The organism is Cytobacillus gottheilii, from assembly GCF_900166665.1.
In the GTDB taxonomy this organism is placed as follows: domain Bacteria; phylum Bacillota; class Bacilli; order Bacillales; family Cytobacillaceae; genus Cytobacillus; species Cytobacillus gottheilii_A.
The window spans coordinates 3,798,216-3,855,886 of sequence record NZ_LT800494.1; the positions used below are offsets into that span (position 1 = coordinate 3,798,216).

At 38.2% G+C, this 57,671-nt stretch carries 59 protein-coding genes and 1 pseudogene (1 of these 60 only partly in view); 8 read left to right on the forward strand and 52 right to left on the reverse strand.

Going from position 1 to position 57,671, the window contains the following annotated elements; genetic code table 11:
• Window positions 1-495: 495 nt before the first annotated feature.
• Window positions 496-789 carry a DUF3219 family protein gene (locus tag B7E07_RS18740; protein WP_080848345.1) on the forward strand — a complete coding sequence of 98 codons (294 nt, stop codon included), beginning with the start codon at window positions 496-498 and terminating at the stop codon, window positions 787-789.
• Window positions 786-1,787 carry an LLM class flavin-dependent oxidoreductase gene (locus tag B7E07_RS18745; RefSeq protein WP_080848346.1) on the forward strand — a complete coding sequence of 334 codons (1,002 nt, stop codon included), beginning with the start codon at window positions 786-788 and terminating at the stop codon, window positions 1,785-1,787. The genes B7E07_RS18740 and B7E07_RS18745 overlap by 4 nt, the downstream gene beginning before the upstream one ends.
• 68 nt (window positions 1,788-1,855) lie before the next feature.
• Here B7E07_RS18745 and B7E07_RS18750 read toward each other — a convergent pair whose 3' ends face one another.
• From B7E07_RS18750 to B7E07_RS18825, 16 genes are all read right to left on the reverse strand, one after another.
• Complete coding sequence (locus B7E07_RS18750) at window positions 1,856-2,809, reverse strand: formylglycine-generating enzyme family protein (protein WP_080848347.1); 954 nt, start codon at window positions 2,807-2,809, stop codon at window positions 1,856-1,858.
• A 73-nt stretch (window positions 2,810-2,882) separates the two neighbouring features.
• Window positions 2,883-3,620, reverse strand: coding sequence for an N-acetylmannosamine-6-phosphate 2-epimerase (locus B7E07_RS18755; protein WP_080848348.1), 738 nt, complete (start codon window positions 3,618-3,620; stop codon window positions 2,883-2,885).
• An 82-nt stretch (window positions 3,621-3,702) separates the two neighbouring features.
• The gene (locus tag B7E07_RS18760; RefSeq protein WP_080848349.1) at window positions 3,703-4,179 is read right to left on the reverse strand and encodes a PTS sugar transporter subunit IIA; all 477 of its coding nucleotides are present in this window, start codon (window positions 4,177-4,179) and stop codon (window positions 3,703-3,705) included.
• Window position 4,180: 1 nt separating this feature from the next.
• Entirely contained in the window at window positions 4,181-5,560 is a 1,380-nt protein-coding gene (locus tag B7E07_RS18765) for a sulfatase family protein (protein ID WP_080848350.1), read from the reverse strand.
• Between the two features lie 63 nt (window positions 5,561-5,623).
• The gene (locus tag B7E07_RS18770; RefSeq protein ID WP_080848351.1) at window positions 5,624-7,201 is read right to left on the reverse strand and encodes a PTS transporter subunit EIIC; all 1,578 of its coding nucleotides are present in this window, start codon (window positions 7,199-7,201) and stop codon (window positions 5,624-5,626) included.
• Window positions 7,202-7,616: 415 nt separating this feature from the next.
• Window positions 7,617-8,339 (reverse strand): GntR family transcriptional regulator, encoded by a 723-nt coding sequence (locus B7E07_RS18775; RefSeq protein WP_176215246.1) that lies wholly within the window; start codon window positions 8,337-8,339, stop codon window positions 7,617-7,619.
• A gap of 444 nt (window positions 8,340-8,783) precedes the next feature.
• Complete coding sequence (locus B7E07_RS18780; protein WP_080848353.1) at window positions 8,784-9,104, reverse strand: IDEAL domain-containing protein; 321 nt, start codon at window positions 9,102-9,104, stop codon at window positions 8,784-8,786.
• An 80-nt stretch (window positions 9,105-9,184) separates the two neighbouring features.
• On the reverse strand, window positions 9,185-9,607 hold the full coding sequence (locus B7E07_RS18785) for an RrF2 family transcriptional regulator (RefSeq protein ID WP_080848354.1): 423 nt from the start codon (window positions 9,605-9,607) through the stop codon (window positions 9,185-9,187).
• A gap of 90 nt (window positions 9,608-9,697) precedes the next feature.
• The gene (gene spxA, locus B7E07_RS18790; RefSeq protein WP_080848355.1) at window positions 9,698-10,093 is read right to left on the reverse strand and encodes a transcriptional regulator SpxA; all 396 of its coding nucleotides are present in this window, start codon (window positions 10,091-10,093) and stop codon (window positions 9,698-9,700) included.
• A gap of 171 nt (window positions 10,094-10,264) precedes the next feature.
• Window positions 10,265-10,774: a hypothetical protein gene (locus B7E07_RS18795; RefSeq protein ID WP_218970437.1), complete on the reverse strand. Its 510-nt coding sequence runs from the start codon at window positions 10,772-10,774 to the stop codon at window positions 10,265-10,267.
• A 105-nt stretch (window positions 10,775-10,879) separates the two neighbouring features.
• On the reverse strand, window positions 10,880-11,449 hold the full coding sequence (locus tag B7E07_RS18800) for a hypothetical protein (RefSeq protein ID WP_080848357.1): 570 nt from the start codon (window positions 11,447-11,449) through the stop codon (window positions 10,880-10,882).
• Between the two features lie 97 nt (window positions 11,450-11,546).
• Entirely contained in the window at window positions 11,547-12,407 is an 861-nt protein-coding gene (locus B7E07_RS18805; protein WP_080848358.1) for an alpha/beta fold hydrolase, read from the reverse strand.
• A 46-nt stretch (window positions 12,408-12,453) separates the two neighbouring features.
• Window positions 12,454-12,900, reverse strand: a complete 447-nt coding sequence (locus tag B7E07_RS18810; protein ID WP_080848359.1) for a hypothetical protein — start codon at window positions 12,898-12,900, stop codon at window positions 12,454-12,456.
• A gap of 18 nt (window positions 12,901-12,918) precedes the next feature.
• Window positions 12,919-13,359: a LytTR family DNA-binding domain-containing protein gene (locus tag B7E07_RS18815; protein ID WP_080848360.1), complete on the reverse strand. Its 441-nt coding sequence runs from the start codon at window positions 13,357-13,359 to the stop codon at window positions 12,919-12,921.
• Between the two features lie 186 nt (window positions 13,360-13,545).
• Window positions 13,546-15,585: a DUF4179 domain-containing protein gene (locus B7E07_RS18820; RefSeq protein WP_080848361.1), complete on the reverse strand. Its 2,040-nt coding sequence runs from the start codon at window positions 15,583-15,585 to the stop codon at window positions 13,546-13,548.
• Between the two features lie 32 nt (window positions 15,586-15,617).
• Window positions 15,618-15,911 (reverse strand): nucleotide pyrophosphohydrolase, encoded by a 294-nt coding sequence (locus tag B7E07_RS18825; protein ID WP_080848362.1) that lies wholly within the window; start codon window positions 15,909-15,911, stop codon window positions 15,618-15,620.
• Window positions 15,912-16,368: 457 nt separating this feature from the next.
• On the opposite strand from B7E07_RS18825, the gene B7E07_RS18835 reads away from it, so the two are divergent.
• A complete protein-coding gene (locus tag B7E07_RS18835) occupies window positions 16,369-17,565 on the forward strand; it encodes a DUF4085 family protein (RefSeq protein ID WP_080848364.1) in 1,197 nt (398 codons plus the stop codon).
• Between the two features lie 333 nt (window positions 17,566-17,898).
• Here the strand turns inward: B7E07_RS18835 and B7E07_RS18840 are convergent, their stop codons facing one another.
• The 12 genes from B7E07_RS18840 to B7E07_RS18885 form a co-directional block, all read right to left on the reverse strand.
• A complete protein-coding gene (locus B7E07_RS18840; protein WP_080848365.1) occupies window positions 17,899-18,369 on the reverse strand; it encodes a DMP19 family protein in 471 nt (156 codons plus the stop codon).
• Window positions 18,370-18,401: 32 nt separating this feature from the next.
• On the reverse strand, window positions 18,402-18,854 hold the full coding sequence (locus B7E07_RS18845; RefSeq protein ID WP_080848366.1) for a hypothetical protein: 453 nt from the start codon (window positions 18,852-18,854) through the stop codon (window positions 18,402-18,404).
• A gap of 102 nt (window positions 18,855-18,956) precedes the next feature.
• Entirely contained in the window at window positions 18,957-19,586 is a 630-nt protein-coding gene (locus B7E07_RS18850; protein WP_080848367.1) for an NAD(P)/FAD-dependent oxidoreductase, read from the reverse strand.
• Window positions 19,587-19,651: 65 nt separating this feature from the next.
• Window positions 19,652-22,075: a heavy metal translocating P-type ATPase gene (locus B7E07_RS18855; RefSeq protein ID WP_080848368.1), complete on the reverse strand. Its 2,424-nt coding sequence runs from the start codon at window positions 22,073-22,075 to the stop codon at window positions 19,652-19,654.
• Window positions 22,076-22,146: 71 nt separating this feature from the next.
• Window positions 22,147-22,353: a copper chaperone CopZ gene (copZ, locus tag B7E07_RS18860; RefSeq protein WP_080848369.1), complete on the reverse strand. Its 207-nt coding sequence runs from the start codon at window positions 22,351-22,353 to the stop codon at window positions 22,147-22,149.
• A 76-nt stretch (window positions 22,354-22,429) separates the two neighbouring features.
• On the reverse strand, window positions 22,430-22,750 hold the full coding sequence (locus B7E07_RS18865) for a metal-sensitive transcriptional regulator (RefSeq protein ID WP_080848370.1): 321 nt from the start codon (window positions 22,748-22,750) through the stop codon (window positions 22,430-22,432).
• Between the two features lie 82 nt (window positions 22,751-22,832).
• A complete protein-coding gene (locus B7E07_RS24530; RefSeq protein WP_257391498.1) occupies window positions 22,833-22,964 on the reverse strand; it encodes a hypothetical protein in 132 nt (43 codons plus the stop codon).
• Window positions 22,965-23,019: 55 nt separating this feature from the next.
• Complete coding sequence (locus tag B7E07_RS18870; RefSeq protein ID WP_080848371.1) at window positions 23,020-24,486, reverse strand: DASS family sodium-coupled anion symporter; 1,467 nt, start codon at window positions 24,484-24,486, stop codon at window positions 23,020-23,022.
• Between the two features lie 40 nt (window positions 24,487-24,526).
• On the reverse strand, window positions 24,527-25,486 hold the full coding sequence (locus B7E07_RS18875; protein WP_080848372.1) for a hydroxyacid dehydrogenase: 960 nt from the start codon (window positions 25,484-25,486) through the stop codon (window positions 24,527-24,529).
• A gap of 33 nt (window positions 25,487-25,519) precedes the next feature.
• Complete coding sequence (locus B7E07_RS18880) at window positions 25,520-26,299, reverse strand: sugar phosphate isomerase/epimerase family protein (RefSeq protein ID WP_080848373.1); 780 nt, start codon at window positions 26,297-26,299, stop codon at window positions 25,520-25,522.
• Window positions 26,300-26,452: 153 nt separating this feature from the next.
• Window positions 26,453-26,650, reverse strand: a complete 198-nt coding sequence (locus B7E07_RS23975; RefSeq protein WP_218970438.1) for a hypothetical protein — start codon at window positions 26,648-26,650, stop codon at window positions 26,453-26,455.
• Between the two features lie 181 nt (window positions 26,651-26,831).
• Window positions 26,832-28,334: an anion permease gene (locus tag B7E07_RS18885; protein WP_080848374.1), complete on the reverse strand. Its 1,503-nt coding sequence runs from the start codon at window positions 28,332-28,334 to the stop codon at window positions 26,832-26,834.
• A 511-nt stretch (window positions 28,335-28,845) separates the two neighbouring features.
• Between B7E07_RS18885 and B7E07_RS24535 the strand changes: the two are divergent.
• A pseudogene (locus B7E07_RS24535) lies at window positions 28,846-29,019 on the forward strand (manganese catalase family protein); the annotation flags it as partial.
• Window positions 29,020-29,098: 79 nt separating this feature from the next.
• Here the strand turns inward: B7E07_RS24535 and B7E07_RS18895 are convergent.
• Together B7E07_RS18895 and B7E07_RS18900 are read right to left on the reverse strand one after the other, a co-directional pair.
• Window positions 29,099-30,064: an alpha/beta fold hydrolase gene (locus B7E07_RS18895; protein ID WP_080848375.1), complete on the reverse strand. Its 966-nt coding sequence runs from the start codon at window positions 30,062-30,064 to the stop codon at window positions 29,099-29,101.
• Between the two features lie 24 nt (window positions 30,065-30,088).
• Window positions 30,089-30,466, reverse strand: coding sequence for a hypothetical protein (locus B7E07_RS18900; protein WP_080848376.1), 378 nt, complete (start codon window positions 30,464-30,466; stop codon window positions 30,089-30,091).
• A gap of 153 nt (window positions 30,467-30,619) precedes the next feature.
• On the opposite strand from B7E07_RS18900, the gene B7E07_RS18905 reads away from it, so the two are divergent.
• The gene (locus B7E07_RS18905) at window positions 30,620-31,702 is read left to right on the forward strand and encodes a GIY-YIG nuclease family protein (RefSeq protein ID WP_080848377.1); all 1,083 of its coding nucleotides are present in this window, start codon (window positions 30,620-30,622) and stop codon (window positions 31,700-31,702) included.
• 317 nt (window positions 31,703-32,019) lie between these two features.
• On the opposite strand, the gene B7E07_RS18910 is transcribed toward B7E07_RS18905, so the two are convergent.
• The 12 genes from B7E07_RS18910 to nirB all read right to left on the reverse strand — a co-directional run bounded on the left by B7E07_RS18910 (window position 32,020) and on the right by nirB (window position 42,691).
• Entirely contained in the window at window positions 32,020-32,898 is an 879-nt protein-coding gene (locus tag B7E07_RS18910) for a YitT family protein (RefSeq protein ID WP_080848378.1), read from the reverse strand.
• A gap of 189 nt (window positions 32,899-33,087) precedes the next feature.
• Window positions 33,088-33,855: a VanZ family protein gene (locus tag B7E07_RS18915; RefSeq protein WP_080848379.1), complete on the reverse strand. Its 768-nt coding sequence runs from the start codon at window positions 33,853-33,855 to the stop codon at window positions 33,088-33,090.
• A complete protein-coding gene (locus B7E07_RS18920; RefSeq protein WP_080848380.1) occupies window positions 33,816-34,178 on the reverse strand; it encodes a PadR family transcriptional regulator in 363 nt (120 codons plus the stop codon). The genes B7E07_RS18915 and B7E07_RS18920 overlap by 40 nt, the downstream gene beginning before the upstream one ends.
• Window positions 34,179-34,372: 194 nt before the next feature.
• The gene (locus B7E07_RS18925; RefSeq protein ID WP_080848381.1) at window positions 34,373-34,849 is read right to left on the reverse strand and encodes a DUF2975 domain-containing protein; all 477 of its coding nucleotides are present in this window, start codon (window positions 34,847-34,849) and stop codon (window positions 34,373-34,375) included.
• 287 nt (window positions 34,850-35,136) lie between these two features.
• Window positions 35,137-36,009, reverse strand: a complete 873-nt coding sequence (locus B7E07_RS18935; protein ID WP_080848383.1) for an AraC family transcriptional regulator — start codon at window positions 36,007-36,009, stop codon at window positions 35,137-35,139.
• 80 nt (window positions 36,010-36,089) lie between these two features.
• Window positions 36,090-36,584, reverse strand: coding sequence for a DUF6985 domain-containing protein (locus tag B7E07_RS18940; protein ID WP_080848384.1), 495 nt, complete (start codon window positions 36,582-36,584; stop codon window positions 36,090-36,092).
• Between the two features lie 20 nt (window positions 36,585-36,604).
• Window positions 36,605-37,054 (reverse strand): DUF2262 domain-containing protein, encoded by a 450-nt coding sequence (locus B7E07_RS18945; RefSeq protein WP_080848385.1) that lies wholly within the window; start codon window positions 37,052-37,054, stop codon window positions 36,605-36,607.
• Window positions 37,055-37,126: 72 nt separating this feature from the next.
• Window positions 37,127-37,759 carry an NAD(P)-binding protein gene (locus B7E07_RS18950; RefSeq protein WP_080848386.1) on the reverse strand — a complete coding sequence of 211 codons (633 nt, stop codon included), beginning with the start codon at window positions 37,757-37,759 and terminating at the stop codon, window positions 37,127-37,129.
• On the reverse strand, window positions 37,759-38,487 hold the full coding sequence (locus tag B7E07_RS18955) for a sirohydrochlorin chelatase (protein ID WP_080848387.1): 729 nt from the start codon (window positions 38,485-38,487) through the stop codon (window positions 37,759-37,761). The genes B7E07_RS18950 and B7E07_RS18955 overlap by 1 nt, the downstream gene beginning before the upstream one ends.
• Window positions 38,484-39,935, reverse strand: coding sequence for a uroporphyrinogen-III C-methyltransferase (gene cobA / locus B7E07_RS18960; RefSeq protein ID WP_080848388.1), 1,452 nt, complete (start codon window positions 39,933-39,935; stop codon window positions 38,484-38,486). The genes B7E07_RS18955 and cobA overlap by 4 nt, the downstream gene beginning before the upstream one ends.
• A gap of 15 nt (window positions 39,936-39,950) precedes the next feature.
• Window positions 39,951-40,262, reverse strand: coding sequence for a nitrite reductase small subunit NirD (nirD, locus tag B7E07_RS18965; RefSeq protein WP_080848389.1), 312 nt, complete (start codon window positions 40,260-40,262; stop codon window positions 39,951-39,953).
• A 14-nt stretch (window positions 40,263-40,276) separates the two neighbouring features.
• A complete protein-coding gene (gene nirB, locus B7E07_RS18970; protein ID WP_080848390.1) occupies window positions 40,277-42,691 on the reverse strand; it encodes a nitrite reductase large subunit NirB in 2,415 nt (804 codons plus the stop codon).
• A 243-nt stretch (window positions 42,692-42,934) separates the two neighbouring features.
• On the opposite strand from nirB, the gene B7E07_RS18975 reads away from it, so the two are divergent.
• A complete protein-coding gene (locus B7E07_RS18975; RefSeq protein WP_257391499.1) occupies window positions 42,935-43,954 on the forward strand; it encodes an exonuclease domain-containing protein in 1,020 nt (339 codons plus the stop codon).
• Between the two features lie 232 nt (window positions 43,955-44,186).
• Window positions 44,187-45,203, forward strand: a complete 1,017-nt coding sequence (locus tag B7E07_RS18980; RefSeq protein ID WP_080848392.1) for a DUF3231 family protein — start codon at window positions 44,187-44,189, stop codon at window positions 45,201-45,203.
• A 59-nt stretch (window positions 45,204-45,262) separates the two neighbouring features.
• Here the strand turns inward: B7E07_RS18980 and B7E07_RS18985 are convergent, their stop codons facing one another.
• From B7E07_RS18985 to B7E07_RS19005, 5 genes are all read right to left on the reverse strand, one after another.
• Window positions 45,263-45,460: a hypothetical protein gene (locus tag B7E07_RS18985; protein ID WP_080848393.1), complete on the reverse strand. Its 198-nt coding sequence runs from the start codon at window positions 45,458-45,460 to the stop codon at window positions 45,263-45,265.
• A 390-nt stretch (window positions 45,461-45,850) separates the two neighbouring features.
• Window positions 45,851-46,246 carry an immunity 22 family protein gene (locus B7E07_RS18990; protein WP_080848394.1) on the reverse strand — a complete coding sequence of 132 codons (396 nt, stop codon included), beginning with the start codon at window positions 46,244-46,246 and terminating at the stop codon, window positions 45,851-45,853.
• A gap of 51 nt (window positions 46,247-46,297) precedes the next feature.
• Window positions 46,298-46,849, reverse strand: a complete 552-nt coding sequence (locus B7E07_RS18995; RefSeq protein WP_139785665.1) for a hypothetical protein — start codon at window positions 46,847-46,849, stop codon at window positions 46,298-46,300.
• 134 nt (window positions 46,850-46,983) lie between these two features.
• Window positions 46,984-49,041 carry a catalase gene (locus B7E07_RS19000; protein ID WP_080848395.1) on the reverse strand — a complete coding sequence of 686 codons (2,058 nt, stop codon included), beginning with the start codon at window positions 49,039-49,041 and terminating at the stop codon, window positions 46,984-46,986.
• A 144-nt stretch (window positions 49,042-49,185) separates the two neighbouring features.
• Window positions 49,186-49,845: a hypothetical protein gene (locus tag B7E07_RS19005; protein WP_080849273.1), complete on the reverse strand. Its 660-nt coding sequence runs from the start codon at window positions 49,843-49,845 to the stop codon at window positions 49,186-49,188.
• 217 nt (window positions 49,846-50,062) lie between these two features.
• Between B7E07_RS19005 and B7E07_RS19010 the strand changes: the two genes are divergently transcribed.
• A complete protein-coding gene (locus B7E07_RS19010; RefSeq protein WP_080848396.1) occupies window positions 50,063-51,346 on the forward strand; it encodes a competence protein CoiA family protein in 1,284 nt (427 codons plus the stop codon).
• A gap of 133 nt (window positions 51,347-51,479) precedes the next feature.
• Here B7E07_RS19010 and B7E07_RS19015 read toward each other — a convergent pair whose 3' ends face one another.
• The 5 genes from B7E07_RS19015 to rlmD all read right to left on the reverse strand — a co-directional run.
• Window positions 51,480-52,463, reverse strand: a complete 984-nt coding sequence (locus B7E07_RS19015; protein WP_080848397.1) for a tRNA dihydrouridine synthase — start codon at window positions 52,461-52,463, stop codon at window positions 51,480-51,482.
• A gap of 247 nt (window positions 52,464-52,710) precedes the next feature.
• Window positions 52,711-53,577: an MBL fold metallo-hydrolase gene (locus B7E07_RS19020; protein ID WP_080848398.1), complete on the reverse strand. Its 867-nt coding sequence runs from the start codon at window positions 53,575-53,577 to the stop codon at window positions 52,711-52,713.
• On the reverse strand, window positions 53,577-54,998 hold the full coding sequence (gene nhaC / locus B7E07_RS19025) for a Na+/H+ antiporter NhaC (RefSeq protein ID WP_080848399.1): 1,422 nt from the start codon (window positions 54,996-54,998) through the stop codon (window positions 53,577-53,579). Before nhaC ends, B7E07_RS19020 begins: the two co-directional genes overlap by 1 nt.
• 253 nt (window positions 54,999-55,251) lie before the next feature.
• The gene (locus tag B7E07_RS19030; RefSeq protein WP_080848400.1) at window positions 55,252-56,781 is read right to left on the reverse strand and encodes a Na+/H+ antiporter NhaC family protein; all 1,530 of its coding nucleotides are present in this window, start codon (window positions 56,779-56,781) and stop codon (window positions 55,252-55,254) included.
• A 497-nt stretch (window positions 56,782-57,278) separates the two neighbouring features.
• Window positions 57,279-57,671: the final stretch of a 23S rRNA (uracil(1939)-C(5))-methyltransferase RlmD gene (rlmD, locus tag B7E07_RS19035; protein WP_080848401.1), read on the reverse strand. 987 nt of this gene lie beyond the right edge of the window; the window shows 393 of its 1,380 coding nt (coding positions 988-1,380); its start codon lies beyond the right edge, outside the window; the stop codon is at window positions 57,279-57,281.

Consider the following 57,671-nt stretch of genomic DNA (forward strand, 5'->3'; position numbering starts at 1 on the left):
CTTTTGTGTCTCCTTTTTTCTGTTTTTACGACTTTTTTCCATTTACTGGACTTTTGTGTCTCGTTTCTTCTGTTTTCACAACATTATTTTCCAGTTATTAGACTTTCATGTCTTGTTTTTTCTGTTTTCACGATACTGTTTTCCAGTTATTGGACTTTTGTGTCTCGTTTCTTCTGTTTTCACGACACTGTTTTCCAGTTATTGGACTTTCGTGTCTCGTTTCTCCTGTTTCCACGACTCTTTTTTCCAGTTACTGGACTTTCGTGTCTCGTTTCTCTCGTTTTCGCGACACTGTTTTCCATTTACTGGACTTTCGTGTCTCGTTTCTCTCTTTTTTACGACTGTATTTTCCATTTATTGAATTACCACATCTTCTTTATCCTTTTTTCACGACACTGTTGTCCAGTTACTATTTAAGCGCATTGTTCGCTAGTTTTATTCTAATTGGATAAAATTAAACTAAGCAGTTTTTCTAAAAGTTAGGAGGCTTTAGTTATGAATAAAGAAATCTTTTTAAACGGCACGTCTATTAATGTTAAAGGCTTGAAGCACGACGTTGCAGGAAGTCTTCATAAAATCACCGTTGTCTTTGATGTGAATAGTGAGGAATATCATGACATCGCTGTATTATTATATGAGAAAAACTTTGAAGTTTCCGTACCTTCCTTACAATTGGCTTTCTCGGGAGAAATCGTACACTACTACACCTCGCTTACAAACCTATATGAAAAAGGAAATGTCGGAGAGTATACGGTAACCTTTCTTGAAAAGGAACGAGAGACACAATGAAGCTAAGCATCTTGGATCAATCGCCTATTTCAGCGGACCAAACGGCAAAAGAGGCACTTGAAGCTTCCTTGAAGCTTGCCCAGCACGGAGAAAAATATGGTTATTCCCGCTACTGGATTGCGGAGCATCATGATTTAAACGGACTAGCCTGCCCCGCACCGGAAATTATGCTGAGTTATATTGGTGCACAAACGAATACCATTCGGATTGGATCCGGTGCCGTGCTTTTACCCTACTATAAACCTTATAAGGTTGCGGAGGTTTTTAATATGCTTGCCACATTGTTTCCAGACCGCATCGATATCGGGCTTGGCCGGGCTCCCGGCGGTTCCGCTGAAGCAAGCCAGGCACTATCTGATCATTTCTTAAAAGGCGTATGGTCCTTTCCTGACTCAATTGATGACCTTTTGCATTTTCTGCAAAATGATTTCCCCGAAGATCATTCCTTTGCCAAAGTAAAAGCAGCACCTATACCTGATCAGACACCACACCCGTGGCTGCTGGGCACAAGCAAAAAAAGCGCTATACTTGCCGGTGAAAAAGGCATATCATATGTATTCGGCCATTTTATGAGTGACAAGAATGGTCCTGCAATTGTGGAGCAGTATCGGGATGTTTACAGCAAAACTCCACACAAAGAAAAACCTTATGTCATTATAGCGGCAACTGTGTTTTGCGCTGAGACAACGGAAAAAGCTGAAGAAATTGCTTTAAGTTCTTTAATCTGGTCGATGCAGAGAGAAAAGAAAGAGGGAAATCAAGGAGTACCAAGCATAGAAAATGCGAAAAATACCCGGCTCTCTTTTGAAGAAAAAACAAAGCTCGAAGCTATGAAGGAGAAGATCATTTTCGGGAATCCTGCTGAAGTTAAGCGGAGGCTTGACCTATTGCAAAAGCAATATCATGCTGATGAGCTTATGATTGTGACGATTACATATGATCCTACTGATAAATACGAGTCTTATCGGTTAATAGCCCAGGAATATGAAAAGTTTTAATTCACTGTTTGCAGGCTGTATATTAAATAGCAGAGGCATCTACGCTTGTAGATGCCTCTTTTATCCTCTTAAACATCAGCTGCACAGCGGAATCCTACATTGCCTGAAGAGCTGTCTTCTGTATTCGAACTCCGGGCTGCCACTCTGTAGCGATTACAGTATGAATCATGACATAAATAGGAACCGCCTCGCATTGTTCTTGGTGATTCTGGCATCTGCATATTGGTGTTAGAATCATCTTTTTTAGAACGATCAAACCAATTTGCACACCATTCCCAGACGTTTCCTGCCATATTGTGCAAACCATATCCATTTGCCGGAAAAGCATGAACAGGTGCTGTTCCTAAATAGCCATCTTCTTCTGTATTTTTCACCGGAAACTGACCTTGCCAAATATTGCAGTAATGCTCACCATTTGGCTGTAAGGTATCTCCCCATGGATACCTCTTCTGAACAAGCCCGCCTCTTGCGGCAAATTCCCACTCTTCTTCTGTCAGCAGTCTTTTTCCAGCCCACTTGCAATAAGCCTGAGCGTCATTCCAGGAAACATGCACAACAGGATGATCCATTCGGTCTTCAATTGAAGAATTAGGACCTTCTGGATGCTGCCAATTGGCTCCATGTACAACACGCCACCATGGGGTTTGTACCGGTGCCTGTGTGACTTTGGCAGCTGTTTCCTCAGATATTAGCAGATGAAAAACAAAAGACCAGCCGAATTTGTCGGCATCTGTCTGATAGTTTGTCGAGTTAATAAATTCTTGAAACTCGCGGTTTGTGACGGTATATGGATCAATATAAAAAGGAGCAACCTTTACTTCCCGGATCGGTCCTTCCTTGTCAAACGGATTGGCGTCATCATCCTCCGTTCCCATTAAAAAGGTGCCGCCTTCAAGGTAAACCATATTCTCTCTATCCTCCGGCTTCAATTGCGTCTCAAAATTTTGTTCATTTTCTAAAACAGTATTATTCACAGAAATAGACGATCTGGATGCTGAACAGCAGCTTTTCTGGTTGTCCATTGGATCACTCCTTTAGTAAATCTCACACTTATCATTTTCCCATTCGGGCAGGAGTTTTACAAAATTTCAGCACTCAATAATAGAGTGGCATTTTATTTTCATACTTATTAATTTTATTAGTAAACCTTAATGTAGTCAGGTGTGGTCGCGTAATGGCACTTCCAACCACGACTGCATAGGCACCCAAATATAAACTTTCGATCGCCTCTTCAGGTGTATTAATTTTCCCTTCCATTAGCACGAGTCCTTTTCCCTCACATGCACGTACAATTTTAGCCAGCATTTCAAAGTCAGGACTATCAATTGACTTCGGGTTATCATTGAATCGATACAGAGTTGGAGCCACCATATGAGCCCCTTGCTCTAGTGCGGTGACAGCTTCTTGTTCATTGCGGATATCAGCTAAAATGATGGTTTCAGGATATTTTTGTTTGATTTTTTCAATTAGGAGATATGCTTTTTCACCATCTGCATTGATTCGGTCTGTTGCATCAATCGCCACAATATCGGCACCTGCGCTTATAACTTCATCAACAGCTTCCATGTTTGGAGTGATAAAAACAGAACTATTCTCTGAATGCTGCTTCCACAGACCAATTATAGGAAGGTCTGTGATTTGACGGACCTCGCTGATTTGTTCCGGAGTATTAAGACGAAGGCCTGCTGCTCCTCCCCATATCGCAGACTTAGCCATCCCGGTAATAATGCCTGGCATATACATTGGGTCGTCCTTTTTTGCCTGACATGAAACAATAAGACCATTTTTTAATTGCTGGATCATTTTCTGCTGTTTCTCATTATAAGATTGCATTAGACCATTACCTCCTCTATTTAGATACATAATGGAAAAATCCCGCTTACTCAGAAGAATAAGCGAGAGTTACCCAGCACTTTTATTTTGTTAGTTCAATAATCTTTTCCTGCTGTGCTTCTACTTTTTCATTTGGATTGTTTACTTTGCAGGCTTCCCCGCTTGTAAAAATCATAATAATATCTGTTGAAGGAACAAGATCTTTAATTGAATCAAAATCGACCGTTAATAATAGGTCACCTTGCTTCACTTTTTGTCCATCTTGGATATGAGAAGTGAATCCTTTTCCCTCTAAATTTACGGTATCCACACCAACATGAATAAGAATCTCTTTTCCATCCTCTGTCTTTAATCCTACCGCATGATTTGTTTTAAAAACAAAATCAACCACAGCATCTACAGGAGAGAATACTTGCGAAGCACTCGGTGCAATAGCAAAGCCATCACCCATGATTTTTTGTGAAAAAGTTTCATCGTTTACTTGTTCAATCGATTTAATCGTCCCTGCAGCAGGGCTAACAAAACCATCTTTTTTCTTTTTATTAAAAAGTCCAAACATGTTACTCACCAGCCTTTAAATAATCATTAGGATCTTTCGAGCTAGGGTTATACGTTTCAGCACGGTTAACCTTCCAGCCTTCTTTTGTTTTAAAATGACCAGATAGAATCGGATCATTTGTTTCAACTTGATGTTCATGCAGTTTCTGGCGCATTTCTTCAAGCGTTGTTGCGTATCGCTCATCACCGGCCAAATTATTTCTTTCGCCTGGATCGTATAATAAATCATATAATCCTTCATGAGGCTTAACAGCTTCTTCTAAACCATTTTCATGAAATAATGTTTTCGTTGGTGAATTGTCAATATTTGTACGGTTAATTTTCAAATAGTTTTCATCATAATATTTAATATACTTATACCTTTTCGTGCGGATGCTTCTCGCAGGCTCATAGGACGTGTGATAGTTGATTTCAGCAAAGATCTCGTCTCTCACCTCATGATCCATCACTTTAAACATCTCTGCAAAAGAAACACCCTGCAGATAAGATGGCTTTTCAATCTCCAGCAATTCACATAATGTAGGGAAGATATCTACCTGCGATACAAGACCTTCTACTTCCTCACCAATCATATTGCTTCCAGGAACACGCATGATCAATGAAACACCAATTCCAGTATCATAAAGCGTACATTTGCCGAATGGGAAAGCTAAACCATGGTCCGTCGTGAAAATAATAATGGAATTGTCATATAACCCTTCTTCTTTTAAGGCATCAATCACGATTTTGAATGATTCGTTTGCCCAAGTAGCAGAGTTAAGGTATCCAGCGTAGTCTTCACGAATTCTCTTATCATCCGACATTGGGTATGGAGGCATTACATACTTTGGATCAAACTCCGGATAATCCTCGTGTGCTTCTTCAGGAAATTTGCGATGTGTCGCAAACATTCCATAAGATAAAAAGAAAGGCTGATCCTTATCTGTCTGCTGCAGCCAGTCACGAACTTGATTTGCGTTTTCATAATCCCACTTCACAAGCTCCTGTTCAGTTAGACCAGAATTATCAGCCGTAATATCCTGGTCATATCCAATCATTTTTGCCCCATTTTTATGATCTGTATAGCTGCCAGCCTCATGCTGAATACCACATAGCACAGTATGATAATCTTGCTTCTTTAAGAAATTTACTAAATGCTGATTATAATCATGAAGCTGGAATCCACGCTGAGACAATCCATACATCCCGTTGCTATGCGGGTACATTCCAGTCAGAAGTCCTGACCGGCTTGGTGAACAAGTTGGCCCTACACAATAGGCCTGTCTAAAAATGGTTGCTTCTTCCGCAAACTGCTGCAGTGCAGGAGTCGGAACATCATAACCATATGGACTAAGAACTTTTCCGCTATCATGAGTGTGTATATAGATTACATTCTTTTTCATCATAAAACTCCTTTTAAGATAATGGCAAAGGCCCTATCAAAAATCGATAGAGCACTTCCCCTATTACAAATGTTTAATATTATTTTGTTCGATATAATCATCTACTTCACCGCGGATAATATTTACCTTTGGTCCATAGATTACTTGGATCGCCTTACCTCTGACAACTGTGTTCATGGCGCCAGTCTGCTTTAATGCCTTTGCATCAATCTTATCTGGCTTCACCACAGTTACTCTTAACCTTGTTGCGCAGTTATCAATTTCAGTAATGTTATCAAAACCGCCAAGCCCTTCAATGATTAATTTGGCTTTGCCGTCTTCAGCTACAACTACATGACCTTGTTCTTCTTCTGTCACCTCGTCATCGTCACGGCCAGGTGTTTTTGCATTTAGCTTAATTATCAAGAACTTAAAGACAAAATAGTAAACCGCTATAACCGGAATGGCTAAAAGAATAACCCAAAGGTAATTCGTTTTATCGTTGCCTTGGAATACTCCGAATAGGAGGAATTCAACTAGTCCTGCTGAGAAAGTTGAACCAATTGTAATATTGGCAATGCTCGCTACGACAAAACTTAGAGCAAACAGAATTGCTTCTGCTGCGAAAAGAAGTGGTGAAGCGAATAATAGAGCGAATGAAATTGGCTCTGTAACACCTGTAACAAATGCTGTTAAACCTACGGATAATAAGAAACCAGCTGTTGCTTTTCTTTTTGGTCCTTTAGGAATTGCATGATACATGGCAAGAACAATACCAATCATTCCGAACATCATGTGCAAGTAACGACCACTATTAAATAGTGCTAAGTTTCCAAAGAATTTAGTTGTTTCAGGATCAGATAATTGCGCTAAGAAAATCGTTTGGAATCCTTCATACATTTGTCCGCCAACTTCTAATGTTCCGCCGGCAGCAGTCGTCCAGAATGGAAGATAGAAAACATGGTGCAGACCAAACAGATAAAGCGTACGAAGCATTAACCCATATAAAAACGCTCCAAATGTACCAAGTCCTGTTGCAAATTCTCCAAATGCTGCAATTCCATTACCAATAAATGGCCAAATGATATACATTAAAGCACCAACAATTAAGAATACGAATGTATTCATAATTGGAACAAATCTTGAGCCACCAAAGAAGGCAAGCATTTCAGGTAATTTTATATTATAAAAACGATTGTGAATTAAACCGGTTACAATACCTGTTAAAATACCTCCAAAAACACCCATTTGAAGTGTAAGAACTCCAAATTGTGCTCCCTGTCCATATGCTCGTGGATCTGCATCTGGTGGAGCTAATTCGCCTGTAATAGTTAAAAGTGCATTGATCGTAATAATTAAGACGAAATAACCAACAACAGCTGCTAAAGCTGCAGGACCCTTTTCCTTTTTAGCTAAACCAATCGCAATCCCTACTGCGAAGATTAATGGGAGTGCATTAAATACCCCTGATCCAGCTGCTTTCATAATCTGTAAAATCGCTTGCAAAATGGTGTTGTCTAAAATTGGATATGTTTCAAGAACTGCTTGTCCAGATAAAGCAGAAGATATCCCCAGCAATAATCCCGCTACTGGAAGGATCGCTACTGGCAGTAAAATCGCTTTTCCAAGTTTTTGACCAAAACCCATCAGTGCGTCTTTCATGTTTATACCCCTTTCTTCTTGTAAAATTAACAGTTAATAGGAACCGCTTTCATCACCCTGAAAATTTTTTCACTCAACTTTGAGTGCTGTAAACGGTTAATTCAATTTCTATAAACATAATATCAAATATATTAAATATGTCAATACATTTAAATAATATGTATTAATAAATAAATAAAAATTAATAGTCTATATATTAAACACAAGTTAGGATAATCTTTTCTTGCTATTTCTAAGATATTTCTAAGATATTTCATGACTATAAGTGTCTGCTTCTTTGCAGAACATTATGTTTAAACTGGAAATATTATTTATATAAAATGAAAAAAGCACTCACCTCATTGATGAATGCCATTATTTTTGCTTATTCAATTGTAAAATTTATATAGATTTCATAAAATTTATTAATACAAATTTACTTTGCTCGTATGGATTGGTACTGATACTTTTCAGAGTTTAAAATAACCTCTGTATAATCCAGAATTTTTCCAGTTGTTAAAAAAGTTGTATTTAATAATTTTATTAGCGGCTGATCAGGGTCATAGTTAAAATAATTTATAATTTCCTCAGTTGGCATGATCGGAACAACCACATGGTGAGAGTGATCAATGGTTTGATTTTTAACTTCCTCAATATATCGGTATTTAGATCCCGAAATATTCTCATAGGACAGGTCAGGATAATCCACTACACTCATATAACTAGTTTCAAGCATCATCGGATCATTATCCGCTTTACGGAGTCTTCTAATAAAATAAATGGGATTGTTTTTTTCAATTTGTAATTTGAGCGCGATTTCAGGACTTGCCGAAATGATTTTAAATTCAAGTACTTCTGTACTAGCCACTTTCCCCATTTCTTTCATTTCCTCTGTAAAACTTTTCACATTGGTTGTTCTACCAACAATTTTTTGACTTGAAACGAAGGTCCCGCTCCCCTGACTTCTGGATAGATATCCTTTTGCGACCAAATTATTGGTAGCCTGCCTAACCGTTACGCGGCTTACACTAAACTTTTCAATTAATTCCTGTTCTGTTTCAATCAATTGCCCTTTTGTATATTCTCCGCTTTTTATTTTTTCAAGTATATATTCTTCAATGATTTTATATTTCGCAATTCGTTTAGGCTTTTGCGCCAACAGACTAACCTCCACATATCACATTGTTATATCTTCAATATACCTTTTTTAGCGTGAGAATTAAAGAGAGTACCGACTAATGTCTATGCAAATAGGGAATGTGGTTTCTGAATGTATGGTAAAGCAATGCTTTATTTTTTATTGAGAAAAATAAGTGGATATGCCAAAATAGCACGTTCCATTGCACTGCAAAAACCTTGTTTTTTCGAGGGATCATAAGCTTGAACCTCCTCGCCGCTGCCGCTCCTGCGTGTTCTTACCCTTTCCTCTTTCCTCCATTACACTCATTTTTATTAAAATTTTTAAAATCCCAAATAAAAAAAGCGAATGATTAGAAAGTTCACTTCCTAACCATTCGCTTCTATGTCCCAGCCTCAATCAAGTGTATTGTCGAATTAAATACATATGTCCGAGGTGTAAAGTATATCTAATTCACTCGACGCTCTATTTCACATCATCCACAAGCTTTTTCATGGAGTTAAGTTTGTTTGATAGTTCGTTGAACCACTCCCGATCTCCGGTTTCAAGGGCCAGGTCAATTAGAAATCGAAGCTGTTCGACATTGGTAACCTTTGCATTTGGGATTTTCTTCAAACGTTTCTGAAGGATTGGAATCTTCTTTCCAACCGCTTCATTGTTATCAGAGGTAACAACGATTACCTTCGCAAATTGTTCTTGTTCATGAACGGAATCAATATATCCTAAGATTAATTCTCCATCTGGTGATTGTGCTTTGATCCAATCGCCTATTTGCAAATTCGTCATTTCAATTCACCTACTTTTTAATTTTAAACTGTAAATAATTTCATTACAGTTAGATTGCAGGAAATAGATACATTTCCCTGTCAGCATATATGATTTTTTTGATTAACCAAGTCTACAATGTCTTTAATCGTATAATTCTTCAAATATTGTCCGAGGTGTTTTTCAGCACCAATAAAAATTGAAAATAATACAGTTTGCATGTTTGCGCCAACTACGCAATCTTCATTTGAACTGGGGCATTTAGGCTGTAAAGCTCCGTCAGAGGTGATTTTATATATATCCCATAAATTGACTTCGCTTGCATCCTTTGAAAAGATAAAGCCGCCGCCGATTCCTTCTTTTGACACAATGAACCCATGTTTTTTTAATAAGCTAAGGACCTTGCGAATTCGAACGGGATGTACACATGCACTTTCCGAAATCGCATCACTCGTTGACATATGATCCAATTGAAGAGCAAGATACGTTAAACTGTGTATGGCAAGAGTAAAGTCACTATTCATTTTTTGCCTCCAAAAAATGCAAAGTTTGTTATCATTACTGTAATACTAATTGTTACAGATAGGGGTTGTCAAGAATCCTGTCCGAGCGTATTAGTTCGCCAATTTCTGTAACTCACTAAAGGAAAATGAGCGAAATTTGCGCGGAAGAAAACTGCGGATTTCTTCTTCGTTAAAGCCAACCTGCAAACGTTTTTCATCTAATAAAATGGGTCTGCGCAGCATTTGCGGATGATCCATAATTAACTGATATAGTTCCTTCAGCGGGAGTGCATCCACATCCACATCTAAAGCTTGAAACGTTTTTGACTTTGTTGAAATAATTTCCTCTGTCCCTGCTTCTGTTAACCTTAAAATTGATTTGATTTCATCCACTGTTAAAGGATTTGTGCCAATGTTTTTTTCTACAAAATCAATTTGATGTTCCTCTAACCATGCTTTTGCTTTTCTGCAAGATGTGCAGCTTGAAGTCGTATATAAATGTACCATGAGTTTCAACACTCCCGACATAATAGTAGTCTAAATGTAATATAAAAAGTTACAGTTTAAATAAAAATATAAGTGATAATCGTTATCAGCTTATACTGTAATATTAATATTTACAGTTAGAGAAGTCAACCGTATTTTTATCTTTAATTAAAAATATTTTATATCGAACATTTATATTGTTTGATTGAGATCTCTTTCTATTTGTGTAATCCTTGCCTCCATAACCTCCGTTAATTTCTCTTTCATCATATCTGACGTCACAATGCAGCTGACTGGAAGGAAGTTTGTTTGAATCTTCAGCTCATATCCGCCATTCACTTCTTTTCCATAACCATAGAATTTGTGATTCTGATTGATTTCAACAAATTGAAATGACTTGATGTTTCTCCAGGGAATAAAACGGGTGCCGCATAATAAGCCATCATTTATAACAGCAAATAAGTTCAGGAGGTTATTTGTATGGATCAGCGGGAGAAATATGCACAAATACATGGCCCATTGAAGCTGCCAATAGAATACACCCATCAAAACCATTGCGCTTAAATAAATAAGCAGCAAAGCATATGTGATTAAGCCTGTTTTATGCTGGGAGAAAGCCGGAAATTTAACAGGTGATTGGGGGTGTTTTCGAATATGCTGAAGATCCTCAGTAGTTAGAGGCACCAGAGGTTTCTTATTCATTTTAAAGAGGAGCTGAATTAATTTAAATGCAGAGAATCCTATTATGAAAAAGAAAAGAACCGTCATAAGAATTTTCATTTTCTACACCCTTTCCAAGTCTTAAAGTCATGATAAAAACAGTGAAACAAAAAAGATAATCAACAGAACCCCAAGTGCTATTCCAATTCCAAAAGCTACAGTATAAGCTTTTCTCGTATAGCCTTGAAACTCAACAGGAGTGCTCGCCTGATCTAATTTTCTAAAATGAATAATCAAACTAATATTAATCATAATAAAAACCGTAAAAGCAATGATTAGCATAAGCACGGTATCTACATGAAAAACACTATCTCCGGTGTCACTGAACAAAACGGATTGCGAAATGAACATGCAGCCCAGCACTAAGCTCCAAATGTGTCCTGCCCTTTTATACTTATACCACTCAATGCCCATTTTATCTTTCTCATATTGTGCAACCTGCTCAAGGATTGGAAATAAAGATCTAGTGGAATCTCTCTTTATGAGACCAAACAGCCCCTGAATCAGCACCAATATCCCGGCAGTTATATAAAATTGAGAGAACGTTAGCGTAAAGACATTGACAATAAGGAAAAAAAGAGCGAGAAGAACAAGAATTAGGATATTTATTGTACCAGCTTGTTTTAACCTCATATTACTTACTTGGCTTGTGTCCATTTTGCTTCCCCCTTTTTGTTTTTCCTAATGATATAACACTTCTATTAACACTGTAACATTGGATTTCAGCAAGTGTTAAATAATTTCCATTTTCAAATTATGAATTTTTATTAAGGAACTTTATTAGAACTTCATTCATATCACTGGCTGCCTTCCCAAGCCAAATCAAATGGCCCCAAGTGTCCAAGACATAAACCTCTGCATCTAAAATTCTTTCAGCTGCATAATAGGCATGCTCCAATGGAACAGAGCCATCAAATGCACTATGCAAAATAAAAGTCGGACAAAGTACTTTTTCAAACACATTATCCGGCAGTTCGTTTACTTGTTTCAAATCAATTAAAAAGCCATGACCGGATCTTTGTCGGTTGTTCATTTTTCTAACTTCTTCAATATCATTTGTAGCAATTTTCTCTTTTGCTTCCCGATAACTTAAGCTGCTAAAGGAAGAAAACATCTGCTTGAAAATAAATAATGGGAAGAGCTGATTCATCCTAGAGAGTAATGCCCAGGTAGCCTTTTCCATTCGTGGATGAAAAATAACACGTGCTAATTTATACGTTAAATCCTGTGATGTGAGCCAGTCTTTTGTGACTGCTGATTGTAAAGTGAGGGTTTTGACGTGTTGAGGGAAATGGGCTGCAAAATATATTGCACTCGGGCCGCCCGCCGATATTCCAATAACATGGACCTTTTCAATTTCTAAATGATTCAGTAATTCCATGTAAAGTTCACAAGCAGACTCAAGACTTTTGCCAATTTCTTTTACGGTTTGACCATACCCTGGCCTTGAGGGAGTAATAATGAAAAACCCATTATTTCTTAAATTTTCATATCCAAATTCTTCATTACAGTTTGAATGCCCCCCATGCATAACCAAGACGGGTTCACCCTCACCCAAAATCGAATATTCCAGCTGACGGCCATTTATTGAGACTGTTTCTACAACTCTTTCCATAAATTGATTCTCCTTAATTTATATACGTTTGAGACATTAAACAGTTTCATACTTTGTCTATATTTTCCTTATAGTGATTTAAAGCAATGTTCAATTTTTTTGTTTCCTGGTTTAATTTCCATTTTAAGGCCAGCCCAAAAATGATAAATGACAGAGTAATAGCGCCGAAAAAGATAAAACGATACCAGTTCGGATACCCCGCAAACCATGAATATACTTCTGTAAAAAAGATGGTTATAAAAAGAGACCAGCCGCTCCATAGGATTAGTCTCCATATCGACAAATCACTTTTAGACAAAATAATTCCCTGACCTAAACCGATGAACAAACAAGCAATAAATATTTGAATACAGGTCCAAAATTGCAGCTTGGTTTGTACACTAGGATCAATACTTCCAAGCACCAGGTAGAAAAATACAAAAGCCATAAAGTACATACCTGCTGTAGCTTTAGATTCATACATAAATAGAAAAATCTCCTGCCATTTCTTCATTTTAGTTCCCTCCTTCGCTTATGGGTTTATACCAAGTCTGTTTTTGAAAGCCTGTGAATAATGACGGGAAACAATTAGTTTATCACCTGATGTAAGCATAATTTCTATTCGGCTGTGCAGGATGCTTTTTAGCTTTTCAATATGCATGAGATTGACCAATTGGGATTTACCGATCCGAACAATCTCACTGTAACGGAAGCTCTTTTCCAAATTGAATAGTGAATCCTGACATTCTAGGACATCGCTTTTGGTATAAAGAAAAACCTTATGATCCACAGCCTCTGCATAATATATATCTACCGGATGCAGTATAAAAGTTTCCCGCTCTTTTACAGCAAATATCTTTTCATCTGCCTGTTTTATGCAAGCTAGGATGCTTTGTATAGTTGGATCCATATGCTTGCATCTGATCAAAACTTCTTGATCTCCTGTTGAAACATATTCGATCGTAACCTTCAAACCAGTTCCTCCATTCCCTTATTTTTCTAAAGTGTAGAACAGCTTATGATTTTCCTCAATAGCATTTCACTTATGTTGCATGTTTCAGATGCTAAGTTGCACATTAACCAAATACATCCTCATTTTTGACCAAGTAAAAAACCCTGATTTCGCAATTCAACATTACGACATCCGGGCTTCAATTTATTATTCAGCAGGATTAATCTTAACCTTCACTATATCATCTAAGTATTTGGTAGAGTCATAGCCATACAGTTCAATTGCTGTAGGCACAATATTTTCGCCGTGATATTTCGTTCTTTCCACAGTATTAATATGGCGAGGTTGATTAAGCTCTTCAAATGGAATCGATAGATCAGAAGGATCATACACTTTTCCATCTTTATCAATAATTACACCCTCGGATTCCATATCCATTGAGGTATAATCAGCATCCGACTCTGTTACAACTTGATAATGTAAATTATCGTAAACTCTGTTTACACTTTCCTGATGACTTATGATAATTTCAGTCGGGTTACCCACTTTAACATCGTCAACTGAGATGGTACTCCCTGCATATTCAAATGTATAAGGATATCCCTCAATGGCATCCAGCGGAATGGTTAATTGGTCAGAAACTGATAAATGTACAGAACCTAATTGAATGTTCATATCTGCTGCTTCCACACCTAAAAGAGGATCAAACAAGCTTTGAAATGTGATTGTTCCATTAACATTATGGGTTGAATTATAGTAAGACCCATATATATCTGGCTTAATAATTGTTTGATCAACTTCTAAGTGATCAATATTATAGGTATAGATATTTTGCATGGACTGAGTATTTACCGTATATTGAAGCACGGTCGAAGTTGGTGCAGCTGTCAATGTATTAAAGCTAACTTCTACTCCGTCAATTTCTGCACTCCCCTCCAAGGCTAATTCAGTGGATGGCAGTTTCGTTAATGGAATTTCAAAATTCCATTCCCCATTTTCAGTGTTTATATGTTCATAGTTGATCATTCCGTCTGCAGTCAGCCTATGAAGTTTTCTCACACTGACATTGAGAGTTGCACTATCTTTGATGAGCGGACGCAAACTGAGCTTCCCATGATATACATTTTTTTCCTGTTTATTTAAATCTGATTCAGCATCTGGAGGATAGTAGCGCGGATAAATACTTCCGCTCAAACTCTGAAATTCGTTTTCTACAAAGACTCCGTCATCATAAAGCAAGGCATACTGATTCTCTTCTTCCAAATCTTCAATCTCATAATAAACAAGTGTTTGAAACTCATCGGCAATGGCGCTTTTGATCGTGATTTTAACACCATTATCTTCTGCTACAAGGTTCAGCCTTTCTCCTAAGTTTTCCTGCAGATAATAGCGCAGCTCAGGATCATCCTCTGCCAGGGCATAATAAGTAGAAGCAAAAATACCTGTAATAAATCCTATTGCAATAATCACTGTAAAAATACTTGCTGTAATAAGGCCTATTTTTTTCCGTTTCTTTCTCTTCTGCTGTCTTTGTTTTTCTGTCTCTTCAATTCTCTCTTCGATCTTTCTCCATATGGCAGCAGGAGGAGGCATGTGTTTTTGGGGCAGGTCAGCAAGCATTATCATAACATCCTGAAAGGTTGCTAAATCCTCTTGGCAGTTTTGACAATGATATAAATGAATCTCAAAATCAACCTTTTCGGATCGCTCCATGTCCCGGTCCAAATAGGTAAGATAGTGCGGAATAAATTCCTGGCAGCCTTGAAATTCTGGTCCCTCACCTATTGTCTCTCTTATGGATTTGATACCTGAAGCCAAAAGGGTTTTTAACCGATCCACGTTCACTTGCAGCAGAACTGCCGTTTCATCGTATGATATTCCCTTTAAATAAGTAAGAAGGATCGCTGCTTTTTCTTGCCTTTTCAAATGATGAATGGCAGTGATGAGCTTTTCTGCTCCCTCTGGTTTCACTGAATTTCCTTCACCAGCTAACTCCTGGCATTTATGTATAAAGTTGAAGGTAACCCAGCCTTCATATGAGGTTTCTCTCTTGAATCGCGATGATTCCTTATCTACTTTTAAAATGGATTGATAAAATACTTCTTCTATTTTCTGATGGTCTGTGAAATAGCATTGGGCAATATTGAATAGCGATTGACTCTGCTTTTCAAACCAGGAGAGTGTTTTAATCAGACTGCTTTCATTCATATTGCTGACCTGCACCTTATCCGTTTTTGCTGGGATCATGAATGTATTTCCCCCTGTATCCTGTCTTTTTCTTATCTAACTGGGTACTTGATTGCATTTTTCTCCATTTTCTTGGATGCTTCTTCTATTAAATCCACTTCCATCTTTTCAGCCAATTGTAAAAGATAAATGAATACATCCGCCATTTCTTCTTTTATATTTTGTTTATTTTCAGCAACAGCTTCCTCACTGCTTCTCCATTGGAAATTCTCTAATAGTTCATTCGCCTCAAGCGCAATGGAAATTGCGAGATCTTTTTCATTATGATAAGGCGACCAGCCGCGTTCATCTCTAAACGCAGTAATCTTCTCTATTAACTCCTTCAAACCTATCCCACCTACTATTATTGTAAATTACTCCTATTTTATCATTTATTGAATTGGAAATTGAAGGTTGGGTTTGAAATTTTTATAAAAGTTTGAAAGATTGCTGGTTTAGGTTAAGAAAATCAAACAGCAGGCCTATGAATGAATGCTGTTCCTGTATACTTGTTTGATTTTCTTTAGAAGTGGGAGGATTTTAACTCGAATGCTGGTAAAGTTGATTGATTTCCCATTGTATAATAGCTTTCCTATCAAAAATTTTGAGTTTCCTATCCAAATCTTTAAGTTTCCTATCAAACTCGATGGCTTTCCTATTAAACTCTTTTGTCTTCCTATCAAATTTCAAAGATTTCCTATTAAGTCTCTTCCTCACCTTTTATATATTGCAAACAGTGCCCGTCCCATTTATCAAAATCTTATAGTATACTAAATTTACCAATACTTTAGAGAGGTGATCCTAATGTGGCATTTAACTAGAGAAGCACAATCAAAGTTTGCTCAGACAAATCTTCTGCCTATTCACGAGAGTGATGAAGACTGGGAGATTTCTATAAGAGAAGCAGAGGAAGAAGGCGAGGATCTTCTCGCCTCGTTAAAAGAAGATCTCGATGAAGTTTGGGAACAGCTTCATCAGGTGCTGCCAAGCCGTTTTATTCCGTATTTAGATAATAATACTTTAAATCATCCTAGCCTTCCGAAAGCTGTTCGAGAAGATTATTTACAGTGGATGCGTGACGGTGATCAGGAATTTGAACAGATATTAGAAGCTGCAGGTGCGAGTACGGAGCATGCGATTCCTTTTTTATCAGCTGCAGCTCAGGAAGTGTTTAATGAGAGCTTTCATGATGGAAGAATCGAACGCATCATAAGAGAAAATGATACTCTCCATATTTATATCAATACAGAAGGCGGCTTTTCTACTAAAGCATATGTTCATTTAATGTTAAAAGGAGTTACGTCAGAAGAAACAGATGTGCCGCTCGAGGCTGGGCAATACTTTATCTATGATGAACTTCAGAAAACTGAGGATGGCTTTGCTTTTCGCGTTTTATTTGATTGTCCAGAATCACAATGGACCATTACGATGAAGGAAGTCGATGCCAGAAGTTTCTATCGCCCAAAGCAATATTCTCTACTATATGATGAAGATCAGTTTGAATCCACATCTCTTGAAGAATACGTTTCAGAGCTGAATCCTGATCACCGCTATTGGCTTTTTACACCTGATGCTGAGATTGAAATAAAAATGAATTCAAATCAACTGCATATTGATAATGGATCATTGGAAATGACCGATGATGAAATTCTTATTACCACTCCGAAAGGACAGTTTACATATGATATCGACCATTACACCCCCCTGCGGTTTATCTACACCGATACATATGAGAATCCATATGAACAGCAAAATGAGCCTGTACCAGAAGACGAATTGGAGGATGCCGCTTTAAGTGATGATTTGGAATTACAAGTGCGTGCATGGAACACGATGTATCGTGGCCCTCAAGAATTTGCAGACATCATTAACACTGTTCTTAGCAAAATTGAAATAGAAGAAGAGAACGAAATGATCCTAACCGTATATGTAAATCATTTTTATCAAGAGGAAATTTTGAAAAGAGATGTTATAGAGAAATTCAAGGAACTAATTGAGTAGTCGGCTTTATTAGGGGAATTTTCACTAACTGAACGAGTCGATTATAAGCATGATCAGTAGACTGATACTTGCATTTTTAATGATTAGATTTAAGTCTTGAATAAAATACGATTTTAAATCTGAGTGAAATGAAGCGGAGGACAATCGATCCTGTGGGAAGTAGAGCAAAGGGTGAGACCTCGCTTGTCGAAGAAGCTCAGCTTCCTCCCCGCGGAAAGCGAGTGTCCGCAGCGCAATGGAAACGGGCTTGTTTTGAAAGCAAATATTTCGTATTTAGGGATGGGCATTTTAGATTGTTCCATCCTATCCTTACTTTCCTTCCTAAAAAAACACTCAATCCTCCACCACATCAATCAATTCTTCATAAATCTCCTCAAAATACGCTTCTAATAATCCAGCTAATTGATCGTCCAAACTGTAATATTCTGCATCAGCTTTTTCAATAACCTCATAGTATACAGTTTCTTCTACTTCACCATTTTCTAAGGAGATATGCAGCTTCCACATTTGCTCCCCGTATTTTTGAATGACCGCAGCATAATCATGGGCATTTATTTTCTCGAGACTCTCTATTAATTCTTGTACATATGCTTGAATTCCTACTTCTTTTATATAATCGGAAGTCCAATTAAATAAAATTTCATGCCCTCCGCTTTCCATTTCGGAGTAGTATTGAAATACCGTAAAAGCTTCTTTTGCTGTTTTGTTGTCTGCAGAATAGTCATATTCAGTTAAAGCAGAGATTACTGCATTCCAAATGTCATCTTTATGGGCAAGTTCCTTTTTACTCATTTTAGGCTTCATTATACTGGCTCCATTTCTTTTATATTGTAAAACTATTCATCCTGCTCAGAAATATCCTTTAAAACCCAAGGCAGCTTCACTTCAAAGCCTATTTGTAATACGGGAGACGAAAGATGATCGGGAATATCTAAAAGATCCATTTCAAATCCAATTGTTGTATCTCCAAGTGTGGCTGTATTTTCAGCATTCCAGGTCGAACTTGTGCAAAAGGGTCCTTTCAAAACTTTACCTGTGAGATGGTAATTCCCTATATATAATCGTTTACCATTCTCCACTGCTTCAAATTCAGATAAATGACTTGGTTTCAATGGATCAATGCCTAATTGTAAAAACAGCTCCATCACAGAACTGTTCAAATATTTACACGCATTTCTAAAATTTTCACAGTCCAAGCATATACAAATCTCTTGTTCTTGCTTATAAAATTCTTTTGTTTTGTCTACATCAATCTCTAAAACCCAGTGCAGGAACTCTATTCTTCTCATACAATCGATCTCATTTCTCTGCGTTTTAAGTTGTTGTTAAAATTGGAAAGCTTTTGGCTTACTCACTTTAAGAATAGCAAAAATTTCATGATTGGTCGATTGTTATAGTGCGACGAGATTTCTTAAATTTTCAAGCCCAAATCGATTCAGAAACTTGAAGAATGGCTCTCTCTTCTTCCCATGTTCAGCATAGATATCGAGTATGTTCTCAACTGCTTTATAAAGAATATCTGGTGTTAAATTCTCCATGAATAAAGTACCCACATGCGCATCTTTTCCTTTTGCTTTTCCACCAAGATATAAATGATACATATCCTTAATTTTCATGACGCCAATATCATTTACAAGCGGTTCTCCGCATCCAACCGGACATCCTGTGTAAGCTGGACGAAGAGTAAACGGAACCGGCTTTCCTGCAATGCGGTTATTTAACTCAATGGCTACAGGCATGCCTTCTTCTTCTGAACCTTTACAAAAGTTGCATGTTCTTAAGCTTTTTACATAGTTTCCAACCGGGTAACAGGACAATCCAACCTCCTGAAGCTTTTCCATAACTTCTTCAACCTTGCTTTCTTGAACCTCTATGTAAAGCTGCTGAAAGGTGGTTAACTCCAGTTCATCTTCATCATTCATGTATTCTGAAATGGCCACAAGCTGTTTAGCATTGAGTTTGGCTCCAAACGTTATTCCTCCGTTTATCGCCAGCTTTACTTTTTTCTGTGTTTCTTGCATTCTCCCTCTCCCCTTTATGAATGAAAGAGTAAACTGCGATTAGGCAGTTTACTCTTCATTTGTTTTTATAGTTTAACTCTCTGTAATCTCAAAGCATTTAACACAACAGATACAGAGCTGAATGCCATAGCTGCTCCTGCCACCCACGGTGCAAGCAAGCCGATTGCGGCAATAGGAATTCCGATTGTGTTGTAGGCAAATGCCCAGAATAGGTTTTGTTTAATATTGCGCATTGTTTTGCGGCTCATGAGAATCGCTTCCGCAATACTATTTAGGTCACCGCGAATAAGTGTGATATCAGCAGCTTCCATCGCTACATCCGTACCGGTGCCAATCGCCATTCCCACATCTGCTGTCGCAAGAGCTGGTGCGTCATTGATTCCATCTCCAACCATCGCTACTTTCTTTCCTTGCTCCTGCAGTTTTTTCACTTCTTCTGCCTTGCCTTCAGGAAGAACTTCAGCGATCACTGAATTGACGCCAACTTCTTTCCCGATCGCATCTGCTGTACGCTGATTATCACCTGTCATCATGATGACATTGATGCCCATTTCCTGTAAGCGGCGAATAGCATTGCGCGAAGTATCTTTGATTGTATCTGCAACAGCTACAATTCCTGCGTACTGGCCATTAATGGCTGCAAGCATCGCTGTTTTACCGTCGCTTTCTAACTGTTCCATTGTTGATAGAACTTCCTGAACATCAACGCCATATTGCTGCATTAGCTTCCGAGTACCAACGATTACAGCTTGACCTGAAATCGTTGCTTGCACACCATAACCAGGAATGGCTTCAAAATACTGAACATCTCCAAGTTCTATGCCCTTTTCCTGAATTCCCTGTACAATCGCTTCTGCTAATGGATGCTCAGATTGTTTTTCAGCTGCACCAATATAAGATAAAAATTGTTCTTCATCCTGGCCTTCCGCTGTTAAAACATCCGTTAAAACGGGTTTTCCGTGTGTAACAGTACCTGTTTTGTCAACCACAACAGTATCAATACCTTGCGTTTGCTCCAGATGTTCTCCACCTTTAAACAGGATCCCGAATTCAGCTGCACGTCCGCTTCCTGCCATAATAGACGTTGGTGTTGCTAAACCGAGTGCACATGGACATGCAATAACGAGCACGGCAATTAATACTTCCAATGCTGGCGTAAACTCTCCAGGCTGGACCCAAATAATCCAAACAAGAAATGTCAAAATGGCAATCCCTACTACGATCGGAACAAATATGCCTGAGATTTGGTCAGCAAGACGCTGAATCGGCGCTTTTGAACCTTGTGCATCTTCGACAACCTTGATAATTTGCGCTAGTGCTGTATCTCGGCCCACTTTTGTTGCTGTCATTTTAATGAAACCATTTTTATTAATAGTAGAGCCATATAAAACATCGCCTGTCTTTTTATCAACTGGCAGGCTTTCACCTGTCAGCATGGATTCATCTACAGCTGTTGTTCCTTCTAAAACTTCACCATCGACCGGGATTTTTTCGCCAGGCTTTACTAAAATGGTATCACCAATCACAACTTCTTCTAAAGGTACTTCTTTTTCTTCTCCATCACGTAAAACGATCGCTGTTTTTGCTTGAAGTCCCATTAGTTTTTTAATCGCTTCAGATGATCGTCCCTTTGCTTTTGCTTCGAATAATTTTCCTAAAAGAATGAGTGTGATTAACACTGCACTTGTTTCAAAATAAAGATGCGGACCATGATGTTCTCCAACCGAAACAATCGCCTGATAGACACTATAGAAGTAAGCGGCTGATGTACCCATTACGACAAGAACATCCATATTGGCGCTACCATTTCGAAGTGCTTTATAAGCACCAACGTAAAATTGCTTACCAATAATAAATTGAACTGGTGTTGCTAATAGCATTTGGAACCATGGGTTCATCAATAGATCAGGTACATACATGAAAGATGTGAATGAAAAATGAGCAAACATCGTCCATAGAAGCGGCAGTGATAGAATGGCAGATATAATGAATTTACTCTGCTGATTCTTAATTGCCTGTTCCCGATGATCCACTTGTTCTTTCCTGTCATCTTTCTTTTGGTGTGCACCGTAACCCAGTTTCTCCACTTTTCCAATAATGTCTCCAATGCTTACCTCAGATGGGTTAAATTCGACCGTAGCTTTTTCAAGTGCTAAATTGACATTTGCTGAGGCAATGCCCGCCATTTTATTTAGCCCTTTTTCAATCCTGGATGAACATGCTGCACAGGTCATGCCTGTAATTTCGAATTCTGCTTTTTCTTTTACAACACCATAGCCAAGTGCTGCTATTTTTTTCTCAAAATCTGCTTCACTTAATTTTGTTGGATCGTATTTAATGGAGGACTTTTCGAGTGCTAAGTTGACGTTTGCAGACTGTACACCCTCCATTTTGTTTAAACCTTTTTCAATACGGGTCGCACATGCTGCACATGTCATACCTGTAATTTGTATATTAGCTTCTTTTGCTTCATTGGCTAGAGAGCTCATACCTTTCACCTCACATACCTAACAGGGGTATATTTTCATTAAAATGAGAGAGTGCTATAGAAGCACTCTTATTATTCTACGTCATATCCTTGATCATCAATCGTCTCTTTGATTTTTTCAAGAGAAACTTGTGATTCATTATAAATAACTTCTACTTGCGCATCATCTAATTTTACAGTTACTTGTTCAACACCTGTTAATTCACCAACACTGCCTTCTACTGCTTTTACACAATGTCCACATGACATTCCTTGTACATTTAACGTTACATTTTTCATAATTATTCTCTCCTTAACATGATGTTATATTTATACTATATACACTATAGGGGTATACAAAACCTAAAAAATATATTTACTTTTTCATCAATTTTTGAACAGTTACTACAAATTCATCTAATACGTCCAGGTCACCTTCTGAAAGACGGTCGACCACACAACCTTTTAAATGGCCTTCTAGTAAAATTTTGGCCACACTGTTTAGCGCTGATTGAGTCGCAGCTAGCTGTGTAATAACATCATCACAGTAAACATCCTTCTCAATCATGCCTTTGATGCCTCGTATCTGACCTTCAATGCGATTTAAGCGGGAGGTTAGATTCTTTTTAACCTCTTCAGAATGATGACTTCTTCGGTCAGAGATTATATGACCAGTATCACAACATGAATTCTCCAATACTAATCCCTCCTAACTTATACTCAGAATAACATACCCCTAAAGGGTATGTAAAGAGAAAAATCTCGGTTATTATTTATACTTATTTTCCATATGTAAATGATGTTTTCTTAATCTGCAATATAAATATCAGGGTATAACTTTCTCCTCCGACAGGAGCATAACCAGAAACAAGAACAATGGATATTGAATTCTCTTCGGCTTTGCGTTGCACATTTATCATTTATGGTTGAAAAAAAGACCCCTAAATAGGGCCCGTGAATATATTTCTACCAAAGACCAATCAATTTCCACCATGCTGAACCAACTACCCCAAAGACAACAATATAAAATACTAACAATTGAAATCCAATTTTCCACCAGGTCCTTTGCTCAACATATCCTCCTGCAAAGAAAACAGCTGCTGGTCCAGAGGCATAGTGTGTCATTGTCTGATTAACAGCTGAAGCAAATGCAAATACTAAGCCTGCTAGGTACGGTGGTGCTCCTATTCCGATCGCCAATCCTAAGAAAATAGGATACATTGTTAATATATGAGTTGTTCCACTTGCAAAAGCATAGGCTGAAAAAGCATATAGCGGAAATAAAATGATCATGCCTATAATCCATGAAATTCCATCAAGAGTACTGGAAACAGTAACAGCGAATGCATCAAAAAATTCTAACTTAGCCAAATTATCAGCTATTCCGTACATTCCGCCCATCCAAATCATTGTATCCCAAGCACTAGTCTGACTCGTAACATCCTTCCAATTAATGACACTAGTGATCAACATCGCACATACCGCAGTTAAGCCTACGGTTGTGGCGTCAATCCCTGTAATTGTTGTAGTTGCCCAGCCAATAATGGTAAGAAGAAGGATGATCCCTAATACCTTTTCTTCCTTTTTCATGGGTCCTAGCTTAGCAAGCGCTTCATCTGCAATGATCTTTGCTTGCGGCGTCTCTTTCATTTCAGGTGGATAGAGCTTGTAAACCAGCCATGGGATCATTACTAGACAGATAACACATGGGACGATGGATGCGGCTAACCAGCCAATCCATGTCATTTCAATATTGGCGATCTGAGAAATAAACCCGATAATCATAAGATTTCCAGCCATCCCTGTCAGGGTTAAACCACTCGTTATATTCTCTGTTTGTACGACCGTTTGGATTAGGTAAGCGCCGATTTTCCTTGGCTTATGATCGGGAGTGGACCCCGAAACCTCCGAGATACTTCTAACGATTGGATACATGATTCCACCAGATCGTGCAGTATTGGAAGGTATAAATAAACTTAATACAAGATCTCCAAGGGAGAGTGAATACCCTAAACTCAATGAAGTTTTTCCGAATCTCCCCATTAATAGGTAGGCTATTCTTTCACCCAATCCTGTTTTTAGTAAGCCGGCAGAAAAAATGAAAGCGGCAACAATTAACCAGATAACACTGGCAGCAAACCCACTGATTGCCTGCCCAATGTTTAATATTCCTGTAATAACTGATATGACGATAGCAATGAAGGTTACAGCACCAGTTGGTACGGGCTGTAATATAAATCCTACTACCGTTGCAAAGAAAATCGCAAATAAATGCCAAGCATCTTCACTAAAACCTGCAGGAGTAGGATAGAACCAAATTGCTGCACCAATGAGAAAACAAATTGCGAGATAAATAAAGCGTTTGTATGTCTTAAAAAAACCATCTGGCTTCTTCTGTTCTTCTACATTAGGTTTTTGCTGTGGCAAAGCCATTGAAATCCCTCACTTCCTATAGATTCAACTCCCGTGACGACTACAATTGTTGCGGTGAATTTACAGGCCAGCTCGGTTTTTGTCCTGATAGTACTCTGTCTATCTCCATCGCTGCATGCAAGGCCATTCTTGCCATACATTCTTCTGTATTAGAAGCAATATGAGGAGTAAGGATGACATTTTCTAAATCAAATAATGGATGATCCATCGGCAGCGGTTCTTGGGAAAAGACATCTAAAACGGCACCTCTGATTTGCTTATTCTGCAATGCGCTGATCAGCTCAGGCTCATTCACAATTTCTCCTCTTGCAAGGTTAATAAAGAAAGCTGATTCTCTCATTAAACTGAATTCTGTTTCGCCGATACTATTCTTTGTTTCATCCGTTGAAGGGAGATGCAGTGTAACAATGTCCGCTTGCTTAAATAGTTCTTCTCGATCGACAATTTTAATATTTGGGAATCCTTCCACACTGGATGAAACAAACGGATCATAAACCAACACTTCCATATCAAAGGCATCCGCTTGTTTAGCAACCATCTTGCCGATCCTTCCAAATCCAAGAATCCCTAATTTTTTTCCTTCTAAATCCATTCCTTTATGCTGATTTTTATAAAAGAAATCTCCTTCTCGCATTTTTTGGCTTACATCGATAATATTTTTGGCGGCTGTAAGGATAAGGGCAAATGTAGTCTCTGCAACGGTTTTTGCATTAGATAAAGGCGTGTTCGTTACCCAAATGCCTAAATCAGCTGCAGCCTGAATGTCCACGTTATCAAACCCTACGCCATGCCTTGCCACAATTTTGACATTTGGCAGCGATTCTAAAATTTTCCGGTCAACGACAGAGGTTCTTAACAAGACCGCATCTGCGTCCTTACCTTCTGCTATCACCGTAGCCTCATCCGTTCCAGATCCAACCTTCACCTCATAGCCTTTTTCCAGTAAAAAATCTTTTCCTTCTTGAGCAATATCTTGTGGAATTAGTACTTTATAGTTCATCAGTTTTGCCTCCTCATTATTATTGGTGTGATTTTAAAGGGATTCCTGTGCAGCCATCTCTAAGATTAGGTTTCTTTCATATTCCATTTTTTTCTGTATCTCTTCTTTTCCTCCGCAAGAGTATTCGATTCCGCAGAGAATGGTCGGCGGGAAGAGTTTTAATATACTTTCAATATTTATATCTCCTGATGCAATATCAGTAGATTCATAGCCTGTTTCTGTCTTCTTCGCATTTTTGATATGAACATACGCTACATAAGGAAGCAGATTGTTTACGCTTTCAAATACGTCCTCTTGAATGACATGAAAGTTTCCAATATCAAAGGTTAATCCAATTGGTACATTCAATTCCTTTGCCTGTTCCATAAAAGTTTTAAGTCTAGGAGAATTACTTTTTTCTTGATTTTGATCATTCTCAATTAACAGCCTGATCGCAGGATACGTATTGATTACCTGTATTAGCTGCTGTGCTTGTTCTGGCAGAAATGTATGGAGCTTTCCAAGGTTGAGTTTGACTTGCGATGAGTTCAATAAGGCAGCTTCTTTAAAATACGTCTCTAAGACAGGATTCAATTCTGAGTCTTTAAATAGTTCATCCGGGACTGAATAGTAAAGATTTAGGTTTTGCTCTTCTGCAGTCACTGCAATTCTTTTAATCTCTTCTTCGCCTGCTTTTACATATTCTCTGCGGATTTCAACATCCTGATAACCTGCTGCTTTAATTTCTTGGAGTACGTCGAGTTGAGTAAGGGTTGGATACTGTGAAAAAACTTGCTTGTAAGCTAACGTATTTAACACGATTCTGCGTGACATATGGCCACTTCCCTTCCAATTTTTTGAATGCTTCTGCTTTCTAAAAAGATTGATTTAGGAAAAATCCACCTTGCTTCCTCTCTCCCGCTCACCTCCATATTCATGGTTTCAGTTACTAAAATTCACATGATTAAGAGACTAGAAATGTCATCTTTAAATTAAGCTGCCATGTGTAATAATAGTAGTTTTTGTGACATCATTCACAAACTTTCTAAAAATTAGAACCTGATGAAGATCAATCAGGAGTATTTCTTTTGATGACTTATTATAGAGATCGAACAAGTTTGTGATTTCATTCACAATATTGTTTAAGCGTTGGTTATTCTTTACAAGTTCATTGTATATGTGCATAACATAGAAATCATCGGTCAAAGGAACAAGGATTACTTTATATTTTTGTGCAAATACAAAGTTTCTGAATGGAAATATCTTATTTAAAGAGTTTCACCCTATCTGCCATTTTACAAAAAGCCGCAAAGTTTTATTGAAAAAAATAAAAAAAGTCCCTCATAAGGGACCAGTGAACAACGAGTTACCAAAGCCCTAATACTTTCCACCAGAAAGAGCCGACTAGCCCAAATACGATTAAATACAGGCAGACAAGCTGCAAGCCTAGCTTCCACCATATTTTCTGTTCAACAAATCCTCCAGCAAAGAAAACGGCTGCTGGTCCAGATGAATAGTGAGTCATTGATTGAAAGATTGCCGATGAAAAAGCAAGGACCAAACTTGCCAAATAAGGAGGAGCACCCAGCCCAATAGCAAGACCTAACATAATGGGATACATAGCTAAAATATGAGCTGTTCCGCTGGCAAATGCATAAGTGGAAAACACATAAATCAGCACTAGCAGGATTAGAGCTGGCACCCATGAAACTCCTTCCAGAGCACCTCCCACATTGTTGGCAAAAGAATCAAAGAACTCTAATTTAGCTAAATTATCAGCTAAGCTATACATCCCGCCCATCCAAATCAGTGTATCCCAGGCATTACTTTGATTCGTAACATCCTTCCAGTTAATCACATTTGAAATCAGCATGGCACATACGGCTGCCAACCCTATTGTAGTTGCGTCAATATTCGTCAGATTTGTTGTTGCCCAGCCTGTAATCGTTAAAATTAATATTATTCCTAAAACTTTTTCCTGCCACTTCATCGGGCCAAGTTTAGCCAGCGCTTTTTCTGCAAGGACTTTTGCTTCTGGTGTCTCTTTCATTTCAGGGGGATATAACTTATAAACAATCCAAGGAATGAACAGCAAACAGATAAGGCAAGGAACAATCGCAGCTACGAACCAGCCAATCCAGCTGATCTCCACATTTGCAATCTGTGATATAAATGCAATAATGATCAGGTTTCCAGCCATGCCGGTTAACGTTAAACCGCTCGTGATGTTTTCTGTCTGCATAACCGTTTGAATCAGGTAAGCCCCAATCTTTCTTGGGCGTTTATCTGGCGTAGAGCCAGTTACCTCAGAGATACTTCTGATAATCGGGAACATTATACCTCCAGATCTCGCTGTGTTAGAAGGAATAAATAAACTTAATAGAAGATCACCGAAAGAGAGCGAATAGCCTAATCTTAGTGAATTGCTCCCAAACTTTTTCATTAATAAGTACGCGACCCTCTCACCTAATCCTGTTTTAATTAAGCCTACTGAGAAGATAAATGCTGATACAATTAGCCAAATAACACTTGCAGAAAATCCGCTCAATGCTTGATTGATTTCTAGTATACCTGTTGCAACGGTCATCACTAAAGCAAGAACGGCGACTACTCCATTAGGCACCGGCTGCAGCATAAATCCCATTGCTGTACTGGCAAAAATGGCGAATAGATGCCATGATGCCTCACTAAAACCACTTGGCGCCGGATAAATCCAAATAGTTGCGCCAATCGTGACGCAAAGTGATAGCAGAATGAATTTTTTGTTTTTATTATAAAATCCTTTGGGCGGAGTTTTTTCAACTACTTCTAGCTTTTTTTGCGGAATGGCCATTTGTAATCCCTCACTTTTTATTTCTTTATTTTTCACTCCGGACTTCTTGTTTTAACTACGACGAGAGTTTGTGATTTTTTTCACATAAATAACCAATATATATTAGAGTAAAACTACTGGCTGCCTACTATTTGAAATAACTTACAATTTAATGATACAACTGAGCAACGGTGAAATCATCGGACATTTACACAAAAATCACTGTGTATTTTTGTGCATTTAGAGGCCGCAGGATCGCATATATACCGTGGCTCTTCTCTGGACCATTGTTGTTTTTTGTGATCAAGATGTATACTTATCTGACTTTTTCTTTTGGCCTTCAATATGAAGGAACCAGTGAAAAAATAAGCGGAGATTTGACCCCTTATTTTCAAAATTGAACTATTTTCGGACGAAATAAGCGGAAAATTTCCGGTTATGTTGAATAAAATCACTCATTTGTACGTTTTTCGGATAGATAGACGGAATTTCTCCGTCATTTAAGCAGTTTATAAGTGATTTTACGATTTAAGCGGAATTCTTCCGCCTATTATAAGATTTAATCATTCTGTATTTTTATAGAGAAGATTTAATCAATATGACCGTTCAAGATCATCCTGATCCTGCTATAGCAAAAGTGCTAGAGGAAGCAATTGGAGGACAATTCTGAGAAAGGAGAACCATGATGCAGTCTTCTTTCCTGAGTGCCCATTTCAGAGGAAAAGCAAAGCAATACCGTGAGTCTAAATGATTTAAACAATTAATATAATTACAAACAATAAAGAGGCCTCCAATGCAAACAAATTGGACAGCCTCTTCATTTATTTCTCTGCTAATAGGATTTCCTCTTTAAGGATTTCCATAAATGCTTCTTGTTCCTCTAAAAACGGTGTATGTGCAGAGTTTTCAAACGTATACATTTTTTTATAAGGTGCTGTGATGCTATCAAAAAATCGCTTTGCTTCTTTATAAGAGGTTTGATAATCATATTTTCCCTGCACAACGTATACCGGTATTTTAAAATCATGTGCAAGCTCAGCCACATCGAGCTTCGCAAGCTGTTCTGCAAAGGCTTCATAGCTAGTAAAAATCCCCTTTGGAATATTCAGCTTTTCTTGCCAGGTATAGTTTTTACAACGAAATAATTCTACTAAACTTTTCATTTGTGAGTAATCACTTCTCTTCATCCCTCCTCCGTATTTGATTAAATAACGGCTGAACACCTTCCGATACTGGTGATTCTTATAAAAATACTCATCAATCAGTACCTTTCGAATTTCCTCTTCTGCCTTTTGGTCGCCTCTCTCAATTGCCGTTTCCAAAAGGAATTCCACCGTATCTGCATTCGATTGCAGATGCCTTCCCATTTGACCTGCACCAACATAGGCAATAAAATGCTCAGGATAGGTGCTGGCTAAAATAGCGCCTATTAATGTACCCCATGAATGCCCAAATATATAAATTTTTTCTTTGCCGTATTCCCTTTTTAAAAAAGCAGTAACGACTAGTGCATCTTGAACAAATCGTTCAATTGTCAATGTTCCCTGCGTTTTTGAATTGAAAGACATGCCCGATGCCCGCTGATCCCAGTAGCATACAGTTACATAGTCACTCCAGTTTAAACCAGCAGACTGAATCATCGGATATTGCGGGTAGCCTGGTCCTCCATGCAGGTACAGCATAACTGGGTGATCGGGATTTGTACCTTCGATAAACATGCCGTGTTTGTGCCCATCTATTGTGAGATATTCTTTTCTAAAGAAACGTTTTGATGCTAATTTATTCATGCTGACACCGCCCATCAGAGAGTTTTATAATAGAGCAATCCATAAGCATAAAATACAGGCTGCAGCAGATAAAGGGGTCATAACATATTTCTCTTTTTTACTTACAGAGAACAGATTTCCGATAGAGTTTAATGCTAAAAAAATGGCAATGACCCAAACAAATACATGTGTTGAAAAAGGGAATATACTTTTTAAAACAGATGAATGCTGTAAAAGAATCCATGCAAATAAAACTAAAATGACGGCATTCCCTATACTCACAAAACGCCATTTTTTCGGCAGGACCTTATGAAAGCCGCCAAGAGCAAACTCACCTAACGGAAAACCAAGTGCCAGCAGCACCTGAAAAATAGCGATCAAGAGAAAAAAGACTGCAACCGTTATGGATAAAACAGTAACCACTAACTGAACACCTCCTACCGTAATTTATACGTTTAAGCGGGGGTTCATGACTGAATTTTTGTTATGTTTTTCTTCAATGGACTTATTTTCTTTCTTGTTTTTCAATATCCTAATGTACAATGATATAAAGTACTGAGAGTGGAGTGATTAACGATGAATATCAAGGATAAGGCAAAACAGCTTCCCTCTTCTCCAGGTGTATATTTAATGAAAGATTCATCGAATTATATTATTTATGTGGGAAAATCGAAAAGCTTAAAAAGCAGAGTGCAATCTTATATGAATCACTCTAAGAATCATACAAAAAAGGTTGAGAGATTAGTTGATCACTTAACAGACTTTGACTATATTTTAACGGATACTGAATTTGAGGCTTTCATACTTGAGTGTGAATTAATTAAAGAACTTAAGCCGACCTATAACAGAAAGATGAAAACACCAAAATCTTACTCTTATCTAAAAATTCAACGGGATACACACTCCCCGTCTATTAAGCTGACAAATACAAAAAACAATGATGATGGCTCCCTTTACTTTGGACCTTATACCGGCCAAAGAACTATAGAAAATGCATTAAACGGGATGAAGCTATTTTATAAAATTGATTGTAATCATCCAATGAATCATCGTACACCCTGCTTTAACTACACAATTGGCAAGTGTATGGGAATATGTTTTAAAAGCTCAGCAATGGAGGAATATCGGAGAATTCTAGATAAAATCATAGATTTACTCCACGGAACAGATACGAAGATCCTTCAGGAGATGGAAGAAAAAATGATTGAAGCGGCAGCAGACTTTCATTTTGAAATGGCTGCCGAGATTAAAACATGGCTGAAATCTGCTGAAATTTTATATAAAAAAGGACAGGTTCTTCAATTCACAAATGAAAACAATTATATCCTCGTGATGGAATACTTAGAAGAAAACAAGATGAAACTGTTTTTAATCAGAAGAAATAAAGTGCTGTACAAACAGATATATGACTTAAGAGAAGAACATCTTAAACAATTGATCCTGACCCATCTTCACCCTCATTTGAAAACAGAATCACTGCCAGCTGTGGAAATAAATCAGGATGAGCTGGATGAAGCGCAGATTATCTATAGTTATTTGAATAGCAATGCCTGTGAATATGTCATTGTGCCTGAGCAATCGCTGTATGGCAGAGTGGAAAACGGTGTTGAGCAAGCTGTTCATAATTTGTTGTATTCCAAGACAACGGAAGTGAACTAGTTTATTTTATTGCAGTAGTACGTGATTTCCACTCCATAGTACTTGCTTTCCGGCGGGGCTCGTGCTGGGCCTCCCAGAAACGCATTTAAGAAATAAAGCTTCCGTGTGATACGATGCCAATTCTTTTGCAATACTTATTAACCAAGAAGATTTCTATAGAAAAATTCTCTAGACTCTCAGATGGAAGTCCTTGTCTTCCTGAAATCGGTATATGAATGGGACACACGCCTCACAACAAAGGACTACCTTCAAAAAAAGACCAAACCCCAATAAGGTCTAGTCTCATTCTATGTATGGAAATAATAATCTGCCAGCCATTAATGAATATCACGTTTCTTAAAGTTACCACCTTTTACTTCGGCCACATCGTATACAGCTACGAAGGAATTCGGGTCGATTTCATAGATGATTTCTTTCATTTTGCTATCTTCTAAGCGGTTGACGATACACGTAATTTCTTTGAATTTTTCATTTGTATAACCGCCCAGCACTTCATTATAAGTTGCACTGCGACCTAAGCGATCTCGAATCGTTTCAACCATGATTTCTGGTTTGCTGGTAATAATTTTGTACGTTTTAGAACCGCTTAAACCTTCCTCAACGGCGTGAATAACTTTCGAAGCAATATAATAAGCAATCGCAGACATAAAAGCACCTTGAAGGCCAAAGACGAATGAAACAACGATAAAAACAAACATATTTAAAAATAAAATAAGATCACTTGTACCAAACGGCAATTTCCTGGACAGCAAAACTGCCAGCATATCGATGCCATCCAAGGCACCGCCATTTCTTAAAGCCAATCCCATTCCAAACCCAATCACAATACCGCCGATTACCGTTACCAGCAGTGTATCTCCATCAATAATAGGAGATATATGGTGCATCAGAAATGTCCCAAATGCCAAAGATGCAATTCCAAGGACAGAATAGATTGCAAAACTTTTCCCAATTTGTTTATAGCCGAGGAATACAAACGGAAGATTTAAGATGGCAATTAAAACACCTAAAGGTATCCCCAAAAGCTGTGATCCCACAATACTAAGACCCGTTACACCACCATCTGATACAAAGTTTGGAATCAAAATGGCTTCCAGCCCATACGCCGTAATAAAGCCCCCGATTACAACCGCTAATCCTCTTAATATTTTTTTCAACATATTGCTTTTTTTCTCTGGAGTCATTTTTTTGCTCATTGGATTTTCCCTTTCTCATTCACATTTCTCTTTTTACTTTACACATTTTCAAGTAGTATTGCTAGCTGTTTTGATTGTGGGAATGTACAAGGAGAACACAATGTATCCTTAACTGTTAGTAAGATTTTACGTGAAATTTATCTTGCTTCAGTAATACTTGCTTATAACCATGTGTCCTTTTCAATCAATCTAATACAGTATTTTCCGTGATTCCCTTCCTTTTTGCGTAATGACGATCCCTCTAATCAATTTATAGGCAAAGAAGCCAAATATTGCTCCGAGTGTATTTAGGATTACATCATCAATATCAAATTGCCCTAGTTGCAGAGCAATTTGTAAGACTTCAATTGTAAAGCTGATAATAGCTGCTGCAGCTAAAATTTTTGTGAATCTATTATATCTTCTAAATAATATAGGAAGAAAGACGCCCAATGGCAAGAAGATTAGAATATTTCCTATTGTGTTATTGATGATTATATCCATATTAAAATGATCAGACCCTGTTATATATGTAAGTGTATTTTTAAATGGAATAATGTTTGAATTCCACTTCAAATACTCAAGATATCCGTCTGAATGTATTGGATCAAAGACATATCTGTTAAATGTATCACCATTAATGAAATAGTCTGTAAGCACAAAACTAATTCGTTGCATAAGCAAAATAAATAAAATAGCAAAGGAATACAGGAGAAATACAACCCACACACATCTCATAAATATCTTATGAAATGGAAAGATGGAAGCTTGCAGCCCATTTGTTAGCTGCTTTTCTTCCCCAAAGCTTTCAATCGCTTTTTGTACCGCTACTGGATTTGAATAACCTTGATCGATGTACTCTTGTTGTAATAAGTTGAGATGATCGCTCATCTCATCCTTGATTTCACGTTTCTCTTCTTCATCACAATTTAGTTGTTTTACAATTTTATCAATATAGGCTTCGATTTTTTTGTCCAAGTCATCCCCTCCGAACATCTTTTAATTAAATTGTTTATTTGGTTCCATTGCTCTAATTTTTTTCTCAAAACGGTCTTGCCATCATTGGTGATTCGATAGTATTTTCGTCTTCCGCCAATCTCTGAACTTCCCCAATATGATTCCAGCCAGCCTTTAATTTCTAAACGTTTTAATGCTGGATACAATGTTCCCTCACTCATGTTATAAAGCTCATCACTGTTTTCCTTTAATGTTTTCACCATTTCATAGCCGTACATATCCTTTTGATTCATGAGAGATAAAAGTAAAATATCAATACTTCCTTTCATGATCTCTTTATCCATTTATTAACCTCCATCTTGACTTCCTTATTTACATCGTATCACTAGGGTACATCGCATTACAAGGTTAATATGGATTTTTTATCCATACTTCACAAAAAAGAGAGTACCACACGTTAGTGAATACTCTCTGCACCCACCAGATATATATCCTAGTGGTAGTTTCTGAACAAAATGCTTTTTTAGCGATGCACATCTCAAATGATCAATTCATTTTGCAATTTCAAATTCAGTACCTTGTTTATCAGTTCTTGCAGAACACCTGAAAAAAGAAGAATCACCAGTGTTAAAAAGAGGATTGCCAGACCCATTAATGCCACACCAGGATGGAGTGCATTTTGAGTTACAAGTAAGAGCATTCCTATGACATAGATCATGCTAATTGTACCTGCACAGTGTTTAATTATGCCTAATGAATGTACAGCTGATTTTGAAAAAGCCTGTTTGTTAGCTAAATGGTTCAACAGTTTTAATGCCTGATATAGCGCAAAGAAAAATGGTATAGCTGTAACGTACAAACCAATCAAAACCGGATACTGCAAATAGGACAACTCAGGATTCCCAGCTGCAGCTTGCTGTGCAAGTGATGGTAAAGCAAAGATACATAAACAAAGGACTACAATTCCAATGATGTAAACGGCTCCCTTTAACAAAAAGATCTTTCCTTGTTTCATAACACACCCCACCTATTTCCTTTTTACTCATTTTATATAAAATTTTATTGTTTTTCAATAAATATTTATTTAATATCGTGATTCACTTCTTCTATCCATTGAGATAAGTATGAGGATTATTTCAGTTTTGATGTTTTGAATGGTTCCAATAAAAAAAGCAGGACCTGAAAGCGGCTCCTGCTTTTGTTTTTCTAATTTAGGTGGATTTTCCCTTAAGCAATCATTTCCAAGCTGACGGATAGGATTCATTCATTTTTTATTTTCCTCACCATAACTTGTTCTCCGAATCAGACACTGCCTCTCTTCTTTACCGCAATCCAAATCTCGCTATAAACATTGCTTCGATTAGACAAGTCACCTGTAAAAGAAATCTCAGGTGCTTCCACTAATTCGTAATCTGAAGACGGAAGCCATTCTGCCGCTATTTTCCCCCAGGTTTCTTGCATAGCTTTTGGGAACTCACCTGCTGATGAAAATATAGCCCAAGTTAGTTTTGGCACTTCAATTACTTCTAACTCATCAAAATCCGATTGACTGTCTGTTAGAACACCAATCATATGATCAAGGCTTCCCTTTTCCTCCATGCGCTCAGCATCAAAATGATAGGACGCATTTACGACTTGATGCGGCTCAAGGTTTGACAAGCTCCGCATTTGTTCTCTTTGCTGAGGTGTAATGCTTTGAGCTAATTTTATGATTTCCTGATTTTCTCCATGGAATTGAATCGAAACTCTCTTTTTCACACCAGCAATCTTAAAAGCTTCTTTTTGCTGTATTCGGTAATCCATATTGTTTCCTCCCTGAATCGTTAGTTGGAAGGAGAGCTTAGGAAATGCTTTAAGCATGTGTGTCTTCTTAACTTCTGAGGGATTGATTCCCGACCATTCCCTGAATGCACGTGAAAATCCATCCACAGATTCATATCCGTATTTGAAGGCAGTTTCTGTGACACTATTACCTTCATGCTGCAGATCAAAACTAGCGTTAGACAGCTTGCGATTACGCACATACTCCCCTAATGACATGCCGGATAAAAATGAAAACATTCTTCGAAAATGATAAATGGAGGTTCCTGTTATTTTTTCCACTACGGTGTAATCAATCTCATCATTCAAATTGGATTCAATATATTCTAATGCCTCATTCATTCTTTTCAGCATATCTTCTCCCCCTTCCTATTTTCATTATAAAAACGATTAAAGTCGGATACCCGATGGATCAGAAACGTTTTTTGTCGGATTTATTCTTTATTTTTAATATGTTTGATTACATATGCATAGTTATAATCTTCCTCATAGTGTTCTGGGTTACCCCATGCCCATTCCCCATTGTAAGCTCCTAAGTAGATTAATTCCCCATTGCGGATAATCATTTCAATTCCATGCTCCGGTTCCCAGTCACAGCCTCCTCCTAGGTGGATCACGGGGATGCTTTCATCTTCTGGTTCATCAATCTGGAGAGTGCCAAATTCAATGTACTTCAGGATCTCTCTGATCGCATTAACCTTTGGCGGTTCCTGCCCAACCATTTCACAGAAATCATCAGCATAAGCAATCGCCGCTCTGCAGACATCATTTAAAAGGTTATCATGTACAGAGTTTAAGGAATCAGCACAAAGGCAGGCATATTCAATGCTTACGTCCTCTGCAATCATGACCTCTAACTGCTGTTCTAACCATTTGCAAAACATATTTCCGTACATACCGTGTTCGTCTTTAATCAGATTCTCAATCATATTTATCATCTCCATTCTCATTAAATATCTGCCTTCAAAAATACACCTTTTTTATTAAAATAAGCATGAATGCGATGACCTCCAAATAATTCACCATCTCCATATTCGCAATAAATACCGTTCCTATTAATCTCGATATCTAGCAGAGTGATGGCTTCAGCAAACTCCTCTATTGTAGTATCATACACACCTGCATCCACAGCATCCCAATCCAGATTTTCATCGTTTTCATCATATTCAAACCAGTGCTCGTTTTTTAAGTCAATGAGCTCTTGTGCGATTTTTTGCTTTGCTTTTTGGTTAAAAGCTTCTAAATTAGTAAACAGTTTTTCTGCTATTTTTATATTTCCTCCTATGTCAGCTTCTGTTGAGATGGACCAATGGATGGTGCTCAAATGATGTTCATAGCACTTAAATCCTTCGCTGTATGTAAACATACCGATTGCTGGGATTTCTAGCTTCCTCTCCACGTTATCACTCCTTCTTTTTATTTTATTGTATGTGAAGGATTTATTTCCATTATTCAGGAAAAGAAAAAGAGTCTAATCACATTGTTTAGACTCTTTGAAATAGCTCTCATATAATTTTTGAAATGCAGTTTCCCTATCGGTTTCAAGCAAAAAATCATCACTGATAATATGCTCCAGCAAGCGGCTTTTCCATTCTGGGTCTCGAACATTTTCTAGAATAAATCGCCTTGCCTGTTGCAGAAACTCGAGATAGTTTTCATATCTTTTGTCATACGTTTGGGATAGCTGTTTTTTTATCTTTTTTGCGAGCTTGGGACTTGCTCCATCTGTCGAGACTGTTAATGTCAATTTTCCGCGTCTTACCAATGCAGGGATTTGGAAGTCAGATGAATGAGGATCGTCTATCATTAACACAAGCTGATTGTCAGATGCAGCCTGTTTCACCTCTTGATTCACCAATGGATTGTCTGTAGCGGCAATGATTATGAAAAAACCTGCTGCATCATCGTTTTCGAAGCATTTTTCTTTCCAGATGCATTTTTCCTCGGAGACTATTTTACTCAAACCAGCTGTCACTCGGGGGCTGATGATTGTCACCGCTGCACCTGCTTCTAAGAGTCCTGCTGCTTTTCGTTCGGCAATACCCCCGCCGCCGATGATGGCTGCACTCTTGCCTTTTAAGTTCATCATCATGGGATACAGCATCAGTTCTCAAATTCCCCTTTCATTCTTTTTACAACCAGTTCTGCAAGCTTTGAGTGAAACCCAAGCGGCTCACAGTGAATGACATCGGCAGAAACGCCTTCTGCCATTTCTTTCATTCTTTTTGTAAAAATACCGGTAAAAAGCAGATGCGGAATTGTGTATATCGTTTCATACCCTGACTCCACAACATTCTGCAGTTCTTCCTGGTAGTCCGGACTGCTTTCTTTTAGAAAACAGGGAAAAACATGCAGGCTATTTAATTCTGCTTTCAATAGATTACTAAGCTCTGATAGTTGGCTTTCGCTTTCCTTTATCCTGCTTCCATGTCCGACCAGCAGTAACGCTTTTTTGCTGTTATCTTCACTAAAATGCTTTTCCTGCACACGCTCTGCCAAAATTTTGGCAGCTAGCGGATCAGCTCCCAGTTCTCTTCCATACCGAATTAACACATATGGATAGCGTTCCTTCATTTTTGCAATCTCTTCCGGAATATCCTCTTTACCGTGAATACCAGCTAAAAGTAAAACAGGCATGACCAGTATCTCTGAAGCACCTTTTTCTACACATGCTGCAACTGCTTCTGAAATGGTAGGTGACGCATTTTCAAGAAATCCGACCTCCTGTATGTCTGCATTAATATGCGGTTTAACTTCCTGAATAAAGGCATGGAATTCTTCATTGCTGCTGGAGTTACGGCTGCCATGCCCGATATATAACACTGCTTTCATCGTGTCAGCTCCTTGCCCTGAGAAATCATCATGTGCAGCAGCTCATCAGCTGTCGGCTTTTCGGAAATTGTAATATGTTCATTCGTGAATTCCGAAGTAGCATTGCTGCTCTTTTTTCCCATACAGTATAGCATTTTCCCTTTTAAAAAGGAGACTGGATCAATGTTCATTTTCTTCGCCGCTGTCATCATTGTTGTAAATGCCGTGCTGCTCGGGATAATGACACTCTCTATCGCTGCGTCCTCAAACAGGCGGTTATATATTGGGAAATAGCTTTCGTCTATGATCATTTCATGTGTATAAAAGTAATGGGCATTTTCATATACCTGTTCTATGTTTTTCTCGCCAATGACTAACAGTTGATTTTGATTTATATCGTCCGGCATATTTGATGCCATAATACCGAATTGTACAAGCTTTGCGATCGACTTGCTTGAGGCGCCATACACATTCCTTGGGATAGAGCGAATGTCCAGTTTTTCCTCTTTTAAAAGGGCAAAGAAATCATCCACACTTTCTGGAGATGTAAATAAGATGTCATTGTACTCGCTGAGATTTGGCAGTTCCGCTTTTTCCTTTTTTGCTTTCATTTTCGGAAATTCGATTACATCGGCACCAAGTTCACGCAGCTTATTAGCGATTCCGCTTTCTGTCACTCCAGATCGGGCAAGCAGAATCTGTCTTCCGTGCATCGGTTTCTTTTCAAACCAATTTAATTTTTCTCTTAGTTTCACAATCTCACCAACTAGTGTTATCGCTGGATTTAAGAATTGCTGTTCTTTTGCAAGTTCTGCAATGGTTGCAAGAGTGCCTTCTAGCGTTTTTTGTCTTCCGTACGTGCCCCACTGAATTAAAATGACTGGTGTTTCAGATGGTTTTCCGTTTCCTATTAAGTTTTCGCAAATGAACGGAAGGTTTTTAATCCCCATATAAAAGGCAATCGTATCAATACCTTGAGCAAGCCCATTCCAATTGATGCTTGGTTTGCCGTCAGGTGATTTGTCATGAGCAGTCACCACAGCAAATGATCCTGCATACGCCCGGTGTGTAACAGGGATGCCGGCATAAGCAGCAGCTGCTATGCCGGAAGTGATTCCAGGTACAATTTCATATTCTATTTCATTGAGAGCAAGCTCTTCTGCTTCCTCACCTACCCGGCCAAAAACAGAAGGATCTCCTCCTTTTAAGCGAACAACTGTTTTTCCTTCCAATGCTTTTTCAACCAGCAAACGATTGATGGTTTCTTGTCTTAAAATATGGCGATCCGGCAGCTTGCCGCTATAAATAAATTCGCAATTTTCCTTGGCTTGCATTAATAATTGCGGGTTCAGCAATCGATCATAGAGAATGACATCAGCCTTGGTGATCGCTTCCATCCCTTTTACTGTAATGAGTTTCAGATCCCCCGGTCCTGCTCCGACTAAAAATACCTTCCCTTTGTTCATCATGCTTCACCCTTTCCGTTAATCCAGCAAAATATAAATCTTATTACCCTCGACTTCCACTTCATACTTTTTTACGCTTCCGGTATCTGGATTTTGCACGAATCCGTCCAGCAGCGAGATTTTCCAATCATAGAGCGGACAGAAAACATAATGCCCGCTCACAAGCCCCTCCGATAAAATCCCGCCTTTTGGATGGGGGCTCCTATTTTCTATTGCATGCACGTCACCATTTGAAAGTTTGAATAATGCGATATTGAAATCGCCAACCGCTACGGGCTGCCCCATCTGTTCGTATAGTTTGGAATATGGATAAACTTCAATTTTTCTCATTTGGTCATCCCCCCTTAAACTAGCTCTACTTCTTTAGTAGAGTAGTATTTTTCATTTACTTTTTGATCTTCTATCGCTTGCTTCCACGGCTCATTGTAGCGCTGTAATGTTTGGTCAAGACGATCATTCAGCTGTTCTCGTATATTTTTATCAGCCAAGTGAGCTTTTACATGATCTAAGCCAAGTCTTTCAAGCCATGTTGAAGTCCGTTCCAGATAGTTTGCTGTTTCACGGTAATACTGCAGAAATGCGCCGGAGTATTCCATTACCTCTGCTTCAGTTGTGACAGTCCACGCCAGATCGCCTGCACGCAGATCTGTACCGCCGTTTCCACCGACATAGATCTCCCAGCCGCCGTCAATTCCTACATATCCTAAGTCTTTAATGCCTGATTCTGCACAGTTTCTCGGGCAGGCAGATACGCCCATTTTCACTTTATGAGGTGTATCAAGGCGTTCAAATTTCTTCTCAAGCTCCATCCCGAGCGACATGGAATCCTGCGTGCCAAAGCGGCAGAACTGAGAGCCGACACACGTTTTAACTGTTCTTAATGTTTTTCCGTACGCATATCCAGATGGCATATCAAGCTCCTGCCATACTGCGGTCAGGTCCTCACGTTTTACACCAAACAGGCCAATTCTCTGTCCTCCTGTTAACTTCACAAGCGGCACATTGTATTTTTCAGCGATTTGGGCGATTTTCATTAAATCTTTTGCATTCGTTACGCCGCCATACATCCGTGGTACAACAGAGTAAGTGCCATCCTTTTGAATATTTGCATGCATTTTTTCATTTACAAGTCGTGAATCGCGGTCATCTTGATAAGCATCCATATGAACCATGCCAAGGAAGTAATTGATTGCCGGTCGACACTTACTGCAGCCTTGCTCCTGCTTCCATTCGAGTACGTTCATCACTTCTTTTACAGTCGATAACCCTTTAGTGCGGATTTCTTCTACTACATCATCACGGCTGAGGTCTGTACAGCCGCAAAGCGAATCTTTTGCAAGAGAGGCATCAAAACTGTCGCCAAGTGTATGCATTAGAATGTCATTCACAAGCGGTTTACAGCGTCCGCAGGATCTGCCGGCATTTGTGCAGCCGGAAACTTGGTTAAGCGTTGTTAAACCTTGAGTTTGAATCGCTTCAACGATGGTTCCTTTTGTCACACCATTACAGCCGCAAATCACTTCCTCAGCTGGGATCGAACCGATTTCCTCGGCTCCAGCTTCACCTGCTTGCTGTAAAAGAGAGATGTCTGTAAGGTCGGTAATTTCTTCTTTGGCCATCATCATCCGGAATAGCTTGCTGCTGTCCTTTGTATTTCCGTAAAGAACAATTCCTTTAATCCTGTTGTCACGGACAAGAATTTTCTTGTAAATGCCATCAAATTCATTGTGGACTTTGATCGCTTTTACAGATGGGTCATCCATTATTTCTCCAGCAGAATATAAGTCCACACCAGAGACCTTTAATTGTGTTGCTGTAATTGAACCTTCATAAGTACTTTCGCGTTTGCCAACGATTGTTTCTGCAAGCACTTTTGCTTGCTCATATAATGGAGCTACAAGACCGTATGTGACTTCCCGGTGCTCCGCACACTCGCCGACTGCATAAATATCAGGAATGCTTGTTTCAATATAATCGTTGACGACAATTCCGCGATTCACTTCCAGGCCGCATGCTGCTGCAAGCTCAATATTCGGTTTTATTCCAACAGCCATAACGACTAAATCAGCAGCTGTTTCGCTTCCATCTGTGAAACGAATGCCAGTTACCCGCTCTTCCCCGAGAATTTCTTCTGTCTGTTTTTCCATTAGGAAGTTCATACCCTGGCTTTCAAGTTCTCTCTGCAGCATTTGTGATGCTGTTGGATCAAGCTGTCTTTCCATTAGGTGCGGCATTAAGTGAACCACATCAACCGTCATGCCAAGATCAATTAGACCGCGTGCTGCTTCAAGTCCAAGCAGACCTCCTCCAATGACAACCGCTTTTTTATAAGACTTTGCCGTCTTGATCATTACTTCACAATCATGTATATCACGAAAACCAGTGACGCCCTGTTTGTCAGCACCATTTACTGGCAGAATAAACGGACTGGAGCCTGTCGCTATAATTAACTTGTCATATGCAGTGATGCGCCCATTGCTGCTCTCCACTGTTTTGCTGTCAGGATTGATTTTCACAATACTTTCGTTTGTAAATAGTTGAATATGATTCTCTTTATACCAATCCCAATCATTCATAATAATCTCTTCCACTGTTGTATCACCCTGCAGTACATGTGATAATTGAATGCGGTTATAGTTAGGATATGGTTCCTTTCCAAAAATCGTCATTTCAAATTCTTCTTTATTTAACTTAAGAATTTCTTCGATTGCTCTTACGCCCGCCATGCCGTTCCCGATCATTACTAACTGCTTTTTCATTTCATGACCTCCTAAGTTTGCTCAACATTTCACATATACAGTTGATAGGTTTCTTCTTTAGGTATATTGTTTATAGGTTTATTATACAAGATAAATAGATTTTATTGTGTGAAGAACTTCACAATATTTTATCTTTTTGGTTTTTGATTCACATTTTTGACACAGTCACAGTGACGCTACGAATTTTCTTGTTTCACAGGTAAAACCCTCCACTTGGATTTTCCCTACTTTTTCTATTAAACTATGAATAAACAATCTCTGTATGAAGGGAGAAAAACGATGGATTTTATTGCGATTGACTTTGAAATTGCCAATAACCGTCTGGACAGTGCCTGTTCAATCGGAATGGCATTTGTTGAAAACAACTCGATTATAGATGAAAAATATTATCTTATTCAGCCTCCAACATTGTTCATGGATCCTGGGATGGTGCGGGTGCATGGAATTACAGAAGATGATGTTAGAAATGCACCAACATTTGATGAAGTGTGGAAGGAGCTCCAGCAATATTTTCAAGGAGAGCATCTCATAATTGCTCATAATGCTCAGTTTGATATGAGTGTGCTGAAAAACTGCTTGCTCACATACAAACTGGATATTCCTGAATTCACTTATGCATGCAGTATTCCCATCAGCACATGTGCACTTGGCCGTGAAAGAGTCAGCGGCTCCCTTAAAGATCGAGCTGAACGCTTTGGCGTCCAATTAGATCAGCATCATCATGCTTTATCAGATGCAATTACATGTGCACAGCTTGTTATCAACTGTGTAAAAGCAAAAAGACGAAAATCACTGGAAACATTTTTAAGCACCTATCGTTCTGTCTCATTAAAGTCTTTTTCAGAATTAAAGCACCAAACTACTTTCGGTAAAAAAACGGCGGCACCAGCAAAGAAACGATTTGCCAGTGCTCCAGCGATTTCATCTATTACAACAAGCAAAACAGAGTTTGATGAACAGCATCCTCTTTACGGAAAACATATTGTATTTACAGGTGAATTAGCTGGGATGGATCGTGCGGAAGCCATGCAGCAGGTTGTGGATCATGGCGGATTGCTTAAAAGCGGCGTAACGAAACAAACCAGTTATCTTGTTGTCGGCACACAGGATAAAGCATTGGTTGGCAGTGCTGGCGTGAGCTCGAAGGAAAAAAAGGCGGCTGCACTCCAAGCAGAAGGTCTTCCGATTAAAATAATCAATGAAGATCACTTCCGAAAACTGATAGCTGGGCGGATGAGTTTGAGTTTTAAGCAGTCACAGTGACGCCTCGAATTTTCTTGTTTCACAGAATAAATCCCCCGTCGCTAAAGATCATAAAATAAGTACTCATAGAGAAAGAAAGCCGACATTAAATATCGGCTTTTCTTTCTCTTTGTACTATTCACCTTCCTCCTGTTTCATCAATAGCTTTTAATTGTATAAATCCAATATTATTACAAATAATATTAAACATACATAAAAGGTATAACTTTTAATCAGTCATATTGGGGGGGTAATGTTGGAAAACAGTAGCCATAACGTCGAGCTTACTTCATCAGAAATTGCAAATCTTTGGACGCAATACATGAATGATTCATCCTCTATCTGCATTCTTACTCATTCAATTGAACAAGCAAAAGATGAAGAGGTTAAAGATATTCTTATCTTTGCCCGCAGCCTGGCTGAGACTCATATAGAAAAGATCAGCGAATTTTTTCACCATGAACATTTCCCAATTCCAAAAGGCTTTACGATTGAAGAAGATGTGAATACCAATGCACCGGCTTTATTTACCGATACATTCATGCTCGTTTATATGCATGTTATGACTTTACTTGGATTAACTGGGTATGCTGGTGCAGTTGCTACTTCTTCACGACTGGATCAAATTAAATATTTTACGCAATGCAATATGGAAACCATGGAATTATACGAACGAATCGCAAAGGTTATGCTAAAAAAAGGAATCTACAGCAAACCGCCAAGAATCAATGCGCCTAAACAAGTTGATTATGTTGAACATGATCGATTTTTAACCGGCTGGTTTGGAAAAAAACGTGCTCTTAGTGCAGTTGAAATAAGCGGAATCAGCTTTAATATGGTGAAAATTATTGTGAAGGTTGTTTTGGAAATTGGATTTGGACAGGTTGCACAAAGAGAAGAGGTTCAAAAGTATTTTCAAAGAGGAAAAGCACTTTGTGAAAAACAATTTGGCCGACTTAGCTCTGTATTGACTAAAGGTGAATTGGCATCTCCTGCTTCCTGGGTTTCAGAAGTGACAAGTTCAACCACACCTCCCTTCTCAGATAAACTGATGTTAAATCATATTGTCATTTTGGTTGCGGCGGCAATTGGCTATTATGGCGCAGGTATGTCTGTTTCACAAAGAAGAGATTTAGCTTATGAATATACGCGTCTAATGGCGGAGGTTGGCTTATATGTAGAAGATGGCGCTGGCCTCTTGATCAAGTATGGCTGGCTGGAGCAGCCTCCATTGGCGGATAACAGGGAAAGTTTAGCAAATAAAAAATAAGCAAAATAGCAGGTCATAGTGACGACCCGAATTTACCGAAACTGCAAAAAAAAAGCCGATTACAGCGTAATCGGCTTTTCAAATTTAGGATAATGCTTTATTTTATTTGTCTTTGTCTTAGTAGTTGTGGATGGTTCCATTAGTGATCCGTAGTAAACAACATAACGGGATTCTTCGTTTGGCTCTGGAATGCTTTCCTTGATTTGCTCATAGTTAAACTTCCCATAATCTGATAACATTTTAAATAATGTTTTCATTTTATAGCCTCCTTTTGTTCGTAACCCTATTCTAAAGGAGAAAACCGAAATCCTCAAAGCTGATTTTCACTCATGTAAGCGTTAATCATCCTTTATAATAACTCTTTTTATTCCAAATTCTTTTATTTCCTCAAAAATACTCTGTTTCATTAATTTTATATAACTGTATTATGTTCAGTTATTCACAATAAAAGTTTGATTTATCTGTTGAAACGTTTTCTTTTCAACACTTTTTTTAAGTTGTGAGGTTATTTAACAATTGAAGAAAAAACTGTTATATAAAATTTCTAAACAAAACTAGTACAGTTAATAATTCTGTTCTGAATAAAAAGTTTGGAACAATTTCAAGATGTAATATTCTTAAGATACCCAACATCAGAATACAGAAAACTAATCTTCTATGTACGGCACTGTAGCAATGTATTTCATTTCTATATTTCCCGTTGCATCTTTACAGCTCAAAATATCATCTTCAAGATCATATAATAATATTACAGAGTTAATACTATGAGCTAAATGATCTCCCTGTATGACTGTTTTTAAGCTTGGAATAAAGCTTTCACTATACGAAAAGTCTTTTAGTATTTCGTCCAGATCACTTAACGGTTCTTCAAAAAAGTGAATCTCAATTTTGTCTTCATCATAGTAACCAAATCCAAAACCTGTGCCAAAGCTGGAATCAATTGAATCTCCATCTTCCGTATATGTCACTTCAACATATTCTTCAAGTTTATGGAGAGATTCAGAGACACCGAACCAAATCGATACCGCACTGTTAGATTGCATAAATTACACCTCCTGAATTTAGTCAATATATTCTCCAGATTAGCTGATCTGTTATCTATTTTTTCCTCTGTTTTTTATAATTAAGTTAACAACAGCCATGATTCCCATTACTGCAGCTACTGTAACCCATATATAGAGATTACTTCCTTCATGTTCTCTTGTTAAATCGACTTCTTTCGTCGGAGGCTGTCCATCACCCAGTATGGTTATATCCTCTTGCAGAGAAGTCATTTTATTGGTGCGATCACAAATGCTACTTGCTAGACTTTTTTCACCGAACAAAGTAGATTCACTAGCATATACCAAGTATTCTGTTCCCTCTTTAAAAATAAATCCGCAATCGCCCCCACCTTGCCCTGTGGTAATAATAATCTGCGATTCATCTGCACCCTTCCAGATGTTCCTTACTTCAAAAAGAACGGACTTTGATGCATTTCGCTTTTCTCTTATATCCAAAGCCGTCCCACTGAATACTGCGTCTGAACGTTCTACTTCTTCCTTAACACTTGGTAATTCCGCGCATGAACAAGCACTTACGATTGAAGGAAAAGAGTTAATGACTAAAAGACTAAAGAAAAAAAAGAACGTTATTACTTTTTTCATTTTAATCACCTCATCTTAATTGTAAGCAGTAAAAAGATCACCATTAGGTGATCTTCTAGTCTAATGTATTTGTAAGTACAGTATAACAGTATGATATTTCCCAAACCATTTCCTTATGCTTTAATACTAGATCTCTATCGCCGATCCCAAAAACGCCTAACTGTAATCGCCGAAACAAACTCATCTTCAAAATCTTGATTTTCGTCAGCAAACACGACACCATCTAAATTATTGTATTCAGAAGGCTGAATATAAGACTGTCCCGTTGTCGCCACACCAATTGGCTTATAATATTTATATATTCCGTTTATAAAATCTAAAGTATTAATATCAAAGGATGTTTGATTATCACTTTCCCCGCCAACTATATACAGAGAGTCATATAGCGTATGGTGGGTAGAAACAAAGATTTGATCCACTTTTAGAACTGCACCATCAGCTCCTGTTACTGTGCCAAGCTTTTCACTAATCAAAACAACGAAAACTCCATTTTGATTAAGAGTTTCAAGCGTATTTTTTACTTCTTCCCCGTCAAAGCCATTGGCAATGATGACACCCACTTTTAATGTATAAGGATAATGCGGTGTATTCTCCTGGCTAAGTGCAGGCGAAGCCAAGGTAACCGGAACATTCTCTCCCTCTGGAGGATTTGCGCCAATATTTTCGGCAATCTTTGTCGCCATTTCCTTATCGACGTTCACATACATATCAACAACCTGCTGGCGAACAGACTCATCCTTCACTTTCGCAAGCTCAAAACTGAATGCCTCTATGATATGCTGCTTTTCAACGCTTGACATGCTATTCCAGAATAGGCGTGCATGAGAGAAGAAATCCTTGAAAGTATCACTGCTCGCTTTGACCTTTCTTCCTTCCACCTGTTCCGGATAATGAACGAACCCGCCTTCCTCTGGCGGAGTTGGCCCGGGTGTGTTATTGGCGATAGAGTTTCTAAAATAGTTTACTTGATCGACATCAATACGATATCTGTTGAAACTGTCTCGCTGATTGTTATGGAATGGACAGATAGATTTATTGATTGGCAGATCAGGATAATTCGATCCGCCAAGTCTGTGCTGCTGGGTTATTTTATAAGTAAAGGTCCTTCCCTGCAAAATGGGATCATTGCTAAAATTGATGCCTGGAACTAGATTCGTCACATCAAAAGCAACCTGTTCTGTTTCGGCGAAAAAATTATCAACATTTCGATTCAAAGTCATCTTCCCGATTTTTTCAACAGGAATGATCTCCTCAGGCCAAACCTTGGTAGGATCAATTACATCGAAATCAAACTTAAACTCATCTTCCTCGGCAATCATCTGCACACCAAGTTCATAAACAGGATAAGCACCACGCTCAATCGCTTCACTCAGATCGCGTCTATGATAATCCGGATCTACTCCGCCAATAATCAGGGACTCTTCATTAAGGAGCGAGTGCACACCAAGCATAGGCTTCCAATGAAAGCGGACAAAGTGCGAATTCCCCTCTTCATTCACAAAACGGAAAATATTAATCCCAAACCCTTCCATCATCCGCCAGCTTCTAGGGACTGCCCGATCAGACATCGCCCACATCACAAAATGAGCCGATTCCTGATTATTGGCGACAAAATCCCAGAAGTTATCATGTGCGGCAGAAGCTGTTGGCATATCATTATGCGGTTCTGGTTTCAGAGCATGCTGTGAATCCACAAACTTAAACGCATCATGTATCACAAAAATCGGAAACTGCAGGCCCAGCAAATCATAATTTCCTTCATCTGTATAAAATTTCACAGCAAACCCGCGTATATCCCGTGCTGTATCCATAGAGCCTTTGCCGCCCTGCACAGTAGAAAACCGCACAAACACAGGCGTCTTAAGCCCTTCCTCCTGTAGGAATCCAGCTCTAGTATAATTTTTCATCGATTTATAAGCTTCAAATTCACCATGCACACCAAATCCTCGAGCATGTACGACTCTCTCTGGAATTCGTTCCGTATCAAAATGCATTTGCTTTTGAAAAAAATGAAAATCCTCCATTAGCACAGGACCGCGATCTCCCGCTTTTAAGGTGTTTTCATTATTGGCAACCTTTAAACCTTCATTTGTTGTAATCGGATTGTCAGCATTTTTAATTCGATATGAATCCAACTGTTCATCTTTCTTATTTTGCTCATCTCTATTATTATTTTCCGGTGGTTTCTCCATGTTCTCACCTGCTTTTGGAGTTTAGGGGGTAACCCATTAATATATATGCGGGGGTATGGGGGTTATTACTTGTAGGATGAATAGTTAGCATACAAAAACCCCTCAACTTGTATATTGAGGGTATTGTTCATCATATAAAAATAATCAGAGTCTCCTCATGTTCTCACCAGATTTAATGACTATACTTACACCCGAGGAAGTACCACTGTCAACATGATTTTCTATTTCCGTTACATCGATCTCAGTATAAACCTTCTCTACTTTTCTTTCATGTCCTGCTAATTTCACCGTATGAGGACCTGAAATATTTAGGAGCGATTCCATTTTAATATCATCTTCGAAGTAGAAACTGTCATTAAATTCGAGAGTAAACTGAACATCATGGCTGCTGTAATTTTCAAAAGGCAGATCACATTCTCCTCTTAAGGTAGATTCCCCTATCATTTCGAAGCGGCAATTGCTCCACTCGTGATCATAAGAAACAGCATATATACCGTCTGCAAATGTCTGTTGATACGCATTGGCGAGCATTGATGGAGCAAATATAGCAATCAATATAGCCAGCAAGACCATGCGCCCTTGATACTTAGTTATCGATCTGACAAGAAGAAAGAAACTAGCAAATAATAAGATGAGTGAAAGTATACCAATAATCTGAAAACCATTAGCAGATCGTATAGGAATATTAAAGATTTCAAGCAGTGTTTCACCATATGGTCTTTCGTGTGGATAAGGGAAATTTAAGGCCATTGATACAACAAAAGGAATAAAAGCTAGATAGAGCAATTTTTTGTTTTTTATCATAAGAAACACATCCATTTCCATTATGATCTCTACTACCTATATACGAGCTTGAATTGGTTTTATTCTCACTTCTTAGTGAATTATTTAATTTAATTTAGAATATCAGGAATAATACAAGCCGCATTTAAAACAACCAATCCCCTCATATAATTAGAAATTATTTACATATATACTTAATTATTTAATAATAGAATAAAAGAATCTTAGGGGTGAGGAAATGCGAGAAGCTTTGCATGTAATTGATAACGAACTTGTTAATTTGCCTTATTCTGCAACAACTGATGAGGTAGCCAATTTAAAAAAGCTTGCAAAAAAAGAGATATATCAGTGTCCTTACTGTCAAGCAAAGTTGATAGTCAAACACGGTGAAGAGAGAGGTCTTTACTTTTCCCATCAACATTCCGAAGCATGTGAAGAATCAAGAATAATTGATAGGGCAGAAAAAAGATATATAAAGCAAATTGAAAGGGAATCTAAGCTTCATACAGTATTAGTTGACATCATTTTGGATGAGTTAGAAATAAAGAGCAAGATCAATAAGGAAATGTACGTCAGTTTGGGATATAGAGAAAAAAACGATTGGAAAGAGTATCCTGATATTTATGTGAAGTTACCTATGAAGGAATTAGCTATATCCATCATAACAAATGTAAATCCAACAGATGATAGTAAATTAGCTCAACAAATTAAAAAGAGGCATGAATATTTTCTAAATAAAGGTGTTGAGCCTGTTTGGTTTATAGAGAAAAAAGAACAAGCCATCGAAAAAGAGAAGAACAGCATTATTTTATGGGATGCTGAACTCTCCATTGCTTCCAAAACAAAAGAAGATACAAAGTGGGACATCCTTATTTCAAATGAAATAGATGATGAAGACTTTTTTAATTACTTCAATTACCCAACAACATTTACCCATGATGTAGATGTTAAAAGTTTATACTATATATTTAATACCGACGAAAAAATAGTAGTAAGAGTCCAACGTTTTCTAAAAGACCGTATTATGAAACCATTTCGTGCTTTCTTACTAAATGAAGGCTATGAAATTCCATTCGCTGATGCTTTAGCGATTGAGGATGGATTTATGCTCAGTAATTCTGAAATAGAAGAAGAATACAGAAAAGTTTTTCAGGATAAAATTAATCAAAAAAGAGATGAAAAGGCCGAACAGCAACGTCATGAAGAGGAAACGAGAAAGAAAAGGTTGGAACAAGAAGAAAAAGAGAGAAAAAGAAATACAGAGGAACGAGAAATGATACTAAATAATCTTCTTCAACAGAACGCAATAGACAAAATAAGGATTGAGCTAACTTATAATGAATTAAAACGTTTGCTAAAAGAAAAAATTAGTTTAACCCAAAAGGAACAAATGGAACTTTGGACTAAGTTTATGCCAAAGATCGGATTAAAGAATTCCAATATAGTCTGGGAAATTGTTTTAAATAATAACTGTAAGAATTTTAGTGATTTAAAGGTTCATTTAGAAAAAATGTTACTTTAGTTTATTATCATATAACCATCTAATGAAAATTGGCTGGGAAAATGTGAAAATCAGTTCAAACCAGCCAATTAACCATTACTTGTAAGTTTTTTAAACTCAACATCATTAGGCTAAAACATGGATGAATACTCTTTTAATGTTCTCTTGCCCCGTCAGCATTCTTCGCCTCAAACTCATCCAGCAAAGCTCGCACTTCATCCGTTGACTTCGTACTCATCAGCTGATTCCGCAGCTCACTTGCCCCTCTGAACCCTTTTACATATATCTTAAAAAAGCGAGGAAGAGGCTTGTATGGACGCTGTTCTTCTGCGGAATGTTTATCATGAAGATCCAGATGCAATCTTAAAAGATCCAGCAATTCCTTGCTGCTATGCTCTCTTTTCTCTTTTTCGAAAGCAAATGGATTGCTGAAAATACCACGGCCGATCATTACTCCATCGACACCATATTGCTCAACAAGTTCCATGCCCATTTGTCGGTCAAGAATATCTCCATTGATTGTTAAAAGTGTGTCTGGAGCGATTTCATCCCGAAGTTTCTTAATTTCGGGTATCAGTTCCCAATGAGCAGGCACTTTGCTCATTTCATCTCTTGTACGCAGATGGATGGAAAGATTCGCGATTTCTTGTTTCAGAATGTGTGTCAGCCAATCGCGCCATTCATCGACCTCTGTAAAACCAAGTCTTGTTTTCACACTTACAGGCAGTCCCCCTGCTTTCGCTGCTTCAATAATATCCGCAGCAACTTCAGGACGGCATATCAGACCGCTTCCCTTCCCATTATCAGCCACATTCGGAACAGGACAGCCCATATTAATATCAATCCCCTTAAACCCCTGCTTCGCCATACCAATACTCATCTGACGAAAATACTCAGGTTTATCTCCCCAAATATGAGCGACAATCGGCTGCTCGTCCTCTGTAAAAGTCAAACGCCCGCGCACACTTGCATTCCCCTCAGGGTGGCAATAACTCTCCGTATTAGCAAACTCCGTAAAGAATACATCCGGTCTGGCTGCTTCACTTACAACATGGCGGAACACAACATCTGTTACATCCTCCATTGGTGCCAGAATAAAAAATGGACGTGGCAGATCACGCCAAAAATTATCTATCATCATAAAAATCCTTTCGTTCAAAAAATATAAAGATTATAAAAGTAAAATATATATAGAACACCTTAATTTTTTTGCATCAATATATAAAGTACAATGAAAAGCCAAACAAAACAAGGTATGTGTTCATGGAAAAGACCCGGAAGGAATCTTCCAGGTCTTAGATTATCTAGTATTGATATTAAGTTTAGGGGTTACATACCTGTTTTTCTATATTTACTGCAGGAGATTCTGGAATATCACCATGCTGTTAAATCCTAATTTCCATCTCTTCGTCCGCAATAAAAAATCCTCTTGCTTCGATTTGCTTTCTTAGCAAGCCATCTTCATTTAATACAGGGTTTGAATGGTTAAGATGAGTAAAATAAATATCCGTCTCCCCTGCTAAATCTTCGAGCAGCTCCATCGTCTCTGTTATAAGCGGATGTGGGATCTGCCGATAATCGCGACCAATGTTTGCTATTTCCTCTTTAGAATAAAACGTACCATCAAGAAAACAAATATCCGCCTCTTTGGCCGCTTCGTGAATATCAATATCCCATTCATTCCAGCGATCAATATCAGGAATAAACAGTACCTTTTTATTCGGACCAATAATCCAAAAAGCAAAAGTCTCAGAAAACTCATTCCGATGCGGAACAAGTACTGGAGTTACCGTCACTTCTGAAGAAACATGAACAGGCTGTCTGTCTTTTAGTTCTTGAACAGCGATGTTTTCAAGCACAGTTAACTGGCTCCATGGTGCATGATTTTCAAGCAGCTTTTTCATCTTCGCTCCTGCCATTACTGGCAATTGGCGGGAGTTAACCGCTTCTTTTCCTAGGAACATTAAGCCTGGATAGTGACCAATATGGGCATGCGATAGAAAAATACTGCTCATCAGCTGTGATTCCAGCCCATATCTCATTTGCAAGCGTGCCATTTGTTCCCGCAGATCAGGAGTAGCCTCAATCAGATGCCATTTTTTCTCCTCTGGTAAAATAATGGCCAAGGATGCAGCCGTTCTTTTAAACTTCGAGTCCTTTAATGCCCTCTTACAATTTTCACAGAAACAATTCGCTTGTGGCAAACCGCCATCTTGTGCAGTTCCAGCCACACTTAATAGTACCTCACCCACTATACAACTTCCCTTTCTTCATGTGCCAGTTCCATCTCTTGGCTATAATTCTTTTTCGCAATCGTCCACCCTGTGAAGCCAAACAGCAGATTTACTAGCGGAACAAGATAAATAAAGAACGCGTAAGGGATAAACTCCCACGCACTGACTCCCAAAATGCCGGATGCAAAAACGGCAGGAACACTCCATGGAATCAAATTAATTCCAACAGTCCCCATTGACTCTACTGTTCTCGAAAGATTTTTCGTATCAATGTTCATATCTTTATACTTTTGCACAAACGTTCTCGCGGGAAGTATGATCGCCAAAAACTGTGCACCGCTTGCTAATGCAACAATAAATGTTGATAACAGTGTAGAACTGATCAGCGCTCCAGCACTTTTCACTTTTTCCATCATTTTACTTGTTAATACTTCAAATGTACCTGTTTCTTCTAAAATGCCGCCGAGAGCAGTAGCAATCATTAGCATCCCAACTGTTCCAAGCATGGAAGATAGTCCGCCGCGATTTAATAATGAATCAATCTCGCCGATATCGGTTGTTATTTTAAAACCGCTCGTCATAAATTGAACGATTGAACTTACTGAAGTTCCTTGAACCACAACAGCTATTACTGCACCTAATAAGCCGACACCCATTAACGCAGGCAATGCCGGAACACGCTTTAGCATCAAAAAGATCGTTATAATGGGCAGCAGCAATAATAAAGGATGAATCATAAAAGCATTCTCTAAACCAGACATGATTGTATTGATGGTTTCAGATCCCATGCTTGTGCTGTTGGCCGACTCCAAACTGCCAAATACCCAAAACAAAATAAGCGATATTAAAAATGCAGGTATCGTATCCCAAAGCATGTGTTTAATATGACTGAATAAATCTGTATCAACCAATGCCGCAGCAACATTGGTTGTATCTGATAAAGGAGAAAGCTTATCCCCTAAATATGCACCTGATATAACGGCACCCGCTACTAGAGCCGGCGGAAATCCTAACCCCTCACCAATTGCCATAAATGCTAATCCAACCGTTGCGATCGATGTAAAGGAAGTTCCCAGAGTAATTGAAACAATCCCCGTAATAAGAGCCACAACCGGAACAAACCAGGTCGGATTTATTAAAGAAATTCCGTAATAAATCATGGTCGGAATCACTCCACTTGCAATCCAGGACCCAATAATTGTGCCGATGACCAATAAAATAAACACAGCTGGCAGAGCCCTTGTTACTCCATTCACCATCATCTGCTGCACCTGATTCCAGTTCCATCCGCAGCTAACCGCAACAGCAGAAGCTAAAATAACCCCAATGATTAAAGGAAAGTTCATTCCTGCATCCCATATAAAAACGGAACAAGCAGCAGCTATGATTAATCCTAATAAAGGAATAATCGATTTCCACATTGTAAGATTCTCTTTCACCTTTTCCCCCGCCAATCATCTGAAATCTACTATTATATACGTTAATAGTTTTTTAAAGTCTTTATCACTTTAAAGCTTTTACGCTTTTAAGTGATTGATTGTGATAATCATAAGTTATTTTATTTCGTTAGTCAAATGAATATGGTTTAGAACCGCTAAACTTTTACTCACACAAAAAAGGACCAATCATAAGATTGATCCTTAAACTATTCTGCTATCTGCTGCAAAATTTTTTAAAATAAATCGTAATAATTTATATTCCAATTCCCTCTGATTGCTCATACTTCTTTCTATGAATCTTAGATAAAACAAAAATAGATAAAATGAGTAAGGTAAACACTAATACTAAAGTAAATGCACTACCTGTGATTCCAGCAACAATATATCCAACAAACGCAATTGAAGCATTAAGAAGCGCATATGGCAATTGTGTTTTCACATGATCGATATGGTCCGCACCTGCTCCAGTCGACGATAAAATCGTTGTATCAGATATTGGTGAACTATGGTCTCCCATGATTCCGCCTGAAAGAACAGCACCAATACAAACTAATAAATGTGCGTCAAGTGCCACAGCCATCGGGATGGCGATTGGCAGCATAATAGCATATGTGCCCCATGAAGATCCTGATGCAAGCGACATTAAAACACCGACTAAGAATAAAACGGCTGGAATAATAAATGCAGGCACAGTTCCATTCATGGCTTCAACAATAAAGTTAGCCGTACCCATTTCCTTCATTACTTGACCAAGAGACCAAGCCAGGATTAACGTAACGGCAACATAAACCATCTTTTGCATCCCTGTTGTATAGATAGTAAAAATGTCACTGAATTTCTTCAATTTATATACAAGCATTAAGATAATAATCGTAATAGCAGCAAATAAATAGGCTGTAGTTAAAGCGATTCTAAAATCATTTCCTGCCACTGGCTCAAATGGGAACCCATATGATACTAGTAAAGCGAATAGAGTAACAAATAGCACTAACAATGGCAGCCAAATCAATATAGCATGCCTGTGTTCCGTTCCCTCTTCGGCATTCTCAGCTCTTCTTAATGGCTTAGAAGTTGGCCAGTACAATTCTCCTGTAGTTTGGACTCTGCGCTCAGCTTTTGCCATTGGCCCAAAATCTAACTTCGTAAGAGCGATTAACGGTACAAGTGCTACTGCCAATATTGCATAAAATTGAAATGGTATAACCTGGACCAGAGTGGTAAATTCAGATGTCGTAATATTTAAAGCTTCATATTCCTTTTGAATAAGACCCATAATGTATACACCCCATCCAATAAAAGGAATTAATACAGCGACTGGGGAAGATGTTGAATCAATAATCCAAGCTAGCTTTTCTCTCGAAATCTTTGCCTTATCAAAGATTTTCTCAAATACTGGCCCAACGATCAATGGAGTACCTAAATCAGAGAAGAAGATAATGATCCCCCCGAACCAAGCCGAAAGCTGTGCTTTTGCCTTCGTATTAATAAATTTAAGCGTATTTGCTGCAAGAGCAGCTCCACCGCCCGACTTCTCCATAAGTCCTACAAATCCGCCAATAAAAAATAATAAAACAATAATGGCTGCGTTGTAGCCATCCGCGGCAAGAGTAAAAAAGTAGTTTCCAATTGTCACTGTCGTTGCCTCAAGAGGATTACCTCCAACTAGAATGAGCACCCCAATAAAAGCACCAGAAAACAGAGACACTACAACGTTCTTTGTTATGATGGCAAGAATGATTGCAAGAATAGGTGGTAGTATTGATATCCAGCCCATGTGTTCCATAAATATTCCCCCTTATTAATAAATATTCATTTAATATGTATAAATATAAAGTGATTGTTTTTATAAAACCACCTTAAAGTTAGATTATAGGGAATAAGCGAATGGAATGCAATAAGGTATTTTGAATAAATATAAAATATTAATCATTTCTTATATGCTTGTAGCATCCTTATAAAATGAATTTTTATACATAAGATATACAAATTGGATATCACATATTAACATAATTGATACTCTAACTTTTTTTAAAACCAAATTATAAACTCTACTAGAGCAACTTCAGCATAAGAATCGGAAGATGAGGATTGGAGCAGTTTAAGTTCTCTAAAGTGGCCTTTATATTATATGATTGGGGAGTATGGCTTTGTCCTTGAAATATAAAAAAGGAATACTTTAACTCCTTCATTTAATGTGGATTGGGTGAGATTTTTAATACATTTTTGGGTTAGCATTCCTAAATAGATAAAGGCAAGAGCCTATAGGCTCTTGCCTGTTTATTATTTTAATTTTAACTCGGTCACTACCTCAACATGACTCGTCTGCGGAAACATATCCACCGGCTGAATCATCTCAACCTTATACTTCTTGCTTAATACATCAATATCCTTCGCAAGCGTAGATGGATTACAAGAAACATAAACCACTTTCTTTGGTTTCACGTTAAGAATGGTCTGAATCAGAGCTCGATCAAGCCCCGTTCTCGGCGGATCAACGATGATCACATCCGGTTTCCAGCCTTCTTTTACCCATTTTGGCAGCAGTTCTTCCGCTTTGCCGGTAACGTATTTAGCATGTTTAATACCATGACGTTTCGCATTTTTCTTTGCATCTTGAATGGATTCAGGAATGATATCCATCCCTCTGATTTCGGAGGCCCCGTCTGCTACCCA

Bases quoted from the DNA above. Each gene is read 5' to 3' on its own strand.
- B7E07_RS18740 (WP_080848345.1), top strand. From the start codon at position 496: ATGAATAAAGAAATCTTTTTAAACGGCACGTCTATTAATGTTAAAGGC.
- B7E07_RS18745 (WP_080848346.1), top strand. From the start codon at position 786: ATGAAGCTAAGCATCTTGGATCAATCGCCTATTTCAGCGGACCAAACG.
- B7E07_RS18750 (WP_080848347.1), bottom strand. From the start codon at position 2,809: ATGGACAACCAGAAAAGCTGCTGTTCAGCATCCAGATCGTCTATTTCT.
- B7E07_RS18755 (WP_080848348.1), bottom strand. From the start codon at position 3,620: ATGCAATCTTATAATGAGAAACAGCAGAAAATGATCCAGCAATTAAAA.
- B7E07_RS18760 (WP_080848349.1), bottom strand. From the start codon at position 4,179: ATGTTTGGACTTTTTAATAAAAAGAAAAAAGATGGTTTTGTTAGCCCT.
- B7E07_RS18765 (WP_080848350.1), bottom strand. From the start codon at position 5,560: ATGAAAAAGAATGTAATCTATATACACACTCATGATAGCGGAAAAGTT.
- B7E07_RS18770 (WP_080848351.1), bottom strand. From the start codon at position 7,201: ATGAAAGACGCACTGATGGGTTTTGGTCAAAAACTTGGAAAAGCGATT.
- B7E07_RS18780 (WP_080848353.1), bottom strand. From the start codon at position 9,104: ATGACGAATTTGCAAATAGGCGATTGGATCAAAGCACAATCACCAGAT.
- B7E07_RS18785 (WP_080848354.1), bottom strand. From the start codon at position 9,607: ATGAATAGTGACTTTACTCTTGCCATACACAGTTTAACGTATCTTGCT.
- spxA (WP_080848355.1), bottom strand. From the start codon at position 10,093: ATGGTACATTTATATACGACTTCAAGCTGCACATCTTGCAGAAAAGCA.
- B7E07_RS18795 (WP_218970437.1), bottom strand. From the start codon at position 10,774: ATGAATAAGAAACCTCTGGTGCCTCTAACTACTGAGGATCTTCAGCAT.
- B7E07_RS18800 (WP_080848357.1), bottom strand. From the start codon at position 11,449: ATGGACACAAGCCAAGTAAGTAATATGAGGTTAAAACAAGCTGGTACA.
- B7E07_RS18805 (WP_080848358.1), bottom strand. From the start codon at position 12,407: ATGGAAAGAGTTGTAGAAACAGTCTCAATAAATGGCCGTCAGCTGGAA.
- B7E07_RS18810 (WP_080848359.1), bottom strand. From the start codon at position 12,900: ATGAAGAAATGGCAGGAGATTTTTCTATTTATGTATGAATCTAAAGCT.
- B7E07_RS18820 (WP_080848361.1), bottom strand. From the start codon at position 15,585: ATGATCCCAGCAAAAACGGATAAGGTGCAGGTCAGCAATATGAATGAA.
- B7E07_RS18835 (WP_080848364.1), top strand. From the start codon at position 16,369: ATGTGGCATTTAACTAGAGAAGCACAATCAAAGTTTGCTCAGACAAAT.
- B7E07_RS18840 (WP_080848365.1), bottom strand. From the start codon at position 18,369: ATGAAGCCTAAAATGAGTAAAAAGGAACTTGCCCATAAAGATGACATT.
- B7E07_RS18845 (WP_080848366.1), bottom strand. From the start codon at position 18,854: ATGAGAAGAATAGAGTTCCTGCACTGGGTTTTAGAGATTGATGTAGAC.
- B7E07_RS18850 (WP_080848367.1), bottom strand. From the start codon at position 19,586: ATGCAAGAAACACAGAAAAAAGTAAAGCTGGCGATAAACGGAGGAATA.
- B7E07_RS18855 (WP_080848368.1), bottom strand. From the start codon at position 22,075: ATGAGCTCTCTAGCCAATGAAGCAAAAGAAGCTAATATACAAATTACA.
- copZ (WP_080848369.1), bottom strand. From the start codon at position 22,353: ATGAAAAATGTAACGTTAAATGTACAAGGAATGTCATGTGGACATTGT.
- B7E07_RS18870 (WP_080848371.1), bottom strand. From the start codon at position 24,486: ATGGCTTTGCCACAGCAAAAACCTAATGTAGAAGAACAGAAGAAGCCA.
- B7E07_RS18875 (WP_080848372.1), bottom strand. From the start codon at position 25,486: ATGAACTATAAAGTACTAATTCCACAAGATATTGCTCAAGAAGGAAAA.
- B7E07_RS18880 (WP_080848373.1), bottom strand. From the start codon at position 26,299: ATGTCACGCAGAATCGTGTTAAATACGTTAGCTTACAAGCAAGTTTTT.
- B7E07_RS23975 (WP_218970438.1), bottom strand. From the start codon at position 26,650: ATGCACATATACAATGAACTTGTAAAGAATAACCAACGCTTAAACAAT.
- B7E07_RS18895 (WP_080848375.1), bottom strand. From the start codon at position 30,064: ATGAATAAATTAGCATCAAAACGTTTCTTTAGAAAAGAATATCTCACA.
- B7E07_RS18905 (WP_080848377.1), top strand. From the start codon at position 30,620: ATGAATATCAAGGATAAGGCAAAACAGCTTCCCTCTTCTCCAGGTGTA.
- B7E07_RS18910 (WP_080848378.1), bottom strand. From the start codon at position 32,898: ATGAGCAAAAAAATGACTCCAGAGAAAAAAAGCAATATGTTGAAAAAA.
- B7E07_RS18920 (WP_080848380.1), bottom strand. From the start codon at position 34,178: ATGGATAAAGAGATCATGAAAGGAAGTATTGATATTTTACTTTTATCT.
- B7E07_RS18925 (WP_080848381.1), bottom strand. From the start codon at position 34,849: ATGAAACAAGGAAAGATCTTTTTGTTAAAGGGAGCCGTTTACATCATT.
- B7E07_RS18935 (WP_080848383.1), bottom strand. From the start codon at position 36,009: ATGCTGAAAAGAATGAATGAGGCATTAGAATATATTGAATCCAATTTG.
- B7E07_RS18940 (WP_080848384.1), bottom strand. From the start codon at position 36,584: ATGATTGAGAATCTGATTAAAGACGAACACGGTATGTACGGAAATATG.
- B7E07_RS18950 (WP_080848386.1), bottom strand. From the start codon at position 37,759: ATGCTGTATCCCATGATGATGAACTTAAAAGGCAAGAGTGCAGCCATC.
- B7E07_RS18955 (WP_080848387.1), bottom strand. From the start codon at position 38,487: ATGAAAGCAGTGTTATATATCGGGCATGGCAGCCGTAACTCCAGCAGC.
- cobA (WP_080848388.1), bottom strand. From the start codon at position 39,935: ATGATGAACAAAGGGAAGGTATTTTTAGTCGGAGCAGGACCGGGGGAT.
- nirD (WP_080848389.1), bottom strand. From the start codon at position 40,262: ATGAGAAAAATTGAAGTTTATCCATATTCCAAACTATACGAACAGATG.
- nirB (WP_080848390.1), bottom strand. From the start codon at position 42,691: ATGAAAAAGCAGTTAGTAATGATCGGGAACGGCATGGCGGGCGTAAGA.
- B7E07_RS18975 (WP_257391499.1), top strand. From the start codon at position 42,935: ATGAATAAACAATCTCTGTATGAAGGGAGAAAAACGATGGATTTTATT.
- B7E07_RS18980 (WP_080848392.1), top strand. From the start codon at position 44,187: ATGTTGGAAAACAGTAGCCATAACGTCGAGCTTACTTCATCAGAAATT.
- B7E07_RS18985 (WP_080848393.1), bottom strand. From the start codon at position 45,460: ATGAAAACATTATTTAAAATGTTATCAGATTATGGGAAGTTTAACTAT.
- B7E07_RS18990 (WP_080848394.1), bottom strand. From the start codon at position 46,246: ATGCAATCTAACAGTGCGGTATCGATTTGGTTCGGTGTCTCTGAATCT.
- B7E07_RS18995 (WP_139785665.1), bottom strand. From the start codon at position 46,849: ATGAAAAAAGTAATAACGTTCTTTTTTTTCTTTAGTCTTTTAGTCATT.
- B7E07_RS19000 (WP_080848395.1), bottom strand. From the start codon at position 49,041: ATGGAGAAACCACCGGAAAATAATAATAGAGATGAGCAAAATAAGAAA.
- B7E07_RS19005 (WP_080849273.1), bottom strand. From the start codon at position 49,845: ATGATAAAAAACAAAAAATTGCTCTATCTAGCTTTTATTCCTTTTGTT.
- B7E07_RS19010 (WP_080848396.1), top strand. From the start codon at position 50,063: ATGCGAGAAGCTTTGCATGTAATTGATAACGAACTTGTTAATTTGCCT.
- B7E07_RS19015 (WP_080848397.1), bottom strand. From the start codon at position 52,463: ATGATAGATAATTTTTGGCGTGATCTGCCACGTCCATTTTTTATTCTG.
- B7E07_RS19030 (WP_080848400.1), bottom strand. From the start codon at position 56,781: ATGGAACACATGGGCTGGATATCAATACTACCACCTATTCTTGCAATC.